Below are 57034 nucleotides of genomic sequence, written 5' to 3' on the forward strand. Positions count from 1 at the left end.
CCGGGCGTAGCCAGCTGTTGCTGATGTCGAGCTGGCGCTGCTGCTCGATCAACTCGACTGCGCTGAACGGCTCGGGGGCGGGCGGCAGCAGGTTGGCTTCGAGTTCTGCCTTGGGCAGGAACAGTGGCTCGGGCGGTGCCACCTCGGTGTCGTGTACCGGGCAGGCACGCTGGGCGTCGATCAGGGCCAGCGCACGGGCGCCGCCGATCGGCTCGCCGCTGCTCTGGTCGTATTGCACGAACGACTGGCTGACGCTGTCTACCGGCTCTTCCTGCTGCTCGGCCATGGCCCGGGCAAAGAAATCCTGCCACAGGTGGCTGACGCCCCCGAGTGCCTGGGTGTTGTGCTGACTGTAGTTGCCGACAGGCGACAGGTAGGTCAAGCCGATGGGAAGAGTATCTGACATGGCAGTCGCGCGCGTTGTGCTCTGGCAGAATAGCGGGATATTGCCTGTATCGGCCGAAGTAGCCGATACATTAACGGCTGGGTTCAATTTCTAGGTGTGAATGATGGAAGAGCAGGGCACAGGTATCCGGGTCGAGGCGCTGTCGGCTGAATTCGAGGCGCTAGCTGCTGCGTGGGCACAGCGCCTTGAGTTGCCGCTGCAGGACGATGCTGCCGGGTTTGCCGTGCAGGTGGGCGTTGATGGCTTGCAGATCCAGCAATTGGGCCCGCAGGCCCCGGGGCCGGTGCGGGTCGACTTCGTCGAAGGCCAGGCCGCGCACCGGCGCATGTTCGGTGGTGGCAACGGGCAGATGATCGCCAAGGCGGTGGGCATTGCCCAAGGCGTGCGTCCGCAGGTGCTGGATGCCACCGCCGGGCTGGGCAAGGACGCGTTCGTGCTGGCCAGCCTGGGCTGCCAGATGACCCTGATCGAACGCCAGCCGCTGATTGCTGCATTGCTGGAGGATGGCCTGGCTCGGGCGCGGTCGGATGAAGAGGTGGGGCCGATCGTGGGGCGCATGCGCCTGCTGACCGGCAACGCCATCGAGCGCATGCGCGCCTGGGAGGGCGAGGCGCCCCAGGTGATCTACCTCGACCCGATGTTCCCGCACCGGGACAAGAGTGCGCTGGTGAAGAAGGAAATGCGTGTGTTCCGGCCCTTGGTGGGTGATGACCTGGATGCCCCGGCCCTCCTCGAAGCTGCCCTGGCGCTGGCCAGCCACCGGGTGGTTGTGAAGCGGCCGCGCAAGGCGCCGATCATCGACGGGCCGAAGCCGAGCCACAGCCTGGAGGGCAAGTCGAGCCGGTATGACATTTACCCGAAGAAGGCCCTCAAGGCCTGATTTGGCTATGCCTGTTCGGGCCTCTTCGCGGGTAAACCCGCTCCCACAGGTGCTGTACAAACTTCAAGATCACATCGACCCTGTGGGAGCGGGTTTACCCGCGAAGAGGCCCGCACAGACAGCCTGATCTCAGGGCTGGAACGCCCGCAGGAACACACCTACCACCTCGCGCACATGCGCCTCGGCCTCATCCCCCTCCAGCGGCCCCGCGCACCCCAGCAGCAGCCGGTAATCCGGTGCGCCCTTGACCAGGCAGAAGAAGTGCTCCGCCGCACGCAGCGGGTTGTCGATGCGCAACAGCCCGCGCTCATGCGCCCCGCGCAGCAAAGCTTCCATCCCCGCGAGCACGCGCTTGGGCCCGGCTTCGTAGAAGTACTCGCCAAAGCTCGGGTCGAGGCTGCCCTGGGCCATGATCAGGCGGCTGAGCTTGACCGCTTCATCGCTGCTGATCAGCGCCTGGAAGCCACGGGCAATGGTCAGCAGCACCTCTTCCACCGGCGCCCCCTCGGGGTACTCGAACAGCAGGTCGGGCAACTGGATCTGGCAGGTTGCCATGACCGCCGAGCCGAAAAGCGTCTGCTTGTCGGTGAAGTGGCTGTATACGGTGAGCTTTGAAACACCTGCCGCCGCAGCGACCGCATCCATGCTGGTGTTGGCGTAGCCAAGGCTGAGGAACAGGGCCTTGGCTGCTTCGAGAATCGCCTCGCGTTTGGCCAGATCCTTGGGCCGGCCCGGGCCGATGGGGGCGTCGTTGGACATTGTGGTCTGCATCTGGTTGAAGAAACACCATCTTAACGGGTCAGGCGCCATCCGGCTAAAGCCTGCGGGCAAAACCTGCTGTTTGTCAGCGAAAAGCTGATCGACAGTGAGGTAGGAGATCGAGTGCAGCAAAAGCCCAACGCATGGCGAAAAATTGACGGGTTCCAGATGCGCTGGACCCGCTCGGGGTAGTTGCCGAACTCGCGCGCACTGGCGGAATGAAAGTGCTGGTGCTCAAGGGGGTGTACGAGACCGTCCCCGTTGCCCAGGCCATCGAGGAGGGCGTGCTTGGCATCGTACTGGTCGAGGATTCGCCGTCGAGGCGAGTGCTTTGGCGGAGAAGAACACGATCTCCGTCGGTCTTGGTCGCAGTCAAGGTCACCAGGTTGTTGGCGGTCAGGATCTTCGAGTCATCGGGGTTACTGGTGTCGGGGTGCACGATGGCGCGAAGCTGGTCGAGGGTAACGGAACCGTTGCTGGCGACGCTTACGGTGAACACCAGATGGTTGCCGATGGCGAACGGCCTTCCACCACGGCGCCATTGAGCGACAGGTTGACTGCCGAGCCGGTGGCCGTGTCGGTCAGGCCAGAGGCGCTCGTCACGACGCGCAGGGCATAGGTGAGCGTACCGGCACCATCGTTGCCGAAGGCCGAGGTGAAGTTGGCGGCGATGCCGATGAACACCTTGTTCAGCAGATTGACGGCATCGTCAGGATTGCCCGTGTTCGGGTGCTTCAGCGGCTGGTATTCCACCGTCTAGATCTTGCCGCCTCTTCCCGGCATCCGTTGCCTGATTTAATATACTCTCCAGTACAAATATTGAATGTGCCCTCCGCGAAAGGATTCATCATGTTGCGCCATGCCTTGTCCATCGCTCTGTCCGCCGCTGCCGTGCTGTTGCTGGCGGCGTGCGGCCAGGAAGCCGCCCCACCTGCAGCGCCGCGCCCGGCGCTGGTGGTGCAGCCGCAGCCGGCCGAAGCCGCTGCCGACAGTTACCCCGGCGAAGTGCGGGCGCGCTTCGAGCCGGAACTGGCTTTCCGCATTAGCGGCAAGGTCAGCAAACGCCTGGTCGAGGAAGGGCAGCGGGTCAAGGCCGACCAGCCGCTGGCCGAGCTGGACCCGCAGGATGTGCGCCTGCAACTGGAAGCCAACCGTGCCCAGCTGGCGGCCGCCGAGGCCAACCTGTCGCTGGTGCGCGCCGAGCGCGATCGCTACCAGAAGCTGCTGGACCGGCAGATGGTCAGCCATTCCCAGTTCGACAACGCCGAAAACCTCTACCGCGCCGGCCTGGCCCGGCTGAAACAGGCCAAGGCCGAGTTCGACGTGGCTGGCAACCAGGCTGAATATGCTGTGCTGCGCGCACCCCAGGCCGGGGTGATTGCCAAGCGCCAGGTGGAAGTGGGCCAGGTGGTCGCCGCAGGGCAGACCGTGTTCACCCTGGCCGCCGATGGCGAGCGGGAAGTGGCCATCGGCCTGCCGGAGCAGCAGTTCGCCCGCTTCGCCGTGGGCCAGCCGGTGAGCGTGGAGTTGTGGTCGCACCCGCAAGAGCGCTTCCAGGGGCGTATCCGCGAGTTGTCACCGGCCGCCGACCCGCGTTCGCGCACCTTTGCCGCCCGCATCGCCTTTACCACGGCCGCCACGCCGGCGGAGCTGGGCCAGAGCGCCCGGGTGTTCATCGCCCACGAAGGGCTGATCCCGCTGGCGGTGCCGCTGTCGGCAGTCACTGCGGAAAACGGCCAGGCCTACGTCTGGCGGGTCAACAAGGACAGCCGCCTGGAGCGGGCAGTGGTGCGCCTGGGGCCCTACGGCGCCGACAGCGTGCCCGTGCTCGAAGGCCTCGCCCCCGGCGACTGGGTTGTCGCCGCGGGTGGCCATGTATTGCGCGAGGGCCAGGAGATACGCCCCGTGGACCGTACCAACCGCGTAGTGAACCTGACGGCCAAGGAGTAAGTCCCGATGGGTTTCAACCTTTCTGCCTGGGCGCTGCGCAACCGCCAGATCGTCCTGTTCCTGATGATCCTGCTGGCGGCCATTGGCGCCATGTCCTACACCAAGCTCGGTCAGAGCGAGGACCCGCCGTTCACCTTCAAGGCCATGGTCATCCGTACCCTGTGGCCCGGTGCTACTGCCGAGGAAGTGTCGCGCCAGGTCACCGAGCGCATCGAGAAGAAGCTGATGGAAACCGGCGAGTACGAGCGGATCGTGTCGTTCTCCCGCCCGGGCGAATCGCAGGTCACCTTCATGGCCCGCGACTCGCTGCATTCCAAGGACATCCCCGAGCTGTGGTACCAGATCCGCAAGAAGGTCGCGGACATCCGCCACACCTTGCCACCGGAAATCCAGGGCCCGTTCTTCAATGACGAGTTCGGCACCACCTTCGGCAATATCTATGCACTGACCGGGGAGGGCTTCGACTACGCGGTGCTCAAGGACTATGCCGACCGTATCCAGATCCAGTTGCAGCGGGTCAAGGATGTGGGCAAGGTCGAGCTGATCGGCCTGCAGGACGAGAAAATCTGGATCGAGCTGTCCAACCTCAAGCTGGCCACCCTCGGCGTGCCGCTGGAGGCCGTGCAGCAGGCCCTGCAGGAGCAGAATGCGGTCAGCACCGCCGGCTTCTTCGAAACGCCCAGCGAGCGCCTGCAACTGCGGGTGAGCGGGCGCTTCGACAGCGTCGAGCAGATTCGCCAGTTCCCCATCCGCGTGGGGGACCGCACCTTCCGTATCGGCGATGTGGCCGAGGTGCACCGCGGTTTCAACGACCCGCCCGCACCGCGCATGCGTTTCATGGGCGAGGATGCCATTGGCCTGGCGGTGTCGATGAAGGACGGCGGCGACATCCTGGTGCTGGGCAAGGCATTGGAAAGCGAGTTCGAGCGCCTGGCGCGCAGCCTGCCGGCCGGCATGGAGCTGCGCAAGGTCTCGGACCAGCCGGCGGCGGTCAAGGCCGGCGTGGGCGAGTTTGTCCAGGTGCTGGTCGAGGCGCTGGTCATCGTGCTGCTGGTGAGCTTCTTCTCGCTGGGCCTGCGCACGGGGTTGGTGGTGGCGCTGGCCATCCCGCTGGTGCTGGCCATGACCTTCGCCGCCATGCACTACTTCGGCATCGGCCTGCACAAGATCTCCCTTGGCGCGCTGGTGCTGGCCCTGGGCTTGCTGGTCGATGACGCGATCATTGCCGTGGAGATGATGGCGATCAAGATGGAGCAGGGCTACGACCGCCTCAAGGCGGCCAGCTACGCCTGGAGCAGCACCGCCTTCCCGATGCTCACCGGCACCCTGATCACGGCGGCGGGCTTCCTGCCCATCGCCACGGCAGCCTCCAGTACGGGCGAATATACCCGTTCGATCTTCCAGGTGGTGACCATTGCCTTGCTGACCTCCTGGGTGGCCGCCGTGGTATTCGTGCCTTACCTGGGCGAGCGCCTGCTGCCGGACCTGGCCAGGCTGCATGCCGCGCGCCATGGCAAGGACGGCCATGCGCCAGACCCTTACGCCACACCGTTCTACCAGCGTGTGCGGCGTGTGGTGGAGTGGTGCGTGCGGCGGCGCAAGACGGTGATCCTGCTGACCATTGCCGCCTTTGTCGGCAGTATCCTGCTGTTCCGCTTCGTGCCCCAGCAGTTCTTCCCGGCCTCCGGGCGCCCGGAACTGATGGTCGACCTGAAACTGGCCGAGGGTGCCTCGCTGGCCAACACCGCCGAGCGGGTCAAGCAACTGGAGGCGTTGCTCAAGCAGCAGGAGGGAATCGACAACTACGTGGCCTATGTGGGCACCGGTTCGCCGCGTTTCTACCTGCCGCTGGACCAGCAGCTGCCGGCGGCCAGCTTCGCCCAGTTCGTGGTACTGGCCAAGTCGATGGAAGACCGCGAGCGCCTGCGCAGCTGGCTGATCAGCACCGTGGACCAGCAGTTCCCCGACCTGCGTGCCCGGGTCACCCGCCTGGAAAACGGCCCGCCCGTGGGTTACCCGGTGCAGTTCCGGGTAACTGGCGAGCACATCGAGAAGGCCCGTGCGCTGGCCCGCGAGGTGGCCGACAAGGTGCGCCAGAACCCGCATGTGGTGAACGTTCACCTGGACTGGGAGGAGCCGAGCAAGGCGGTGTTCCTCGAGATCGACCAGGACCGCGCCCGCGCCCTGGGCGTGAGCACCGCGCACCTGTCGAGCTTCCTGCAAAGCTCGCTGACCGGCACCACGGTCAGCCAGTACCGCGAGGACAACGAGCTGATCGAGATCCTGCTGCGCGGCACCCGCCAGGAACGCAGCGAGCTGGGCAACCTCGGCAGCCTGGCACTGCCGACCGACAATGGCCAGAGCGTGGCGTTGTCGCAGGTTGCGACCCTGGAGTACGGCTTCGAGGAAGGCATCATCTGGCACCGTAACCGCTTGCCGACGGTGACCGTGCGCGCCGATATCTACGACAAGGAGCAGCCGGCGACGCTGGTGAAGCAGATCGAGCCGACCCTGCATGACATCCGCGCCAAGCTGCCGGATGGCTATTTGCTGGAAGTGGGCGGCACGGTCGAGGACTCCGAGCGCGGGCAGAAGTCGGTGAATGCCGGCATGCCGCTGTTCGTGGTGGTGGTGCTGAGCTTGCTGATGATCCAGCTGCGCAGCTTCTCGCGCACGGTGATGGTGTTCCTCACCGCGCCGCTGGGGCTGATTGGCGTGACCTTGTTCTTGCTGGTTTTCCGCCAGCCGTTCGGCTTTGTCGCCATGCTCGGCACCATTGCCCTGGCGGGAATGATCATGCGCAACTCGGTGATCCTGGTGGACCAGATCGAGCAGGACATCGCGGCGGGGCTGGAGCGCTGGCAGGCGATCATCGAAGCCACGGTGCGGCGCTTCCGCCCGATCGTGCTGACAGCACTGGCTGCGGTGCTGGCGATGATTCCGTTGTCGCGCAGTGTGTTCTACGGGCCGATGGCGGTGGCGATCATGGGTGGGTTGATCGTGGCCACGGTGCTGACCCTGCTGTTCTTGCCGGCGTTGTATGCGGCTTGGTTCAGGGTGAAGAAGGGCTGAAGGCCGCAGGGGAGGGCTTTGCCCTCGAACCGCGGCAAGCCAGCTCCCACAGAACTGCACATAACTCATTAGCAGGGACACTGTGGGAGCGGCTTTAGCCGCGAACACCGGCGCAGCCGGTGCCATACACCGCGTTGGATTCTTCGCGGCTAAAGCCGCTCCCACCTCGACCGCATCGGCCTTGAGCCAGGCGCTATCCCTGTGGGCGCTGGCTTGCCGGCGATGAGGCCAGTACAGGCAACACAAGACAGTTGCTCCCACCTCGACCGCATCGTCCTCAAGCCATGCGCTATCTCTGTGGGAGCTGGCTTGCCGGCGATGGGCTGCAAAGCAGCCCCCAGGGCCCTCAGAGGGCGCCGAAGACCTTCTTGGCCAGGCTGGTAGCCGCCTCAGCCGGGTTCTGGCGAATGCTCTGCTCCTGCTTGGCAATCATTTCGAACAGGCCATCCAGTGCCTTTTCAGTCACGTAGTTCTCGATGCTGGCGCTCTTGGCATCGACCACACCCAACGCCACGGCCTGCCCGGCAAAGTTGTTGTACTGCTGAGCCAGGCCAACCTTGTCGGTAGCCTGCTTGACGATCGGCAGGAACTTGGCGCGGATCTGCTCGCGGCTGCTCTTGTTCAGGTACTGGGTAGCCGAGTCGTCACCGCCGCTGAGGATGCCCTTGGCATCGGTCACGCTCATGTTCTTCACGGCATCTACCAGAATCGCCTGGGCCTGCGGCACGGCAGCCTCGGCGGCCTTGTTCATGCTGGTTTCCAGGGCTTCGACCTGTTCACCCTTGCCGAACATCTTCATCGCCTTGGCGGCCTTGCCCAGGTTGCCTGGCAGTTCGATGCGCACGTCCGGGTTGTTGCTGAAGCCGCCCGGGGTGCTCAGCTGCTTGACGGCCAGTTGCGCGCCTTGGGTCAGGGCATCCTTCAGGCCGCCGGTGGCGTCTTTCTGGGTCAGGTCGCCCAGCGACAGGGCCAGGGCACTGGCCGACAGCAGCAGGCCGGCGCACAGGGTGGTGAAACGCAGGGAAGTGCGGATCATGAAGCTTTCCTTGTAGACAGATGAATACGGGTATCAGCGAACCGGATCGACCTTGATCCGCACGGGCTGTGGGTCACTGCCGTCGAGCATGACGCCGTGGTGTTCGGTGTTGATGAACAGCAGCTTGCCGTCCAGCTCGATGCGTGCGCTTACCGCATAGCGGTGGCCGGGCTTGACCTGGGCCGGGTCGTAGGTGAGGTGGAACGGCAGCGCTACGTTGCCTTTGATCGGGCCGGCCTGGCGGGCCAGGGTCACCGCCGGGGCGTCCATCAGCGAGACGTCCTGCAGTTCCACGCTGAGGGTGGCGGCAGGTGGCAGGGCGCTACGCTGCAGGTAGAAGACTTCGCCATCCAGGCTGGCCTGGTTGGACGGGGTGTGGCTGGAACAGGCTGCGAGCAAGGATGCGCAACACAGCATAAAGAGCTTTTTCATGGTATCTCCGAAGTCCTTGGCGTTGGCTTGTGGCCAACCCCAGGGACTTTAGCGGATTTTCCCGGCTGATAAAGCCTCAGATGGTGGAAGTTTCCAGCCCGTCTTCACGGTGCAATGCCACCTGGCGGATCGACAGGCGCAGTTCCGCCGACAGCACGCGCTTGGCCACGCCTTCGGCCAGCTCGCCGAGCTTGTCGTGATAACCCAGCTTGCCCTGGGCATCTGCATGCAGCACGCCTTGCTCGAGCAGGGTCTGGATGAAGTGGCGGAACAGGGTCTTGTCGAAGAACTCCGGGGCGTTCAGGCCGTGCAGGATCGACAGGCGCTGGGCCATCATCACGCACAGGTCTTCCAGTTCTTCGGCGCTGAGGCTGTTCTGGCCGCTGTTCAGCAGCAGCGAGGTGGCCATGTAGAAGCGCTGCAGGGTCTGGGTGATGGTGCGGGCGAGCAGGGTCAGCAACACGAACTGCCGCGAGCTGGGTGCCGGGCGAATGTAGGTGTCGTTGTCCTGGCGCAGCAGCCCTTGCTCGACCAGTGCGGTCAGCCACTGGTCGATCACCGCATCCAGTTGCTCCGGCGTCCAGCGCAGGAACAGTTCGGCCTGCAGGTAGGGGTACAGCGCGTGCACATACTGGCCCAGCAGTTCGCGGCTCATGCGCGAACTGCTGAGGAAGAAGCTGGCCAGCAGCGCCGGCAGGGCGAAGATGTGCAGCACGTTGTTGCGGTAATAGGTCATCAGTACCGCGTTGCCTTCATCCAGGTACAGGATGCGGCCCAGGGCGTCCTTCTGCTCGGCCACCAGGTTCATGCCGCGCACGTGCTCGATCAGCGCCTGGCCGTCGCCGTCGGGCAGGGTGGTGTGCGGCGAGTAGGGCACCTGGCGCAGCAAGGCCAGGTACAGGTCGAGCACGCGGGTCAGGGCGCGCTCGTCCAGGGCCAGGCGGCTGGTGGACAGCAGCGCCAGGGCCACCAGGTTGACCGGGTTGATCGCGGCCGCCTCGTTGAGGTGGCGGGCCACGGTTTCACCCAGGCGGGTGGTGGTGGCGTTGAGCCAGGCCGGGCGGTACTGCGGGCCGTGGTCCTGTTCACGCCAGCCGGGCTGTTGCTGGTCGAGGAAGCCGGCCAGGCGGATCGGCTCGCCGAAGTTCACGTATACCTGGCCAAAGCGCTGCTTGAGCGCGCCGAACACCTTGAAGATATCGAAGATCGACTCTTTCTTCTTGCTGGCACCGCGCAGCTCGCCCAGGTAGGTGCGGCCTTCGAGCACGCGCTCGTAGCCGATGTACACCGGCACGAACACGATCGGCGTGCGCGACGAACGCAGGAAGCTGCGCAGGGTGATGGCCAGCATCCCGGTGCGCGGCTGCAGCATGCGCCCGGTGCGCGAGCGGCCGCCTTCGACGAAGTACTCGACCGGAAAGCCCTTGGTGTACAGGGTGTGCAGGTACTCGTTGAACACCGCGGTGTACAGCGGGTTGCCCTTGAACGTGCGGCGCATGAAGAAGGCACCGCCACGGCGCAGCAGGTTACCCACCAGCGGCATGTTGAGGTTGATGCCCGCGGCCACGTGCGGCGGTGTCAGGCCGTTGCGGAACAGCAGGTACGACAGCAGCAGGTAGTCGATATGGCTGCGGTGGCACGGCACATAGATCACTTCGTGGCCGGGGGCGATGCCTTGTACCTGCTCGATGTGGTTGACCTTGATGCCGTCGTAGATCTTGTTCCAGAACCAGCTCAGCACCACTTCGAGGAAGCGGATGGCGGTGTAGGTGTAGTCCGAGGCAATCTCGTTGCCATAGCGCAGAGCCTGGGCTTCGGCCTTGGCCAGCGGCAGGTTTTCGCGCTGCGCCTCATCGACGATGGCCTGGCGCACCTGGGGCGCATGGATCAGGCCCTTGACCAGGTTGCGCCGGTGCGAGATGTCCGGGCCGATGACGGCGGTCTTGAGGTTGCGAAAGTGCACGCGCATCAGGCGCTGGGCCATGCGCACGGTGCGCTCGTGGCCCTTGTTGTGTTGTACCAGTTCGCGCAGGTGGATGGGCGCGGAGAACTGCACCCGGGTCTTGCGCCCGAGGATCAGCACGGTCAGCAGCCGGCGCAGGCGCCCGGTAACCGCCCAGCTGTCGGCGAACAGCAACTTCCACGGGCTGGATTCACTCGCCGGGGTCTGGCCCCAGAACACACTGACCGGAATGATCTGCGCATCCTCTTCGGCATGCTGGCTGACGGCGGCGACCAGGCGCTCCAGGGTAGGCGGGGCGCCGCGCTTGTCATGGCGGCCGAGCCAGTCCGGGTCCGGGGTCAGGTAGAAGAACGCCGCCGGTTCCTGCAGCGGGCCAACCGCCACCGGCAGCACCGGGCGCGGCAGGCCTGCCTTGGTGCATTCATGGTCGAGCACGGCCAGGTCGGTGAGCGCGGGCGAGGGCAGGGCATAGAACACCGGGCGGCTGCGGTCGAGCTTGAGGGTGAGGGAGGACTGGTTGATGGTCTCGGAGCGCACCCACAGGTACAACAGGCGACGCAGGGCGCCGAAGATCAGGCGGCGCAGGGGGGAACGGGTCATGGGGTGTGTGCCCTGGGTGTGATTTTCAGGTGGGTATCCAGCCAATTAGTCTGCCGTATCCGCGCAAGTTCAGCAAAAATCGCCGAACGGCGCGACGGTCATCAAATTTTTTTGTTCTGTGTCATATACTCGGCCTGCCACTTGCAAGATATTTGCGCAAGCGGCGTCGACACAGGGAGGGACTCTGTGTCTGCAAGGCGATCTTCACAATAAAAATCCGGAGTAGTTCAGATGTCGTCTCGTGAGACTGGGAATGTAAAGTGGTTCAACGATGCCAAGGGTTATGGCTTCATTCAGCGCGAAGGTGGTGCGGATGTATTCGTCCACTATCGGGCGATCCGCGGTGAGGGGCATCGTACCCTGGTCGAAGGACAGCGGGTGGAATACGCCTGCGTGCAGGGCCAGAAAGGCCTGCAAGCCGAGGACGTAGTAGGCCTCTGAGCCTCATGCTGTAAGGCTTGTTGTGGGAGCTGGCTTGCCGGCGATCACCGGCGAAGCCGGTGCCAGGCACCGTGTTGCCTGCATCGCCGGCAAGCCGGGCTCCCACAAAGAATGCAGTGCATTCAGGTACGCCAGGTGATTTCCTCTTCACCGTCGGCACTGATGCGGACCCAGCGGTCGGCATCTTCTTCCCCATCCTCCTCCACCCAGCCACCCGGTGCGCAGCGCACTTCCACGCCCAGTGCGGCGAATGCGGCGCGGGCGCAGGCAACGTCATCGGCCCACGGCGTCTGGTTGCTTTCCAGGTACAGGCTGTTCCATTTCCCTACAGCCTTGGGTAACCAGGTGACCGGAATGTTACCGGCCTGGCATTTGAAGGTATGGCCTTTCTGCTTCCATTCGCTGCATGGGCCGATTGCCTGGGCGAGCCACTCGGCAATCTGCTTGTGGTCGACGTCGGCGTCCTTCAGGTAGATCTCGATATCAGGTTGGCGCATAAGGGCTCCGGGTGTGCTCAGTCTTGGCGCACGAAATAGTCATAACGCATGGAAACCGTGACCTCGAACGGCTCGGGCTGGTCGATCACCCGGGCACGCTTTTCGGCACTGGCACGCCAGCCGTGCGGGGTCATGGCCAGCAGGTCGGCGCGGGCCTTGGGCGCGGCCAGGCTCAGGCGGAACTCCAGGGTTTCGCTGTGGGCATGGGCCATGCCTTCTGGGACCAGGGCCAGGTGTTTGTCGTCGGCGTAAGGGCGTACTTCATCGTAGAGCACTTCGCGCAGCTCCATCAGGTGGCCGCTGGTGGGGCCGACCCGCATCAAGCCGCCGCCGGGGCTGAGCAGGCGCTTGGCCTCGGCCCAGTCCAGCGGGCTGAACACGCTGGCGATGAACTGGCAGCTGGCGTCGGCCAGCGGCACGCGGGCCATGCTGGCGACCATCCAGGTAACCTCGGGCGCGCGGCGGCAGGCACGCTTGACCGCCTCACGGGAGATGTCCAGGGCGTAGCCGTCGGCAGCCGGCAGGGCCTGGGCGATCTGCGCGGTGTAGTAACCCTCGCCACAGCCGATGTCCAGCCAGGCACCGGGCTGGCGCTCGGCGGCCAGCTCGGCCAGGCGGCGTGCCACCGGCGCGTAGTGGCCGGCGTCGAGGAAATCGCGGCGGGCTTCGACCATGGCCTGGTTGTCACCCGGGTCGCGGCTGTTCTTGTGCTGCACCGGCAGCAGGTTCAGGTAACCCTGGCGGGCGCGGTCGAAGCGGTGGCCGGCCGGGCACACCACACCGTTGTCGAGCCGGCTCAGCGGTGCCTGGCAAAGAGGGCAGGCGAGCATCAGGCGAGCAACCGGACCAGGGTCTGGTAATAGATTTCGGTCAGCAAATCGAGGTCGCTGGCCAGGATCCGCTCATCCACCTGGTGGATGGTGGCGTTGACCGGGCCGAGCTCGACCACCTGGGTGCCCATGGTGGCGATGAAGCGGCCATCGGAAGTACCGCCGCTGGTGGATGGCTGGGTGTCGCGGCCGGTGACGCCTTTGATGCTGGCCGAGACGGCGTCCAGCAGTTCGCCCGGTTCGGTGAGGAACGGCAGACCCGACAGTGCCCAGTCGATCGACCAGTCCAGTTCATGCTTGTCGAGGATCGCCGACACCCGCGCCTGCAGGCCTTCGACGGTCGACTCGGTGGAGAAGCGGAAGTTGAACAGTGCGGTCAGCTCGCCCGGGACCACGTTGGTGGCGCCGGTGCCGGAGTTGAGATTGGAGATCTGGAAGCTGGTCGGCGGGAAGAACGCATTGCCTTCATCCCAGTGCTCGGCCGCCAGTTCCGCCAGGGCCGGTGCGGCCAGGTGGATCGGGTTGCGCGCCAGGTGCGGGTAGGCCACATGGCCCTGCTTGCCGCGCACGGTCAGCTTGGCGCCCAGCGAGCCACGGCGGCCGTTCTTGACCACGTCACCCAGCAGGGTGGTGCTGGAGGGTTCGCCGACGATGCACCAGTCCAGGCGCTCGTTGCGTGCTTTCAGGCGCTCGACCACGGCCTTGGTGCCATGGTGGGCCGGGCCTTCCTCGTCGCTGGTGATCAGGAACGCGACCTTGCCGCGGTGGCCCGGGTAGTCCTGCACGAAGCGCTCGCTGGCAATCACCATGGAGGCCAGGCTGCCTTTCATGTCGGCGGCGCCACGGCCGCAGAGCATGCCGTCGGCGTCGATCAGCGCTTCGAACGGCTCATGCTGCCATTGCTGCACGGGGCCGGTGGGTACCACGTCGGTGTGGCCGGCGAAGCACAGCACCGGGCCATCCTGGCTGCCGTGGGTGGCCCAGAAGTTGTCGACGTCCTCGAAGCGCATTGGCTCGAGCTGGAAGCCCACGGCGCCCAGGCGGTTCATCATCTGCGCCTGGCAGTCGGCGTCGACGGGGGTGACCGACGGGCGGCGGATCAGGTCGCAGGCCAGTTGAAGGGTAGGCGAGAGCTCGGCAGGGGCCGTCATGGGGGACTCCGGGGCAAGGCAAGGCGGGGAAATCTGAGGGGCGTTATCTTATATCAAATGGTTTCAGGCGGCACGGCCCATTCGCGGGCACGCCCGCTCCTACAGGTACTGCACAGCTCTGAATGTCGGTGACAGACCTGTGGGAGCGGGCGTGCCCGCGAATGGGCTGCAAAGCAGCCCCGGCAATCTCAGGCCTGCTGCGCCTCGACGGCCTTTTCTCCAGGCTTGGGCAACGAAGACAGGAACGCCATCACCAGCGCAGCCACATAAGGCAACGACTGCACCAGCAACATCGCCACCCAGAAGCGCATGTCCGAGCTCGGCAGCCCCTGTACCAGGTAGATGCCCAGCGCTGCGCCCCACAGCAGCAACATGATGAACAGCTCTTCCCGCGCCTCGGAAATCGCCACCAGCAGGCCGTGGCTGTCGGCGTTCTTCGGTGTGCGGAAGAACGGCATGCTGCTGGTGAAGAACCCGTACAGCACCGCCTTGGCAATGGTATGCGACAGCGCCAGCCCGGCCAGCGCCGCAGCAAAGGCATCCTTCAGGTTCACCCCTACTGCGCGGCGGTAGAGGAAGATGATCTTGCCGACCTTGAAGAAGAACAGTGCCAGCGGCGGAATGGCAAAGATCATCAGCGGCGGGTCGACCCGGTGCGGCACGATGATCATCGCCGCCGACCACAGCAACGCGCCGATGGTGAAGAAGATGTTCATGCCATCGGCGATCCACGGCAGCCAGCCGGCCAGGAAGTGGTAGCGCTGGCCGCGGGTCAGCTCGCTGCCCTTGCCGCGCAGCAGGGCGCTGGCGTGGTGTTTGATGATCTGGATGGCGCCATAGGCCCAGCGGAAGCGTTGCTTCTTGAAGTCGATGAAGGTGTCGGGCATCAGGCCCTTGCCGTAGCTGTTGTGGGCATAGGCGGCCGACAGGCCCTTCTCGAATACCCGCAAGCCCAGTTCGGCGTCCTCGCAGATGCACCACTCGGCCCAGCCCAGCTCTTCCAGCACGCTGCGCCGGGTCATGGTCATGGTGCCGTGCTGGATGATCGCGTCACGGTCGTTGCGGGTGACCATGCCGATGTGGAAGAAGCCCTTGTACTCGCTATAGCACAGCTTCTTGAAGGCGCTTTCGTGCTGGTCGCGGTAGTCCTGCGGCGACTGCACCACGGCAATCTTCGGGTCGGCGAAGTGCGGCACCATGTGCTTGAGCCAGTTGCGGTCGACGCAGTAGTCCGAGTCGATCACCGCGATCACTTCGGCGTCCTTGGCGGTGTGCGGGATCAGGTAGTTCAGCGCGCCGCCCTTGAAACCGGCCAGGGGCGCGACGTGGAAGAACCTGAAGCGCTCGCCGAGCTTCTCGCAGTGGGCCTTGAGCGGCTCCCACACGGCCGGGTCCTTGGTGTTGTTGTCGATCACCAGCACTTCGTAGTCGGGGTAGTCCAGCGCGGCCAGGGCATCGAGGGTCTGTTTGACCATCTCCGGCGGCTCGTTGTAGCACGGCACATGCACCGATACCTTGGGCCGGTAGGCGCTGTCGGCCTGCACCGGCAGGAATTCGCGCCGGCGCTTGTGTATCCATACCGCCTCGGCCAGTTCGTGGGCCTCGGTCAGCAGCACGATGAACACGCCCAGCGCGCCGAGGGCCAGCAGCACGCCCACGGTCAGGCTGAACCAGGTGCTGTATTGCTGGCTGTAGTCGTAGGCGATCCATACCAGCACCGACCCGCACAGGAAGGTGATGAAGGTCAGGAAGGTGCGGCCGCGCTGGCGCAGGGCCGAACCGTCGATGAACAGCACCATCAGGGCAATCATCGCCAGCACCACCGAGGCCACCGCCAGGGCACGCCACTGCGGGATGGCCACTACCGGGCCGTCAAAGTTGAATTTTTGCTGGCGTTCGGCGTTGTACACGCCCCAGTAGGCGCCGACCGAGCCTTCGTCGCTGGCCTTCCACGGCTGGTCGTAGGCCTCGATGACGAAGTAATTGTAACCACGGCGGTTGAGGGTGTTGACCAGGGTACGCAGGTAGATGGCCTGGTCGGCCTGGGTGGCATCGGCGCCGCCGCGCATGCGGCCGTTGCTCGGCCAGCCGACTTCCGACAGCAGCAGGGGTTTGCGCGGGAACTGGTGCTTCAGTTCGCGGGCGCGGTCGAGCACGAACTCGACCGAATCCTTCATCGGCACGAACTCCCAGTACGGCAGGATGTGCGCGGCAATCAGGTCGACGTGCTTGGCCAGTTGCGGGTTTTCCTTCCAGATGTGCCATTGCTCACTGGTGGTCACCGGCACCTTGACCGCTGCGCGTACCCGGTCCAGGTACTTGATCAGGTTTTCCGGGGTGACTTCTTCGCGGAACAGTGCCTCGTTACCGACCACAACCCGCACCACGCTGCGCGAGGTGTTGGCCAGCTGGATGGCTGTGGCGATTTCGCGTTCGTTGCGCTCCAGGTCCGGGCTGATCCAGATGCCCAGCGTCACCCGCAGGCCGAATTCCTCGGCCAGGCGCGGGATATCCGCCTGGGTGCCCTCCACGGTGTAGATCCGGATGCTGTCGGTCAGTTTGCTCAACTGCTCCAGGTCCTGGCGCATCTCGTCGCCACTGGGGTACTGGCCCTTCTGCGGGCTTTCGCCTAGACGGAACGGTGAATACGAGAAACCAGAGATCTGTTCTGGCCAGGCGGGGGCGGAGACCGGGCGGTTGATCAGCGCCCAGAACCCGGTAAACAACGCGGCGATGGCCAGGACCACGACCAGGTTCAGGCCGAATTTACGTGAAGACATTGTCGTCCATATGTGTCGAAGTGATAGGACATTAAAGCAGGGTTGATAGTCTCTTTCCTAACGATGCAGGCCATGGGCCCGCTGGCATATAATGCGCGCCGGTTTTTTGGGGTATGAACATGAGCACAGAAGATCCACGCTTCGCCGGCGTTGCCCGGCTGTATGGCGACCAGGGGTTGCACCGTCTGGGCCAGGCCCATGTGGCCGTGGTCGGTATTGGCGGGGTAGGCTCGTGGGCGGCGGAAGCGCTGGCCCGCAGTGGCGTGGGCGAGATCACCCTGTTCGACCTCGACGACGTGTGCGTCAGCAACACCAACCGCCAGGCCCATGCGCTGGATGGGCAGGTGGGGCGGCCCAAGGTCGAGGTCATGGCCGAGCGCCTGCGGGCGATCAACCCGGCGTGCACGGTGCATGCAGTGGCCGACTTCGTCACCCGCGACACCATGGTCGAGTACATTACCGAGAACCTCGACTGTGTGATCGACTGCATCGACAGCGTCATGGCCAAGGCGGCGCTGATTGCCTGGTGCCGGCGGCGCAAGATCGCCATCGTCACCACGGGTGGTGCCGGTGGGCAGATCGACCCGACACAGATCCAGATCGCCGACCTGAACAAGACCTTCAACGACCCGCTGGCCTCGCGGGTGCGTTCCACCCTGCGCCGCGACTACAACTTCTCGCGCAATGTCAGCCGCAACTATGGCGTGCCATGCGTGTTCTCCAGCGAACAGTTGCGCTACCCGAAGGGCGATGGCAGCGTTTGCCTGCAGAAAAGCTTCGTGGGTGAGGGCGTGCGGTTGGACTGCTCGGGTGGCTTTGGCGCGGTGATGATGGTGACCGCGACCTTTGGCATGGTGGCGGCGAGCAAGGCGGTGGAAAAACTGGTAGCGGGGGCGCGGCGACCTTCGGAGCGGGTCAAGCCTGAATAGACCGCGTGGGCTTCTTCGCGGGCTTGCCCGCTCCCACAGGTACTGCATCTCTCTCCAGAAAGGTGAAGGTCCTGTGGGAGCGGGCGCGCCCGCGAAGAGGCCAGCACCGATTCAACGGTTGGACGCCAGCTCCGCCATCCGCTGCAACACCGCATGCAGCCCATTGCTGCGCGATGGCGAAAGCTGGCGCTCCAGGCCCAGCTGAGTGAACCACTCACGCAGATCGAGCCCGGCGAGCTCTTCACTGGCCAATCCCTGCACCCGCACCAGCAACAACGCCAGCAGCCCACGCAACAGGCGTGCATCGCTGCTGGCCTTGAACCGCCACAGGCCCTCGACCTGCTCGGCCACCAGCCATACCAGGCTTTCGCAGCCATGCACCCGGTTGGCCTCAGTCTTTTCAGTGTCAGCCAGCGGTTCCAGCCGGTCGCCCCACTGCATCAGCAGCCGTGCACGCTGCTCCCAGCCCTTGCCCTGCTCGAAAGCTTCCAGCGCCTGGCGCGCCTGATCCGGCAGGGTCATCGCAACAGCTCCAGGCCTTGATCCAGCGCCGCGAAGAAACGCTGCAAGTCATCGCTGTCGTTATACAGCCCCAATGACACGCGGATTGCGCCCTCCAGGCCCAGGCCCTGCAGCAGCGGCATGGCACAGTGGTGCCCGGCACGCACGGCAATGCCTTGCTCGGTCAGCAGGTGGGCGATGTCGGCGTTATGCACGCCGTCGATGACAAAACTGGCAAGGGCCGCCTGTGGCGTGCCCAGGATGCGCACGCCATCGCGGTCCGCCAGGCCACGCAGCAGGTACTGGTGCAGGCTGGTTTCATGGGCTTCGAGCGCCTGGGCATCGAGGCTGGCCAGGTAGTCCAGGGTTGCACCCAGGCCGATCACCCCGGCGATCGGCGGCGTGCCTGCCTCGAACCCCAGCGGCGCCGGGCGGAAGCTGGCGCTGTGGTATTCGGCCAGTTGCACCATCTCGCCACCGAACTGCCAGTGGTGCAGCAGGTCCAGCGCCTGGCTGCGGCCGTACAGCACACCGACGCCTTCCGGGCCGTACAGCTTGTGGCTGGAGAACACATAGAAGTCGCAGCCAAGCTGCTGCACATCATGGCGGCCATGCACCACGCCCTGGGCACCGTCGACCACGGTCAGTGCGCCTTGGGCGCGGGCATGGGCCAGCAGCGCCGGCAGCGGCTGCCAGGTACCCAGTACGTTGGACAGCTGGCTCACCGCCAGCACCCGGGTGCGCGGGCCGATCAGTTGCAGCGCCTGGTCCAGGTCGAGGCGGCCATGGGCGTCCAGCGGCAGCACCACCAGGCGCAGGTTGCGCCGGCGCGCCAGCTGTTGCCAGGGCAGCAGGTTGGCATGGTGCTCCAGGGCACTGACGGCAATTTCGTCACCGGCCTCGAAGCGGTGTTCCAGGCCATAGGCCAGCAGGTTCAGCGCCGAAGTGGCACCGTGGGTGAAGATGATCTGCCGCGAGTCTGCCGCATTGAGCCAGGCGGCAACCTTGTCGCGGCTGGTTTCGAAGGCCTGGGTCGCCAGTGCGCCGGGCAAGTGCTGGGCTCGGTGCACGTTGGCCGCGCCATGGCCGTAGTAATGGCTCAGGGCATCGAGCAGGGCTTGCGGCTTCTGGGTAGTGGCGGCGCTGTCCAGGTAGGTCTGGTGCTGCCGTTGCAGGGCGGCGATGGCGGGAAAATCGGCACGCCAGGGGGAGGGCTGAAACATGGTCGCGGGGCCTGGAATGAAAATCGGGTCTGGCGTGGTGCCAGACCCGATCTTAACATTTCAAACGCTGAGAATCCGCTGTTCGCGAGCAAGCTCGCTCCGGCAGCGGTTGAAGGGTTCTCAGTTGTGCGCGTGCAGCGCCTCGTTCAGCTCGATGGCCGACTTGTGGGTCTTGCACTCCACCGCGCCGTTCAGCGAGTTGCGGCGGAACAGCAGGTCGGTCTGGCCGGCCAGGTCGCGGGCCTTGACCACTTTGACCAGCTGGTTGTTCTCGTCCAGCAGGTTCACCTTGGTACCGGCGGTGATGTACAGGCCGGCTTCGACGGTGTTGCGGTCGCCCAGCGGAATGCCGATACCGGCGTTGGCGCCGATCAGGCAGCCTTCGCCAACCTTGATGACGATGTTGCCGCCACCGGACAGGGTGCCCATGGTCGAGCAGCCGCCGCCCAGGTCCGAGCCCTTGCCGACGAATACGCCAGCGGAAACGCGGCCTTCGATCATGCCCGGGCCTTCGGTGCCAGCGTTAAAGTTGACGAAGCCTTCGTGCATGATGGTGGTGCCTTCGCCGATGTAGGCGCCCAGGCGCACGCGGGCGGTGTCGGCGATACGCACGCCGGCCGGGACCACGTAGTCGGTCATTTTCGGGAACTTGTCCACCGAGAACACTTCCAGCAGCTCGCCCTTCAGGCGCGCTTCCAGTTGCAGTTCGGCGAGTTCGGCCAGGTCGACCGCGCCCTGGTTGGTCCAGGCCACGTTCGGCAGCAGCGGGAAGATGCCGGCCAGGCTCACGCCGTGCGGCTTGACCAGGCGGTGCGACAGCAGGTGCAGCTTGAGGTAGGCCTCTGGGGTCGAGGTCAGCGCGGCGTCTTCGGCCAGCAGGGTGGCGACCAGCGGCTTGTGGCTTTCGGCCAGGCGGGTCAGCAGGGCGGCCTGGGCGGCATCCACGCCTTTCACGGCTTCGGCCAGTTGCGCGGCCTGGGCGTTGCTGAAGGCGATGGCCTGGTTGCCACCTTGGTAACCGAGAACAGGGGCTACTGCAGCGACCAGTTCGGCGCTCGGGTTGAGCAGCGGTTGTGCGTAGAACACTTCCAGCCAGGCGCCCTGGCGGTTCTGGGAGCCGACACCGAAGGCCAGGCTGAACAGGGTATTGGACATGTGATTACCTCGTGCGAAATAGGGTAGGGGCTCAGGCCAGGGCAGCGGCGTACAGGTCGGGCTTGAAGCCGACCAGGGTACGCGCGCCAAGGTCGAGCACCGGGCGCTTGATCATCGACGGCTGGGCCAGCATCAGCTCGACGGCCTTGGCCTGGTCGAGGTCGGCCTTGCTGGCGTCGTCCAGCTTGCGGAAGGTGGTGCCGGCACGGTTGAGGATGACTTCCCAGCCGTGTTCGTCGCACCAGCGGTTCAGGCTGTCACGGTCGATGCCTTGGGTTTTGTAGTCATGGAATTCGTAGGCGATGGCCTGGTCTTCGAGCCAGGTACGTGCCTTTTTCATGGTGTCACAGGCTTTGATGCCGTAGAGCGTGTAGGTCATTTGTGTACATTGGGGATCACAGGCTGCCCCAATCTCTCCGTTTTCCGATTTCAGTCGCGGGATTATGCGGGAACGATCCTGTGAGCGCCACGGGTGTGCATGTCTTGGGTCTGGCAGTGTGTCGGAGACCGAGCGCCGCCCGCGCGGCGCATCGCCGGCAAGCCAGCTCCCACATCTGTTTCGGGCCAGTTATTTCTGCACCTCAGCCGCGCGAACCCTTAGTGCATGACTGAATTTTGGTGAGAAGCAGAAGCGATACCTTCAATATCGAAGGGAACAAACAAGGCGGGCAGCGGTAATTTCACAGAAGAGACTGGCCCGAAACAGATGTGGGAGCCGGCTTGCCGGCGATGCGCCGCGCGGGCGGCGCTCGATCTCAGCAGCCCCATAGCACTCAAGGCGTGTGCCTCCAAGCCGATGCGGCCCCGAGCCTGCGCCGTCATCAAGCCAAAGTATCATCATGTTACATATTCAACCGCCACCTGCGACTATCGTGCAGCGGCCCCGATTCCCCCATCGCCGCTAACATATTGTTTCAATGGCGATGTTTCGCCCTGTTGTCGTTTCTGGTTCACAAAGGAAGCTTTCCCGGATGCAGTCCGCCTACACCGTCCTCATCCTGCTGACGCTGGTCAGCGTGTCGAAGCTGGTCGGCCGCATGATTCCGCTGCCCTTGCCGCTGGTACAGATCGCCGCCGGCGCCTTGCTTGCGTGGCCGACACTGGGCCTGCATGTGGCACTGGACCCCGAGCTGTTCCTGTTCCTGTTCCTGCCGCCGTTGCTGTTCGCCGACGGCTGGCGCATTCCCAAGCGCGAGTTGTGGCGCATTCGTGGGCCGGTGGTGGCGCTGGCCGTGGGTCTGGTGCTGTTTACCGTGGTCGGGGCCGGTTACTTCATTCACTGGCTGCTGCCGAGCATCCCGCTGCCCGTGGCCTTCGCCCTGGCCGCAGTGTTGTCGCCAACCGACGCCGTGGCGGTTTCGGCCATTACCCAGGACCGCCTGCCCACCCCGCTGATGCACATGCTCCAGGGCGAGGCCCTGATGAACGATGCCTCGGGCCTGGTGACCTTCAAGTTCGCCCTGGCGGCGGCGATCACCGGGGTGTTCTCGCTGACCGACGCAAGCTTCAGCTTCGTACTGGTCGCCCTGGGCGGCCTGGCGGTGGGCGTGGCCCTGAGCTGGCTGATCGGCCGCCTGCGTGCCTGGATGATCGCCCGCGGCTGGGACGACCCGGCCACCCACGTGGTGTTCATGTTGCTGCTGCCGTTCGCTGCCTACGTGCTGGCCGAGCGCCTGGGCGTGTCGGGCATCCTTTCGGCGGTAGCGGCTGGCATGATGCAGAGCTGGCTCGACCTGCTGCCACGGCAGACCAGCACGCGCCTGCTCAACCGCAGCGTGTGGTCACTGCTGGAGTTCGCTTTCAACGGCCTGATCTTCCTGCTGCTGGGCCTGCAGTTGCCGGACATCATCAAGGCCGTGGTCAGCCATGAACCCACCGTCTGGCCGACCCTGGCCTGGCGCTGCCTGGACGTGGTGGCGATCTTTGTGGCGCTGATCTTGCTGCGGTTCATCTGGGTCCAGAGCATCTGGCGCTCGATCGGTGTGGTACGCCGCTGGCGCGGCAAGCCGGCGCTGGTGCTGATGCCCACGGCGCGCTCCTGCTGGTTGCTGACCCTGGGTGGTGTGCGCGGTGCGGTCACCCTGGCCGGTGTGATGTCGATCCCGTTGCTGATGGGAGCAGGCAAGGCCTTCCCGGAGCGTGACCTGCTGATCTTCATTGCGGCCGGGGTGATCCTGCTGTCGTTGATCAGTGCCTGTATCGCGTTGCCGCTGTTGCTGCGCGGGGTGACCAAGAGCCCGGACGAGCGCTTGCACCAGGAGGTGCAGGAGGCCTGGCGACGCACGGCCGAGGCGGCGATCCATGCGCTGGAGGCAGAGGAAGTGATCGACAGCAATGCGCCGCAGGATGCCGCGCAGGCGACCCTGGCGACCGAGTTGAAGGCGCGCTTGATGGCGGAATACCGCGATGAGCTGGATAGCTACAACGACAGTGCCGAGGCCAAGGCGCTGGCCGAGCAGATGGACCTGCTGGAGCGGCGTTTGCGCTTGCGGGCGCTGCGGGCGCAGCGGCTGGAGCTGTATGAGCTGCATCGCCAGCATCTGGTGGGGGATGAAGTGGTGCGGCAGGTGCTGGGTGAGCTGGATATGAGTGAAGCGAACCTAGGGTCAGTCAGGTAGACCGCAGGGGGCCGCTTTGCGGCCCTGTGGGAGCGGGTTTACCCGCGAATCAGGCGATGCGGTGCATGGCACCGGCTGTGCCGGTGTTCGCGGGTAAACCCGCTCCTACAGGTACTGCACAACACTCGAGAGTTGTACGGCCCCTGTCGAATCAGCGGTTTTGCAGGAACTCGCGAATCCGCTCCGCCGCCTCGATGCACTCGGCCAGCGGTGCAACCAGTGCCATGCGCACGCGCCCGGCGCCCGGGTTCACGCCATCCACTTCGCGCGACAGGTACGACCCCGGCACCACCGTCACATGCTGGGCCTCGAACAGGTCGCGGGTGAACTCGGCATCGCCGCCGGGTACCTTGGCCCACAGGTAGAAGCTGCCATCCGGTCGCTGCACGTCCAGCACCGGCTGCAGGATATCCAGCACGGCATCGTACTTGGCGCGGTACTGGTCGCGGTTCTCGCGCACATGCGCCTCGTCCTGCCAGGCAGCGATGCTGGCCAGCTGGGTTTGTACCGGCATGGCGCAACCGTGATAGGTACGGTACAGCAGGAACGGCTTGATGATCTCGGCGTCACCGGCGACGAAGCCCGAGCGCAGGCCCGGCAGGTTGGAGCGCTTGGACAGGCTGTGGAATACCACGCAGCGCTTGAAGTCGTTGCGGCCCAGTTCCGCACAGGCAGTCAGCAGGCCTGGTGGCGGGGCATCCTCGTCGAAGTACAGCTCGCTGTAGCACTCGTCGGCGGCAATCACGAAGTCGTGCTCGTCGGCCAGGGCAATCAGCTTCTTCAGGGTGTCCATCGGCACCAGTGCGCCGGTGGGGTTGCCCGGCGAGCACAGGAACAGGATCTGGCAACGCTTCCACACTTCAGCCGGCACGGCGTCGAAGTCGGGGTTGAAACCGTTGCTTTCCAGGCACGGCAGGTAGTGCGGGGTGGCACCGGCCAGCAGCGCTGCGCCTTCGTAGATCTGGTAGAACGGGTTGGGGCTGACCACCAGGCCGTCATCGGCGCGGTTGACCACGGCCTGGGTGAAGGCGAACAGCGCTTCACGGGTACCGTTGACCGGCAGGATGTGGCGGTCGGCATCCAGCCAGCCGGCCGGTACGCCGAAGCGCCGCTCGCACCACTGGCCGATGGCCTGGCGCAGGGCGGGCAGGCCGATGGTGCTCGGGTACACCGCCAGCTTGTCGAGGTTGTCGGCCATGGCCTGGGCGACGAACGCCGGCGATTCGTGCTTCGGCTCACCGATCGACAGGGCGATGGCGCGCTTGTCCGCCGCAGGTGCAACGCTGCCCAGCAGGGCGCGGAGTTTCTCGAACGGGTAGGGCTGAAGCTGGGTCAAGGCATGGTTCATCGGCGCAAGGTCTCGTCAATCGTCTAGTCGTTAAAAGGTCACGCGGGTGGGGCTGGCATCGCTGGCCTGGCCGGCCTGCAGCTGCTGGACGATGGCCTCCTGCAGGCGGCTGCACAGCTGTGGGTCGGACAACGGCTGGTTGTCGGCATCGGTGATGAAGAACACGTCTTCCACCCGCTCGCCAAGGGTGGCGATCTTGGCGTTCTGCAGCGACAGGTCGAACTCCAGGAAGATCCGCCCCAGCCGGGCCAGCAGGCCTGGGCGGTCGGGCGCGGTGATTTCGAGGATGGTCACCGGCCGCTGGGCATCGTTGAGGATGGTCACCTGTGGCGGGAAGTCGAAGTGCTTGAGCTGGCGCGGTACCCGGCGCTGGATGATGGTCGGGTAGTCCTCGGGGTTGCGCAGCGCTTCGGTCAGGCCGTCGCGAATCTGCTTGACCCGCTGCGGGTTGTCGCCGATCGAGCCGCCGTCGTTGTCCAGCACGATGTAGGTGTCGAGGGTGAACTGGCTGCTCGAAGTGATGATCCGCGCGTCATGAATGTTCAGGTTCAGCTGCGACATGGCCGCCACCGTCACGGCGAAGAAGTCGTGCTGGTCGGGGGCATAGATGAAGATCTGCGTGCCACCCTCGAACTCGCGCTGGGTGGTTTCCTTGATCAGCACCAGCGGCCCGCCATCGGCCGGCTGCTGGAGGATCGCGTCACTGTGCCAGGCCACGTCGGCAGCGGTGTGCTTGAGGAAGTAGTCATCGCCCAGCTGCGACCACAGCTGCTCGACGTCGTCCGGGTCGGTGCCTTCGCGCACCAGGATATCCAGCGCCGCCGATTGGGTCTGGCGAATCTGCTCCTCGCGGTCCAGCGGGTTTTCCAGGCCACGGCGCAGGGCGCGCTTGGTCTCGGTGTACAGCTGGCGCAGCAGGCTGGCCCGCCACGAGTTCCACAGGCTGGGGTTGGTGGCGTTGATATCGGCCACGGTCAGCACGTACAGGTAGTCCAGGCGTGTCTCGTCGCCCACGTGCAGGGCAAAATCGTTGATCACCTGAGGGTCGGACAGGTCCTTGCGCTGGGCGGTGGTCGACATCACCAGGTGGTTCTGCACCAGCCAGACGATCAGCCGGCTGTCCCAGGCCGGCAACTGGTGGCGCTCGCAGAACTTCTGCGCATCCACGGCGCCCAGCTCGGAATGGTCGCCCTGGCGGCCCTTGCCGATGTCGTGGTACAGGCCGGCCAGGTAGATCAGCTCGGGCTTGGGCAGGCGGCCCATGAGCTTGCTGGCCAGCGGGAATTTTTCGGACACCGGCGTGTATTGCAGCTTGCGCAGGTGCTTGATGAGGTTGAGGGTGTGCGCATCGACCGTATAGATGTGGAACAGGTCGTGCTGCATCTGCCCGACGATCAGGCCGAACTCCGGCAGGTAGCGGCCGAGGATGCCGTAGCGGTTCATCCGCCGCAGGTTGCGGTGGATGCCGATTTCGCACTTGAACAGCTCGATGAACAGGCTGGTGTTGCGGATATCGGTGCGGAAGGTATCGTCGATCAGGTGCCGGTGCTCGCGCAGCAGCCGCACGGTATCGGCGCGTACGCCCTTGATCTCGGGGTGCTGGGCCATCAGCACGAAGATTTCCAGCATGGCGAACGGCGTGCGCTTGAACACGTTCGGCCTGGCCGCTTCTATGTAGCCGTCATGCAGGCGGAAGCGCGCGTTCAGCGGCTGGGTTGTGCCGCTGTCGTCATCGGCGAGGATGACCTCCTCGAAGTGCTGGATGATCAGGTCGCACAGCTGGCTGATGCTCATCACCACCCGGTAGTACTGCTGCATGAACTGCTCGATCGCCCGCTTGGGGTTGTCGTCGCTGTAGCCCAGCAGCGCGGCGATGCTGCGCTGGTGGTCGAACAGCAGGCGATCCTCGGCGCGCCCGGCCAGCATGTGCAAGGCGTAGCGCACCCTCCACAGGAAGTCCTGGGACGAGGCCAGCAGCTCGTTCTCGCTTTCCAGCAGGAAACCTTCGCCGGCCAGTGCGTGCAGGTTGAGGGTGCCGTACTGGCGGCGGGCCACCCACAGCACTGTCTGGATGTCGCGCAGGCCGCCGGGCGAACCTTTCACATTGGGTTCGAGGTTGTACTCGGTGTCGTTGTACTTGTGGTGGCGGGCCTTGAGTTCGGCCCGCTTGGCCAGGAAGAAGTCCTTGCTTGGCCACATGTGCGCAGTGCTGGTCACCTCCAGCATGCGCTGGCGCAGGGCCTCGGGGCCGGCAATGGTGCGGCTTTCCATCAGGTTGGTGATGACCGTCAGGTCGGCACGGGCCTGCTCGGCGCACTCGTCGACGGTGCGCACGCTCTGGCCCACTTCCAGGCCGATGTCCCACAGCAGGGTGAGAAACCGCTCGATGGCATCGCGATACTGCTCGTGTTCGGCAGCATCCAGCAGGATCAGCAGGTCGATGTCCGAATGCGGGTGCAGCTCGCCGCGCCCGTAGCCACCCACCGCGACCAGGGCGATGCCGCTCTGGTCGCCCCAGTCGAACTGGTTCCAGGCCTGTTGCAGGATGTTGTCGACGAGCCAGGCGCGGGCCTCGATCAGTGGGCGGATTTCGCTGCCACTGCGAAAACGCTTGTCGAGTACCTCGCCAGCCTGGCGGATGGCTTTCTTGAAGGCGGCGATGGGGCTCGCCTTGAGGGCCAGTTCCGCCTGGAACTGGCCGCGGTCGAACAGCTCGGGGTCCACCTGGGGCATCGCGTCACGTTCCTGTCGTGGGGGTGGCCTGTGGGAGTGCGGTCAGGCCGAGGTGCGCGGGATGGTGTCGTCCTTGCGCAGGGTGAAGATCTCGTAGCCGGTCGCGGTCACCACCAGGGTGTGCTCCCACTGGGCCGAGAGCTTGCGGTCCTTGGTGATGGCGGTCCAGCCGTCGCCCAGCACCTTGGTGTCGGCCTTGCCCTGGTTGATCATCGGCTCGATGGTGAAGGTCATGCCTTCCTTCAGCTCCATGCCGGTGCCCGCGCGGCCATAGTGCAGGATCTGCGGCTCTTCGTGGAACACCTTGCCGATGCCGTGGCCGCAGAACTCGCGCACCACCGAGAAGCCGTTCTTTTCAGCGTGCTTCTGGATCACTTCGCCGATGTCGCCCAGGCGGCAGCCCGGCTTGACCAGTTCGATGGCCTTGTACATGCACTCCTGGGTGACCTTGGACAGGCGCTCGGCCCATACTGGCACGGTGCCGACGTGGAACATGCGGCTGGTGTCGCCGTGGTAGCCGTCCTTGATCACGGTGACGTCGATGTTCAGCGTATCACCGTCCTTGAGCGGCTTGTCGTTGGGGATGCCGTGGCAGACCACATGGTTGATCGAGGTGCAGATCGACTTCGGGTAGCCCTTGTAGTTGAGCGGTGCCGGGATGGCCTGCTGGACGTTGACGATGTAGTCGTGGCACAGGCGGTCCAGCTCTTCGGTGGTGACACCGGGCTTGACGTGTTCCTCGATCATTTCCAGCACGTCGGCGGCCAGGCGGCCAGCGATGCGCATCTTCTCGATGTCTTCTGCGGTCTTGATGGTGACGGTCATTACAGGCTCTCTACAGCGCCGTGCACGGCGCGAACAAACGGGAAAGGCCGGATTCTAGCAGAGCAGGGCGCCGATCGGTCGGCATACGGATGGAGAATTGGGACTGCTGCGCAGTCCATCGCCGGCAAGCCAGCTCCCACAGGAATCGTATTACGCTTGTGGGAGCTGGCTTGCCGGCGATGGGGCGCGCAGCGGCCCCAACTGCTCTGAAAGCTGCCATCCATGAACTGGCATTCTGGCGCGAAAGCCGGGGTGCTGCAAAAACCGCTGACGGACGCAACAGTATTCGGGTTCCGTTCGGCCGCGGTCTGTGGTATAAAATGCGCCGCTTTCGGGGACGACCCCGTCAGCACTTAACCCACACACGTGTCGACACGATGACCTGGGTGCCCCGAGTTGCAGAATTCGCGGGTTGGTCATTGGGATACGTGGAGGCCCAACCCGACTTATCAAGGAACTATCATGTCCCAAGTCAACATGCGCGATATGCTGAAGGCCGGTGTGCACTTCGGCCACCAGACCCGTTACTGGAACCCGAAAATGGGCAAGTACATTTTCGGCGCGCGTAACAAGATCCACATCGTCAACCTGGAAAAAACCCTGCCAATGTTCAACGACGCTCTGTCGTTCGTAGAGCGCCTGGCCCAGGGCAAGAACAAGATCCTGTTCGTCGGCACCAAGCGTTCCGCCGGCAAGATCGTCGCCGAGCAAGCTGCTCGTTGCGGTTCGCCGTACGTTGACCACCGTTGGTTGGGCGGCATGCTGACCAACTACAAGACCATCCGCGCTTCGATCAAGCGTCTGCGCGACCTGGAAACCCAGGCCGAAGACGGCACTTTCGCCAAGCTGACCAAGAAAGAAGCCCTGATGCGCTCCCGCGACCTGGAAAAACTGGATCGCAGCCTGGGCGGCATCAAGGACATGGGCGGTCTGCCAGACGCTCTGTTCGTTATCGACGTTGATCACGAGCGCATCGCGATCACCGAAGCCAACAAGCTGGGCATCCCGGTTATCGGCGTTGTCGATACCAACAGCAGCCCGGAAGGTGTTGACTACATCATCCCAGGTAACGATGACGCCATCCGCGCTATCGAGCTGTACATGACTTCGATGGCTGACGCAGTCATCCGCGGCCGTAACAACGTTGCCGGCGGCACCGAAGTTTACGCTGAAGAAGCGGCTGCACCTGCTGCCGAGTAATTAGACGCTAGCGTCGACTTGGCACGCAAAAAGGGGGCTCTGCCCCCTTTTTGCCACCTTGAAATCCTGCTGTCAGCATCGGCCCCGCATCATGGGCTCGCTGAGATAAACACAGCGGATTTGCAGAATTGAACGCCCGTGACGAACGGGTGGAATGGTTGAAAAACTTTCCAAGAGGATTTTGAAATGGCAGCAATTACTGCAGCGCTGGTCAAAGAACTGCGCGAGCGTACCGGCGAAGGCATGATGGATTGCAAGAAGGCCCTGGAAAAGGCCGGCGGCGACATCGAAAAAGCCATTGACGACATGCGTGCCTCGGGCGCCATCAAGGCCGCCAAAAAGGCTGGCAACGTCGCTGCTGAAGGCGCTATCGCCGTCAAGACCGACGGTAAATCCGCCGTCCTGCTGGAAGTGAACTCGCAGACCGACTTCCTGGCCCTGCAAGACGACTTCAAGAACTTCGTTGCCGACAGCATCGAAGAAGCCTTCGCCCAGAAGCTGACCGACGCTGCTCCGCTGATCGCCTCGCGTGAAGCTGCTCGTGAAGCCCTGGTTGCCAAGTGCGGCGAGAACGTCAACATCCGTCGCCTGGTGCGCGTTGAAGGTGACGTTGTCGGTGCCTACCTGCACGGCAACAAGATCGGCGCTGCCGTTGTCCTGAAAGGCGGCGACGTCGATCTGGCCAAGAACATCGCCATGCACGTTGCAGCTTCGAACCCTGAGTTCCTGCTGCCGTCGGAAGTATCGGCCGAAGCCATCGAGCGCGAGAAGGGCGTCTTCCTGCAGCTGAACGCTGACAAGATCGCCGGCAAGCCGGAAAACATCGTCGAGAACATGATCAAAGGTCGTATCTCGAAGTTCCTGGCCGAAGCCTCGCTGGTCGAGCAAGCCTTCGTCATGAACCCGGAAGTCAAGGTTGGCGAGCTGGCCAAGAAAGCCGGTGCTGAAATCGTTTCCTTCACCTACTTCAAAGTAGGCGAAGGCATCGAGAAGCCAGTCGACGACTTCGCTGCTGAAGTTGCCGCTCAGGTAGCTGCTGCCAAGCAGTAAGACAGCCCCGTCTGTCGCCCCGAAGAGGCTGCCCGCTCACGCGCGCAGCCTCTTTGTCAAAACGGCGAAGGGTTTATAAAACCTGCCGCCGCTGGCACCAAAACGGTGCCACGCTACAGTTAGCAGGCTGCAAACAGCCCGCACGAATTTTCTAAAAGTACGCCGCAGGAGAGACTCGCAATGGCTCAGCAGGTGAGTGGTCGCCAACCTCGCTATAAACGCATTTTGCTCAAACTTAGCGGCGAGGCCCTGATGGGCTCGGAAGACTTCGGGATCGACCCGAAAGTGCTGGATCGCATGGCCCTCGAAGTTGGCCAGCTGGTAGGGATCGGTGTCCAGGTCGGCCTGGTGATCGGTGGTGGCAACCTGTTCCGCGGTGCCGCGCTCAGCGCAGCCGGCATGGACCGCGTCACCGGTGACCACATGGGCATGCTGGCCACCGTGATGAACGGCCTGGCCATGCGCGACGCGCTGGAGCGCTCGAACATCCCGGCCCTGGTCATGTCGGCCATTTCCATGGTCGGTGTCACCGATCATTACGATCGTCGCAAAGCTATTCGCCACCTCAACTCCGGGGATGTGGTAATTTTCTCCGCCGGTACCGGCAACCCGTTCTTCACCACCGACTCCGCGGCCTGTCTGCGCGCCATCGAAATCGATGCCGACGTTGTGCTGAAAGCGACCAAGGTCGATGGTGTGTACACTGCCGATCCATTCAAGGACCCGCATGCCGAGAAGTTCGATCACCTGACCTACGACGAGGTCCTGGATCGCAAGCTGGGTGTGATGGACCTGACCGCAATCTGCCTGTGCCGTGACCACAAGATGCCATTGCGGGTATTCAACATGAACAAGCCTGGCGCCCTGCTGAACATCGTGGTGGGTGGCGCTGAAGGTACTCTGATCGAGGAAGGCCAAGCATGATCAACGACATCAAGAAAGACGCGCAGGAGCGCATGACCAAGTCCCTCGAGGCCCTGGCCCGCAACCTGGCGGCAATCCGCACCGGTCGCGCCCACCCGAGCATCCTGGACAGCGTCAAGGTCCCGGCCTGGGGCAGCGAGATGCCGCTGAACCAGGTGGCCGCGATCACCGTCGAAGATGCCCGCACCCTGAAGATCGTCGCCCACGACAAGAACCTTAGCGCCGCCATCGAGAAGGCCATCCTCACCTCCGACCTGGGCCTGAACCCGTCCAGCGCCGGCACCACCATCCGTGTGCCGATGCCGGCCCTGACCGAGGAAACCCGCAAGGGCTACACCAAGCAGGCCAGCGGCGTTGCCGAGGATGCCAAGGTAGCCGTGCGCAACGTGCGCCGTGACGCCCTGGCCGACCTGAAGAAGCTGACCAAGGACAAGGAAATCAGCGAAGACGAAGAACGTCGCGCCGCTGACGAGATCCAGAAGCTGACCGACAAGTACGTTGCCGAAGTCGATGCCGCCTTCAAAGCCAAGGAAAAGGACCTGATGGCCGTCTAAGGCCGGGGTTTTTTAATGGAAAAGACCAAGCCAGCGGCGCCGTCCTCGGTGCCGCGTCATGTCGCGATCATCATGGATGGCAACAACCGCTGGGCGAAAAAGCGCCTGTTGCCCGGCGTTGCCGGGCACAAGGCGGGTGTCGACGCCGTTCGCGCGGTCATCGAAGTCTGTGCCGAGTCCGGGGTCGAGGTGCTGACCCTGTTCGCCTTCTCCAGTGAGAACTGGCAGCGTCCCGCCGAAGAGGTCGGTGCGCTGATGGAGCTGTTCTTCTCGGCCCTGCGCCGCGAGGCCAAGCGCCTCAACGAGAACAACATCAGCCTGCGTATCATCGGTGACCGTTCGCGTTTCCATCCCGAGCTGCAAGCCGCCATGCGCGAGGCCGAGGCGCTGACCGCCGGCAACAACCGCTTCATTCTGCAGATCGCGGCCAACTACGGTGGCCAGTGGGACATCGCCCAGGCCGCCCAGCGGCTGGCGCGGGAAGTGCAAGCCGGGCACCTGCGCCCGGAAGACATCACCCCGGGCCTGCTGCAGACCTGCCTGGCAACCGGCGAGCTGCCGCTGCCGGACCTGTGCATCCGCACTGGTGGCGAGCACCGCATCAGCAACTTCCTGTTGTGGCAGCTGGCCTACGCCGAGCTGTATTTCTCCGACCTGTACTGGCCGGACTTCAAACACGAGGCCATGCGCAACGCCCTGGCCGATTTCGCTTCGCGCCAGCGCCGCTTCGGTAAGACCAGCGAGCAGGTCGAGGCTGGAGCTCGTGCTTAATGCTTAAACAACGCATCATTACCGCGCTGATCCTGCTGCCGATCGCGCTGGGTGGCTTCTTCCTGCTCAATGGTGGGGATTTCGCCCTGTTCATCGGCTTCGTGGTGACCCTCGGCGCCTGGGAGTGGGCGCGCCTGGCCGGGCTCATGGCCCAGCCACTGCGCATCGCCTATGCCGTGGTCGTCGCCGGAGCGCTGATGTTGCTGTACATCCTTCCGGAGCTGGCGCCTTGGGTGCTGGGCGCTGCGGTGATCTGGTGGGGGTTGGCCACCTGGCTGGTGCTTACCTACCCGCGCAGCAGCGAGCTGTGGGCCAGTGCCGCCTGCCGGTTGCTGATCGGCCTGCTGGTATTGCTGCCGGCCTGGCAGGGGTTGGTGCTGCTCAAGCACTGGCCGCTGGGTAACTGGCTGATCCTGTCGGTCATGGTGTTGGTGTGGGCTGCCGATATTGGCGCGTACTTCTCCGGCCGTGCCTTCGGCAAGCGCAAGCTGGCGCCTCAGGTCAGCCCTGGCAAGAGCTGGGAAGGCGTGTATGGCGGCCTGGCGGTCAGCCTGGTGATCACCCTGGTGGTCGGTATCAGCCGCGACTGGGGCTTCGGCCAGATCCTGCTGGGCCTGCTGAGTGCCGCGCTGGTGGTCATGTCTTCGGTGGTCGGTGACCTGACCGAAAGCATGTTCAAGCGCCGTTCCGGCATCAAGGACAGCAGCAACCTGTTGCCCGGCCATGGTGGGGTGCTCGACCGCATCGACAGCCTGACTGCGGCGATCCCGATTTTCGCCGTGCTGCTGTGGGCTGCCGAATGGGGTGTTATGTGAGCCGCCCGCAGCGTATTACCGTGCTCGGGGCCACCGGCTCCATCGGCCTGAGCACGCTGGATGTCATCGCGCGTCATCCCGACCGCTACCAGGTGTTCGCCCTGAGTGGCTATTCGCGTATCGACGAATTGCAGGCCCTGTGCGTGCGCCATCGCCCGGCATTCGCCGTGGTGCCGAGTGCCGAGGCGGCCGCGCGACTGCGCGAAAGCCTGGTAGCGGCGGGCTGCGCCACCGAGGTGCTGGAAGGCGAGGCCGGGCTGTGCCAGGTGGCTTCTGCGTCGGAAGTGGACGCAGTGATGGCGGCCATCGTCGGCGCCGCCGGCCTGCGCCCCACCCTGGCGGCGGTCGAGGCGGGCAAGAAGGTGTTGCTGGCCAACAAGGAGGCGCTGGTGATGTCCGGCGCGCTGTTCATGGAGGCGGTGCGGCGCAGTGGCGCCGTGCTGCTGCCGATCGACAGCGAGCACAATGCGATCTTCCAGTGCATGCCCGGCGACTACGCGCGCGGCCTGAGTGCCGTCGGCGTACGCCGGATCCTGCTCACCGCCTCCGGTGGCCCGTTCCGCGAGACCCCCGTCGAGGCGCTGCTGGATGTCACCCCGGAACAGGCCTGCGCGCACCCCAACTGGTCCATGGGGCGCAAGATTTCCGTGGATTCGGCCAGCATGATGAACAAGGGCCTGGAGCTGATCGAGGCCTGCTGGTTGTTCGATGCCGCACCGGCCAAGGTCGAGGTGGTGGTGCACCCGCAGAGCGTGATCCACTCCCTGGTGGATTATGTCGACGGTTCGGTGCTGGCGCAGTTGGGTAACCCGGACATGCGCACACCCATTGCCAACGCCCTGGCCTGGCCCGAGCGGATCGATTCCGGGGTGGCACCGCTGGACCTGTTCGCCATCGCCCGTCTGGATTTCCAGGCGCCCGACGAACAGCGCTTCCCTTGCCTGCGCCTGGCGCGGCAGGCTGCCGAGGCCGGCAACAGCGCACCGGCCGTGCTCAATGCGGCCAACGAGGTTGCGGTCGAGGCATTTCTCCAGCGGCGTATCCGCTTCCCGGAGATCGCGGGTATGATCGAACAGGTGCTCGATCAGGAGCCCGTCGTACCGCTGCCGTCGCTGGACGCGGTGTTCGCCGCCGACCAGCGTGCCCGGGAGCTTTCCCGTGAGTGGCTGAGGCGTCACGGTCGCTGATGCAGGCCCGCCACGGTTCACGAGGGGGCTGGGCATGATGCCAGCCCGCTGAACATCATTCGGAGATGGATATGACAGCGCTCTACATGATTATCGGCACCCTCGTAGCCTTGGGTGTACTGGTCACTTTCCATGAATTTGGCCACTTCTGGGTGGCACGCCGCTGCGGTGTCAAGGTGCTGCGCTTCTCGGTGGGCTTCGGCACGCCGCTGCTGCGCTGGCATGACCGCCATGGCACCGAATTCGTGGTCGCTGCGATCCCGCTGGGTGGTTACGTCAAGATGCTCGACGAGCGCGAGGGTGACGTGCCGCCGGCGCTGATCGAGCAGTCGTTCAACCGCAAGTCCGTGCGCCAGCGCATCGCGATCGTCGCGGCGGGCCCGGTTGCCAACTTCCTGCTGGCCATCCTGTTCTTCTGGGTGCTGGCGATGCTGGGTACCCAGCAGATCCGCCCGGTGATCGGTGCGGTCGATGCGGGCAGCCTGGCAGCATCGGCAGGCCTGACCGCAGGTCAGGAAATCGTCTCCATCGACGGCAAGCCGACCAATGGTTGGTCTGCAGTCAACCTGCAACTGGTTCGCCGCCTGGGCGAGAGCGGCACCCTGCAGGTTGGCGTGCGTGAAGAGGGCGCCAGCGCCGAGCGCCAGCTACAGGTGAAGTTGGACAGCTGGCTCAAGGGTGCCGACGAGCCGGACCCGATCCAGTCCCTTGGGCTGCACCCTTGGCGCCCGGCGATCGTGCCGGTGTTGGCCGAGATCGATCCGAAGGGGCCGGCTGCCGCTGCGGGCCTGAAAACCGGTGACAAGCTGCTGGCCCTCGATGGCGTGGCAGTGAGCGAATGGCAGCAGGTGGTCGATGCCGTGCGGGCCCGCCCGCAAGCCAAGGTTGTGGTGCGTGTCGAGCGCGATGGTGCTGCGCTGGACGTCCCGGTCACCCTGGCGCGCAAGGGCGAGGGCAAGGCGGCCGGCGGCTATCTTGGCGCCGGGGTAAAAGGTGGCGAATGGCCTGCCAACATGCTCCGCGAAGTCAGCTACGGCCCGCTGGATGCGGTGGGTGAGGGCTTGTCACGCACCTGGAACATGAGCGTCCTGACCCTTGAATCGCTGAAGAAAATGCTGTTCGGGGAGCTCTCGGTAAAAAACTTGAGCGGACCGATAACCATTGCTAAAGTGGCGGGCGCTTCAGCCCAGTCCGGCGTGGGGGATTTCCTGAATTTCCTGGCCTACCTGAGCATAAGCCTGGGGGTTCTTAACCTGCTGCCCATCCCGGTTCTGGATGGGGGGCATTTGCTGTTTTACCTGGTCGAGTGGGCGCGCGGTCGTCCGCTGTCGGATCGGGTGCAAGGTTGGGGGGTCCAGATCGGTATCAGTTTGGTCATAGGGGTGATGTTGCTCGCCCTGATCAACGATCTGGGTCGACTATAAAGCTTCGCTCAATTGCGAAACCTGCCGTCTTGTCGCGGCGGGCTGTTTATTGCCAGTTGGAATAAAAGGACTTCATGAAACGTCTGCTGCTAACTGCGGTCATGTCCGCACTGATGATCGCTGAAGTTCACGCCGAGTCCTTCACCATCTCCGATATCCGCGTCAACGGCCTGCAGCGGGTTTCCGCCGGCAGTGTCTTCGGTGCCTTGCCGCTGAACGTCGGCGACCAGGCCGATGACCGCCGACTGGTGGAGTCGACCCGTTCCCTGTTCAAGACCGGCTTCTTCCAGGACATCCAGCTGAACCGCGATGGCAATGTCCTGATCATCAACGTGGTCGAGCGCCCGTCGGTGTCGAGCATCGAGATCGAAGGCAACAAGGCCATCAGCACCGAAGACCTGATGAAGGGCCTGAAGCAATCGGGCTTGGCCGAAGGCGAGATCTTCCAGCGTGCCACCCTCGAAGGTGTGCGTAACGAACTGCAGCGCCAGTACGTGGCCCAGGGCCGCTACTCGGCCGAGGTCGACGCCGAGGTGGTGCCGCAGCCGCGCAACCGTGTGGCACTGAAGATCAAGATCAACGAAGGCACCGTCGCCGCCATCCAGCACATCAACATCGTTGGCAACAACGTGTTCGACGACGAGACCCTGGCGCAGCTGTTCGAGCTGAAGACCACCAACTGGCTGTCGTTCTTCAAGAACGACGACAAGTACGCCCGCGAAAAGCTCTCCGGTGACCTGGAGCGCCTGCGTTCCTACTACCTGGACCGCGGCTACATCAACATGGACATCGCCTCCACCCAGGTGTCCATCACGCCGGACAAGAAACACGTCTACATCACCGTCAACATCAACGAAGGCGAGAAGTACACCGTTCGCGACGTCAAGCTGTCCGGTGACCTGAAGGTGCCGGAAGACCAGGTCAAGTCGCTGCTGCTGGTGCAGCCTGGCCAGGTGTTCTCGCGCAAGGTGATGACCAGCACTTCCGAGCTGATCACCCGCCGCCTGGGTAACGAAGGCTACACCTTCGCCAACGTCAACGGCGTGCCGCAGCCGAACGATGAAGACCACACCGTCGACATCATGTTCGTGGTCGACCCGGGCAAGCGTGCCTACGTCAACCGCATCAACTACCGCGGCAACACCAAGACCGAAGACGAAGTGCTGCGTCGCGAAATGCGCCAGATGGAAGGCGGCTGGGCCTCGACCTACCTGATCGACCAGTCCAAGACCCGTCTGGAGCGTCTGGGCTTCTTCAAGGAAGTGAACGTCGAGACCCCGCCGGTGCCGGGCACCGACGACCAGGTCGACGTCAACTACAGCGTCGAGGAGCAGGCTTCCGGCTCGATCACCGCCAGCGTCGGTTTCGCCCAGAGCGCCGGCCTGATCCTCGGTGGTTCGATCAGCCAGAGCAACTTCCTCGGTACCGGTAACAAGGTGTCCATCGGCCTGACCCGTTCGGAATACCAGACCCGCTACAACTTCGGCTTCGTTGACCCCTACTTCACTGCCGATGGCGTGAGCCTGGGCTACAACGCCTTCTACCGCAGCACCGACTACGACGACCTCGACGTCGATGTGGCCAGCTACGCGGTGGACAGCTACGGTGCGGGCGTCAGCCTCGGCTACCCGATCAGCGAGACCTCGCGCCTGACCTATGGCCTGAGCGTGCAGCAGGACAAGATCAAGACCGGCAAGTACACCGTTGACGAGATCTTCGATTTCCTCGAAGAGGAAGGCGACAACTTCCTGAACTTCAAGGCCTCGATCGGCTGGTCCGAGTCGACCCTGAACAAAGGTGTGCTGGCAACCCGTGGCCACTCCCAGAGCCTGACCCTGGAATCCACCATTCCGGGCAGCGACCTGTCGTTCTTCAAGCTCGACTACCGCGGCCAGCTGTTCAAGCCGATCACCAACGACTACACCCTGCGCCTGCACACCGAGCTGGGTTATGGTGACGGTTATGGCAGCACCTCGGGCCTGCCGTTCTACGAGAACTACTTCGCGGGTGGCTTCAACTCCGTCCGTGGCTTCAAGGACAGCAGCCTGGGCCCACGCAGTACCCCAAGCCGCGGCGAGGCCAACGGTGGCAAGCCAGGCACCATCGCCGACCCGGACCAGGATCCGTTGCCGTTTGGTGGCAACGTGCTGGTACAAGGTGGTGTCGAGCTGCTGTTCCCGCTGCCGTTCGTCAAGGACCAGCGTTCGCTGCGCACCTCCGTGTTCTGGGACGTGGGTAACGTGTTCGACACCAATTGCGGCAACCAGCCGGATTGCGAGAAGGTCGGTTTCTCGGGCATGGCCAGTTCGGTCGGCCTGGGCGTGACCTGGATCACCGCACTGGGCCCGCTGAGCTTCAGCCTGGCAATGCCGGTCAAGAAGCCGGACGATGCCGACACCCAGGTGTTCCAATTCTCTCTGGGCCAGACCTTCTGAGGTCGGCCCTCGCTTAATGACAACGGTTTATCCAGGAGTGCATCGTGCGTAAGTTGACCCAACTGGCCGTAGTGGCCGCGGCGCTGGTCGCCACCCCGGCTTTCGCCGAAATGAAGGTTGCCGTCCTGAACTATCAGATGGCCCTGCTGGAGTCGGATGCCGCCAAGAAATACGCGGTGGATGCCGAGAAGAAGTTCGGCCCGCAACTGACCAAGCTGAAAAGCCTGGAAAGCAGCGCCAAGGGCATCCAGGACCGTCTGATCAAGGGCGGCGACAAGATGCAGCAGCAGGAGCGCGAGCGCCTGGAGCTCGAGTTCAAGCAGAAGGCCCGTGACTTCCAGTTCCAGTCCAAGGAACTGAACGAAGCCAAGGCCGTTGCTGACCGCGACATGCTCAAGCAGCTGAAGCCGAAGCTGGATGGCGCTGTCGAGGAAGTGATCAAGAAAGGCGGTTACGACCTGGTCCTCGAACGTGGCGCGGTCATTGATGTCAAGCCTCAGTACGACATCACCCGCCAGGTCATCGAGCGCATGAACCAAGCCCGTTGATATGACCGTGACCATGACGCTAGGCCAGTTGGCCGAGGCCCTCGGCGCCACCCTCAAGGGGCCCGAGGCGCTGCAGATTACCGGGCTGGCCACCTTGCAGGAGGCTGGCCCAGGTCAGTTGAGCTTCCTCGCCAACCCGCAGTACCGCAAATTCCTGGATAGCAGCCAGGCGGCCGCGGTGCTGCTGAAGGCGGTGGACGCCGAAGGCTTTGCCGGCAATGCGCTGATCGTCGCCGATCCGTATCTGGCCTACGCTCGCATTTCCCACCTGTTCGACCCCAAACCCAAGGCTGTGGCGGGTATTCATCCCAGCGCCGTGGTGGCCGAGGACGCGCAGGTGGACGCCAGTGCCAGCATCGGGCCGTTCGCGGTCATCGAAAGCGGTGCGCGCATCGCGGCCAATGTCAGCGTGGGTGCACACTGCGTGGTTGGTGCCCGTTGCGTGATCGGTGAGGGTGGCTGGCTGGCTCCACGGGTCACCCTGTACCATGATGTGACCATCGGCAAGCGTGTGGTCATCCAGTCGGGTGCGGTGATCGGCGGTGAAGGTTTCGGCTTTGCCAACGAGAAGGGCGTGTGGCGCAAGATCGCCCAGATCGGTGGCGTGACCATCGGCGACGACGTGGAAATCGGTGTCAACACCGCGGTCGATCGTGGCGCGCTGTCGGATACGCGGATCGCTGACGGGGTAAAGCTCGACAACCAGATCCAGATCGCCCACAACGTGCAGATCGGTGAGCACACGGCCATGGCCGCCTGTGTCGGAATTTCCGGCAGCACGCGCATCGGCAAGCATTGCACCATTGCCGGAGGTGTCGGCATGGTGGGTCATATCGATGTCTGTGATAACGTTTTCGTGTCCGGGATGACCATGGTGACCCGTTCGATCACCGAACCGGGTGCCTATTCTTCCGGCACTGCCATGCAGCCACTGGCTGAATGGCGCAAGAGCGCCGCGCGTATCCGCCACCTGGACGACATGGCCAAGCGTCTCCAGCAGCTGGAAAAACGCGTCGATACCGTGACCTCAGGTGGCCAGCCGACATCAGAAGGCTGATACCATTCCCTGAGCAAGAGTGAACAGTCGCTAGCTGGCTCCTCTTTGGACTGCAAAAGGAGCGTGTGGTCAGCACCTGCGCTCCCTATTCTTATTACAGGCTTCCCCCCCGAAATGATGGACATCAACGAGATTCGCGAATACCTGCCTCACCGTTACCCGTTCCTGCTGGTGGACCGCGTGACGGAGCTGGACTACGAGGCCCAGAGCATTCGTGCCTACAAGAATGTCAGCATCAACGAGCCGTTCTTCAACGGCCATTTCCCGGCTCACCCGATCATGCCGGGCGTCCTGATCATCGAAGCCATGGCACAGGCCGCGGGTATCCTCGGTTTCAAGATGCTCGACGCCAAGCCGGCCGATGGCACCCTGTACTACTTCGTCGGCTCCGACAAGCTGCGTTTCCGTCAGCCGGTACTGCCGGGTGACCAGTTGGTGCTGGAAGCCAAGTTCCTCAGCCGCAAGAGCATGATCTGGAAATTCGAGTGCCGCGCCCTGGTCGACGGCAAGCCGGTTTGCTCGGCAGAAATCACCTGCGCGGAACGCTCCCTATGAATTCGATTGATCCTCGGGCCATTATCGACCCGTCGGCCAAGCTGGCCGATGGTGTCGAGGTCGGCCCCTGGTCGATCGTTGGCCCCGATGTGGAAATCGGGGAGGGCACCGTTATCGGCCCGCATGTTGTGCTCAAAGGGCCGACCCGCATCGGCAAGCACAACCGTATCTTTCAGTTTTCCTCGATCGGCGAAGACACCCCGGACCTCAAGTACAAGGGTGAGCCGACGCGCCTGGTGATCGGCGATCACAATGTGATCCGCGAAGGGGTGACCATTCACCGCGGCACCGTCCAGGATCGTGCGGAAACCACCGTGGGCGACCACAACCTGATCATGGCCTATGCCCACATCGGCCACGACAGCGTCATCGGCAACCACTGCATCCTGGTCAACAACACGGCCCTGGCCGGCCATGTGCACGTGGGGGACTGGGCGATCCTGTCCGGCTACACCCTGGTGCACCAGTACTGCCATATCGGTGCCCACGCGTTTTCCGGCATGGGCACGGCGATCGGCAAGGATGTCCCGGCCTTCGTCACCGTGTTCGGCAGCCCGGCCGAAGCCCGCAGCATGAACTTCGAAGGCATGCGCCGCCGGGGTTTCAGCGACGAGGTGATCCATGTGCTGCGCCGTTGCTACAAGATCGTCTATCGCCAGGGCCTGACCGTCGAAGACGCGCTCAAGGAGCTGGACGAACTGGCTGCGAAGCACCCTGAGGTCGATCTGTTCCGTCAGTCGATCGTGAACTCCGCCCGCGGCATCACCCGCTGACATGGCCCAGCTTTGCGTAGCCTTGGTCGCAGGTGAGGCCAGCGGCGACATTCTCGGTTCCGGCTTGATGCGTGCCATCAAGGCACGCCACCCCGACGTACGGTTCATCGGCGTTGGCGGCCCCTTGATGGAAGCCGAAGGCCTGCAATCCTATTTCCCCATGGAACGCCTGGCCGTCATGGGTCTGGTCGAAGTGCTGGGGCGCCTGCGCGAGCTGCTCAAGCGCCGCAAGCTGCTGATCGAGACCCTGATCGGCGAAAAGCCCGATGTGTTCATCGGCATCGATGCCCCCGACTTCACCCTCAACATAGAACTGAAACTGCGTCAGGCCGGGATCAAGACCGTGCACTACGTCAGCCCGTCGGTCTGGGCCTGGCGGCAGAAGCGTGTGCTGAAGATTCGCGAAGGCTGCGACCTGATGCTGACGCTGTTGCCATTCGAGGCGCGGTTCTATGAAGAGCAGGGCGTACCGGTGCGCTTCGTCGGCCACCCGTTGGCCGACACCATCCCGCTCGAAGCCGACCGCCCTGCCGCACGTGCCGCGCTGGGCCTGGGCGAAGGGCCGGTAGTAGCGTTGATGCCGGGCAGCCGCGGCGGCGAAGTAGGGCGGCTGGGCGCACTGTTCCTGGATGCTGCCGAACGGCTGCGCCAGCAGGTACCGGGCGTGCGTTTCGTGCTGCCCTGCGCCAATGCCGCGCGTCGCGCCCAGGTCGAGCAGATGCTCGAAGGGCGTAAGCTGCCGCTGACCCTGCTCGATGGCCAGTCGCACCAGGCCCTGGCGGCCTGTGACGCGGTGCTGATCGCCTCGGGTACTGCCACCCTCGAAGCGCTGCTGTACAAGCGGCCGATGGTTGTGGCCTATCGCCTGGCGCCCCTGACCTACTGGATCCTCAAGCGCCTGGTAAAGAGCCCCTACGTTTCGTTGCCGAACCTGCTGGCCCAGCGTGCGCTGGTACCCGAGCTGCTGCAGGATGACGCCACCAGCGAAGCACTGGCCAATACCCTGGCGCCGCTGGTGGCCGATGGCAGCCAGCAGACCGAAAGTTTCGACGAAATTCACCGCACCCTGCGCCGTGACGCCTCCAACCAGGCGGCCGAGGCGGTACTGGCCTTGCTCAAGGACCGCTGACATGCAAATTGGACTGGACTTCAACCTGGTCGAAGACCTGGTCGCCGGCGTCGACGAAGTGGGCCGTGGCCCGCTGTGCGGCGCGGTGGTGACCGCGGCGGTGATCCTCGACCCGGCGCGCCCGATCCTCGGCCTGAACGATTCGAAGAAACTCACCGAAGCCAAGCGCGAGGCGCTGTTCGACGAGATCTGCGAAAAGGCCCTGAGTTTCTGCATCGCCCGCGCCGAGGTCGAGGAAATCGACCGCCTGAACATCCTGCACGCGACCATGCTGGCCATGCAGCGCGCCGTGGAAGGCCTGCACATTACTCCGAAGCTGGCCCTGATCGACGGTAACCGCTGCCCGAAACTGGCCGTACCGGCGTCGCCGGTAGTCAAGGGCGATAGCCAGGTGCCGGCCATCGCGGCGGCGTCGATCCTGGCCAAGGTGACCCGCGACCGGGAGATGAGCGCATTCGAGCTGATCTATCCGGGTTATGGCATTGGCGGGCACAAGGGCTACCCGACCCCGGTACACCTCGAGGCGCTGGCACGCTTGGGGCCTACGCCCATTCATCGGCGTTCCTTTGCCCCGGTGCGGGCCGCGTGGGATGCACGTGAAGGCGTCACCAACTCCCTGATCTGAGCTATTAGTTCGTTGCTACAGGTGTCACGCTATCCTCTGTGGGAGCGGCTTTAGCCGCGAACACCGGCGCAGCCGGTGCCATACACCGCGTTGGATTCTTCGCGGGTGAACCCGCTCCCACAGGGGGGCGGTGCGCGCACATTCTTTATTCTCTGGCCGATACCGCAATCCCAAATCCTATCCCCATTTAAGCTACAATCCCGCCCTTGTCGTTCAGCACTGCTACAGGATCTTCCATGTCGGTTCCCTTCGTTCACCTGCGCGTCCACTCCGAATTCTCGCTGGTCGACGGCCTGGTGCGGATCAAGCCGCTGGCCAAGGCGCTGGCCGGGATGAACATGCCGGCGGTGGCGATCACCGACCAGAGCAACATGTGCTCGCTGGTAAAGTTCTACAAGACTGCCATGGGCGCCGGCATCAAGCCGATCTGCGGCGCCGACCTGTGGCTGGCCGCTGCCGACCCGGAAGCACCGCTGTCGCGTATCTGCTTCCTGGCCATGAACCCCAAGGGCTACCGCAACCTCACCGAGCTGATCTCGCGCGGCTGGACCGAGGGCCAGCGCAACGGCCTGGTCATCCTCCAGCGTGAATGGATCGCCCCCGCCAGCGAGGGCCTGATAGCCCTTTCCGCAGGCAAGGAAGGCGATATCGGCATGGCCTTGCTGGCCGGCAAGGACGATGAAGCCGAGTCTCTGCTGCAAGACTGGATGGGCATGTTCCCCGAGCGCTTCTACGTCGAAGTGCAGCGTACCAACCGTGCCCGTGACGAAGAGTACGTGCACGCCGCCGTGGCGTTGGCCGACAAGTTCGGCGCTCCGCTGGTGGCAACCAACGATGTGCGCTTCATCAAGCAGTCCGACTTCGACGCCCACGAAACCCGCGTATGCATCGGTGAGGGGTGGACCCTCGACGACCCGCGTCGGCCAAGGATGTACAGCGACCAGCAGTATCTGAAGTCGGCCGAGGAAATGGCCGAGCTGTTCAGCGACCTGCCCGACGCCATCACCAACACTGTCGAGATCGCCAAGCGCTGCAACATCCAGGTGCAGCTGGGCAAGTACTTCCTGCCCGACTTCCCCACGCCCAACGGCATGGGCATCGATGACTACCTGCGGCATGTGTCCCACGAAGGCCTGGAAGAGCGCCTGGCGGTGCTGTGGCCGAAAGAGACCACACCCAACTACGAAGAGAAGCGCCAGGTCTACCTGGACCGCCTGAAGTTCGAACTGGACATCATCATCCAGATGGGCTTCCCCGGTTACTTCCTGATCGTCATGGACTTCATCAAGTGGGCCAAGAACAACGACGTACCGGTTGGCCCGGGCCGAGGATCGGGTGCCGGCTCGCTGGTGGCGTACGTGCTGAAGATTACCGACCTCGATCCGCTGGCCTACGACCTGCTGTTCGAGCGCTTCCTCAACCCTGAACGTATTTCCATGCCCGACTTCGACGTCGACTTCTGCATGGATGGCCGTGACCGGGTGATCGACTACGTCGCCGAAGCCTATGGCCGCAACGCGGTCAGCCAGATCATCACCTTCGGTACCATGGCGGCGAAGGCGGTGGTGCGAGACGTGGCGCGGGTACAGGGCAAGTCCTACGGCCTGGCCGACCGCCTGTCGAAGATGATCCCCTTCGAAGTGGGCATGACCCTGGAGAAGGCCTACGAGCAGGAAGAGATCCTGCGTGACTTCCTCAAGGGCGACGAAGACGCCCGCGAGATCTGGGACATGGCCCTGAAGCTCGAGGGCGTGACGCGCGGTACCGGCAAGCACGCCGGTGGTGTGGTCATCGCCCCGACCAAGCTCACCGACTTCTCGCCGATTGCCTGTGACGAAGAGGGCGGCGGCCTGGTAACCCAGTTCGACAAGGATGATGTCGAGGCTGCCGGCCTGGTGAAGTTCGACTTCCTCGGCCTGCGGACCCTGACCATCATCAAGTGGGCGATGGAGATCATCAACCGCGAGCAGGCCAAGAAGAACCTGCCCGACGTCAACATCGACTTCATCCCGCTGGACGACCGCAAGACCTACGAGCTGTTGCAGAAGGCCGAAACCACGGCGGTGTTCCAGCTTGAATCGCGTGGCATGAAGGAGCTGATCAAGAAGCTCAAGCCCGACTGCCTGGAAGACCTGATCGCACTGGTGGCACTGTTCCGCCCGGGCCCGCTGCAATCGGGCATGGTGGACGACTTCATCAACCGCAAGCACGGTCGCGCCGAGCTGGCTTACCCGCACTCCGACTACCAGTACGAGGGCCTGAAACCGGTACTGGCACCGACCTACGGCATCATCCTGTACCAGGAGCAGGTGATGCAGATCGCCCAGGTCATGGCTGGCTATACCCTCGGCGGCGCCGACATGCTGCGCCGTGCGATGGGTAAGAAAAAGCCCGAGGAAATGGCCAAGCAGCGCGGTGGTTTCATCGAAGGCTGCGTGGCCAACAATATCGATGCGGATCTTGCGGGTAACATTTTCGACCTGGTAGAGAAGTTCGCTGGCTACGGCTTCAACAAATCCCACTCCGCCGCCTATGGCCTGGTGTCGTACCAGACCGCCTGGCTGAAAACCCACTACCCGGCGCCATTCATGGCCGCGGTGTTGTCGGCGGATATGCACAACACCGACAAGGTCGTGGTGCTGGTCGAGGAGGTGCGCAGCATGAAGCTGCGCCTCGACGCGCCGGACGTGAACTTCTCCGACTTCAAGTTCACCGTCAACAATGACGGGCGCATCGTCTACGGCCTGGGCGCCATCAAGGGCGTCGGCGAAGGCCCGGTGGAAGCGATCGTCGAGGCCCGCGCCCAGGGTGGCCCGTTCAAGGACCTGTTCGATTTCTGTGAACGCATCGACCTCAAGCGGGTCAACAAGCGTACCCTCGACGCGCTGATCCGCAGTGGCGCGCTGGACCGCCTGGGCCCGCACTTCCATGACGAGATCAAGGCCTACCACGCCAACATCGACATCAACCGTGCAACCTTGCTCTCGGCGCTGGGCGAGGCCATCAAGGCTGCCGAGCAGGCCGCCCACACCGCCGACAGTGGCCACGTCGACCTGTTCGGCGGCATGTTCGAAGAGGCGGATGCCGACGTCTACGCCAACCACCGCAAGGTGCGCGAACTGACCCTCAAGGAACGCCTGAAGGGCGAGAAGGACACCCTCGGCCTGTACCTCACCGGCCACCCGATCGACGAGTACGAGACCGAGATCCGCCGCTTCGCCCGCCAGCGCATCATCGACCTCAAGCCGTCACGCGAAACCCAGACCATCGCCGGCATGATCATTGCCCTGCGGGTGATGAAGAACAAGAAGGGCGACAAGATGGGCTTCGTCACCCTGGACGACCGCTCCGGGCGCATCGAGGCGTCGCTGTTTGCCGATGCCTTCATGGCGGCACAGTCCTTGCTGCAGACCGATGCCATGGTGGTGGTCGAAGGCGAGGTCAGCAACGACGATTTCTCTGGTGGCCTGCGCCTGCGGGTGAAGCAGGTGATGACCATGGAGGATGCGCGCACCAAGCTGGCCGAGAGCCTGCGCCTGAAGGTGGCACACGAAGCGCTCAAGGGCGACCGGCTGAAGTGGCTGGGCGAGCTGATTACCCGCCATCGCGGCGCTTGCCCGATCACCCTCGAGTACACCGGCAGCGACGCCAAGGCCATGCTGCAGTTCGGCGAGCAGTGGGCGATCGACCCGGCCGATGGGCTGATTCAGGCGCTGCGTGACCAGTTCGGGCGTGAGAACGTCTTCCTGCAATATCGTTGAACCGAAAAAAATTTAATCTCGACCTGAATGCGCCTGATCCCTTAAGGTAGGGCGCCAAACGGATCAACCGGCCGGCCGCCTGGCCGTAGACCCAAGACGGATGACTATGAACCCGAATTTTCTCGATTTCGAACAGCCGATTGCCGACCTGCAAGCCAAGATCGAAGGCCTGCGCCTGGTAGGCAACGACAACTCGCTGAACATCAGCGATGAAATTGCCCGTCTGCAAGACAAGAGCAACACCCTGACCGAAAGCATCTTCGGCAACCTGACCAGCTGGCAGATCGCCCGCCTGGCCCGTCATCCGCGTCGTCCTTACACCTTGGACTACCTGGAGCACATCTTCACCGAGTTCGAAGAGCTGCACGGCGACCGCCACTTCTCCGACGACGCTGCCATCGTCGGTGGTACCGCGCGTCTGGACGGCAAGCCGGTCATGGTCATCGGCCACCAGAAGGGCCGTGAAGTGCGCGAGAAGGTACGCCGCAACTTCGGCATGCCGCGCCCTGAAGGCTACCGCAAGGCCTGCCGCCTGATGGAAATGGCCGAGCGCTTCAAGATGCCGATCCTGACCTTCATCGACACCCCGGGCGCCTACCCGGGCATCGACGCCGAAGAGCGCAACCAGAGCGAGGCCATCGCCTGGAACCTGCGCGTGATGGCGCGCCTGAAAACCCCGATCATCGCCACCGTGATCGGTGAGGGTGGTTCCGGCGGTGCGCTGGCCATCGGCGTGTGCGACCAGTTGAACATGCTGCAGTACTCCACCTACTCGGTGATCTCGCCGGAAGGCTGTGCCTCGATCCTGTGGAAGACTGCCGACAAGGCAGCCGACGCAGCCGAGGCCATGGGCATCACTGCCGAGCGCCTGAAGAGCCTGAACATCGTCGACAAGGTCATCCAGGAGCCGCTGGGCGGCGCCCACCGTGACCCGGCGAAGATGTCGGAAAGCATCCGTGCCGACCTGGTACAGCAGCTGGACATGCTCGGCAAGCTCGACCATGACGCGCTGCTGGCCCGCCGTTACGATCGCCTGATGAGCTACGGTCTCTGATAGCGAGATGAATGGCACCGGCTTCGCCGGTGTTCGCGGGTGAACCCGCTCCCACAGGTATTGCGCAGCCCTCTGAAACGGCGCGATCCCTGTGGGAGCGGGTTCACCCGCGAATGCATTCTCGAATTGAGTGCGGGTTCGATGATAAACCTCACACCTTGGCTCAACGCCCCCACCTGGTACATCGCCTTCTCCGGCGGCCTCGATTCCACCGTCCTCCTGCACCTGCTGGCCGACTACGCCCGCAATCACGCATCCCCTCCACTGCGCGCCATCCACGTCCACCACGGCCTGCAAGCCGCCGCCGATGCCTGGCCCGCCCACTGCCAAACCATCTGCGACAATCTCGGCATCGAACTCCAGGTCATCCACGTCCAGGTCACCTCCGGCGCCAGCCTCGAGCAAGCCGCCCGCGATGCCCGCTATGCTGCCTTCAGGCAAGCCCTCGGCCCGGGTGACATCCTGTTCACCGGCCAGCACCGCGACGACCAGGCCGAAACCCTGCTGTTCCGCCTGCTGCGCGGTGCAGGCCTGCGTGGCCTGGCGGCAATGCCGGGGCAGCGGGCGCTAGGGCAGGGCAGCCTGGTCAGGCCATTGCTGGGCTGTTCCCGCCAGCAACTGCAGGACCATGCTCAGGCTAATGGGCTGGCCTGGATCGAAGATCCGTCAAACGCTGACACACAATTTGCCCGCAACTACCTGCGCAGCGAAGTGTTTCCGCTGCTTCAGCAACGTTGGCCGCAGGCCAGCCAGAACCTGGCCCGCGCCGCCGAGCACCTGAGCGAAGCCCAAGGCCTGCTGGACGAGCTGGCCCAGGACGACCTGGCGCTCGCCGGGGAGGGCGCGCCGGTGGCTTGGCCGGGGCTGGACTCCCTCGACCTGGCTACTCTGGTGGCGCTGTCGCCGGCCCGTCAGCGCAATGCCCTGCAATACTGGCTGAGCCGCCGTACCCGCCTGCCCGACACCCGGCACTGGGCCGGCTGGGCCGACCTGCGCGATGCCGCCGCCGATGCCCAGCCCGCCTGGCAACTTGCCGATGGGCAACTGCTGCGCAGTCATGGGCGCATCTGGTGGTTGAGCGGTGACTGGCTGCAGCTGCCCGTCGGCGAACTGGCCTGGGCCGATCCCGCCAAGCCTTTGCCGTTGCCGGGTAACGGCAGTGTGCGTCTTGTTGGCGCAGCGCCGCTGCACGGCTTGCGCGTTGCCTACCGTCAGGGCGGTGAAGTGCTGGACCTCCCCGGCCGCGGCCGACGCGACCTCAAGCGCCTGCTCAACGAGTTGCAGGTGCCGCTTTTCCTGCGCCCGCGCCTGCCACTGCTGTACCAGGGCGAGCGCCTGCTGGCGGTGGCCAACCTGCCCGGGCTGGTGCAGGCTGATTGCCAGCTGTCCTGGCAGTTGCCGACGAACGCGCAAGGTTTGAGCTGAAGGGTACATTCGGGTAGACTACCCTCCCTTCTTGATACAGCTTCTGTGGGTTCCGCGAAAACACAGGAGTTGCCGATTACCAAGCAGTTTTTTGCTGGGCTGATTCTGGAAATGACGAGCGAGCTCCATGCCGGGGATACCCCTGGTCTGTACAGACGCGGCAGTTTTTCGAGATGCACTGTGATTGACGCAGGTGATCGGGGGCTTCGGCCTTCCTTCGCTTTCTCCGGCGGCGCTGGCCGCCTTAACGCAGACTTCTAGGGTTTTTCATGACGCGCTACATATTCGTCACGGGCGGTGTTGTTTCTTCATTGGGGAAAGGCATTGCCTCGGCTTCCCTGGCGGCCATCCTGGAAGCGCGGGGCCTGAAGGTCACCATGCTCAAGCTGGATCCGTACATCAACGTCGATCCGGGCACCATGAGCCCGTTCCAGCACGGTGAAGTGTTCGTCACCCACGATGGCGCCGAGACCGACCTCGACCTGGGCCACTACGAGCGGTTCATCCGCACCACCATGACCCAGAACAACAACTTCACCACCGGCCGCATCTACGAGCACGTACTGCGCAAGGAGCGTCGTGGTGACTACCTGGGCGCGACCATCCAGGTCATCCCGCACATCACCGACGAAATCAAGCGTCGCATCATCAAGGGCGCCGGCGATGCCGACGTGGCCCTGGTGGAAATCGGCGGTACCGTGGGTGACATCGAGTCGCAGCCGTTCCTCGAGGCCATCCGCCAGCTGCGCGTCGAAGTGGGCTCCAAGCGCGCCATGCTGATGCACCTGACCCTGGTCCCGTACATCGCCACCGCTGGCGAGACCAAGACCAAGCCGACCCAGCACTCGGTCAAGGAGCTGCGCTCCATCGGCCTGCAGCCTGACGTGCTGATCTGCCGCTCCGACCACCCGGTCGATGCCTCGTCGCGTCGCAAGATCGCGCTGTTCACCAACGTTGAAGAGCGTGCGGTGATTTCGCTGGAAGACGTCGACACCATCTACAAGATCCCGGGCGTGCTGCACGCACAGGGCCTGGACGACTTCGTCGTCGAGCGTTTCGGCCTGCAGTGCAATGGCGCCGACCTGTCCGAGTGGGACAAGGTGGTCGATGCCAAGCTCAACCCCGAGCACGAAGTGACCATCGCCATGGTCGGCAAGTACATGGAGCTGCTGGATGCGTACAAGTCGCTGATCGAAGCGATGAGCCACGCCGGCATCACCAACCGCACCAAGGTCAACCTGCGCTACATCGATTCGGAAGACATCGAGAACCAGGGCACCAGCCTGCTCGAAGGCGCCGATGCCATCCTGGTACCGGGCGGTTTCGGCCTGCGCGGCGTGGAAGGCAAGATCACCGCGGTGCAATACGCCCGTGAGAACAAGGTGCCGTACCTGGGTATCTGCCTGGGCATGCAGGTGGCCGTGATCGAATTCGCCCGTAACGTGATGGGCTGGAAAGACGCCAACTCCACCGAGTTCGACCGCAACAGCGGCCACCCGGTCGTCGGCCTGATCACCGAGTGGGCCGATGCCACCGGTGCCGTCGAAACCCGCAGCGAAGCCTCCGACCTGGGTGGCACCATGCGCCTGGGCGCACAGGACTGCCAGCTGGCCGCCGGTTCCAAGGTGCACGACTGCTACGGCAAGGACGTGATCACCGAGCGTCACCGTCACCGCTACGAAGTGAACAACAACCTGCTGCCGCAACTGGTCGACGCCGGCCTGGTGGTTTCCGGCCGTTCCGAAGACGGTGCGCTGGTGGAAGTGGTCGAGTCCAAGGACCACCCATGGTTCGTCGCCTGCCAGTTCCACCCGGAATTCACCTCGACCCCGCGTGACGGCCACCCGCTGTTCAGCGGCTTCGTCAAGGCAGCCCTGGCTCAGAAGAACAAGGCCTGATCAATGACCCAGAAGATCATTCGCGTCGGTAACATCGAGATCGCCAACGACAAGCCGTTCGTCCTGTTCGGCGGCATGAACGTCCTGGAGTCCCGTGACCTGGCAATGAAGGTCTGCGAGGAGTACGTGCGGGTGACCGAGAAGCTCGGTATCCCGTACGTGTTCAAGGCCAGCTTCGACAAGGCCAACCGTTCGTCGGTAACCTCGTACCGTGGCCCGGGCATGGAAGAGGGGCTGAAGATCTTCGAAGAGATCAAGCGCACCTTCAACGTGCCGGTCATCACCGACGTGCACGAGCCTTACCAGGCCGAGCCTGTAGCCAAGGTGTGCGACATCATCCAGCTGCCGGCCTTCCTGTCGCGGCAGACCGACCTGGTGGTGGCCATGGCCAAGACCGGCGCGGTGATCAACATCAAGAAGGCCCAGTTCCTCGCACCCCAGGAAATGAAGCACATCCTGGCCAAGTGCGAGGAGGCCGGTAACGACCAGTTGATCCTCTGCGAGCGTGGTTCGAGCTTCGGCTACAACAACCTGGTGGTGGACATGCTCGGCTTCGGCATCATGAAGCAGTTCGAGTACCCGGTGTTCTTCGACGTGACCCACGCCCTGCAGATGCCGGGTGGTCGCGCCGATTCCGCCGGTGGTCGCCGCGCCCAGGTCACCGACCTGGCCAAGGCCGGCATGAGCCAAGGCCTGGCCGGGCTGTTCCTCGAAGCCCACCCCGATCCGGACAACGCCAAGTGCGATGGCCCATGCGCCCTGCGCCTGGACAAACTGGAGCCGTTCCTGGCCCAGCTCAAGCAACTGGACGACCTGGTGAAAAGTTTTCCGACGGTAGAAACCGCGTAAAGCTCGATTCTCGGGTAAAGTACCGTCCGATCCACCCCTGACCAGTCGGTCAGGGGTTCCCTTCACCCGGCCTGCCCACTGCAAGTCCGCCCGGTGAACGGCAAGAATTTCCTAAGCTAAGTTGTTTTCGTCAATTCTGGAGTGCTTACAACAATGGCAAAAATCGTCGACATCAAAGGTCGTGAAGTTCTCGATTCGCGTGGCAACCCCACCGTGGAAGCCGATGTACTGCTCGACAACGGCATCATCGGCAGCGCCTGCGCGCCGTCCGGTGCTTCCACTGGCTCGCGCGAAGCGCTGGAGCTGCGTGATGGCGACAAGAGCCGTTACCTGGGCAAGGGCGTGCTGAAGGCCGTCGCCAACATCAACGGCCCGATCCGTGACCTGCTGCTGGGCAAGGACCCTGCCGACCAGAAGGGCCTGGACCGCGCCATGATCGAACTGGACGGTACCGAGAACAAGGCCAAGCTGGGCGCCAACGCCATCCTGGCCGTTTCCCTGGCTGCCGCCAAGGCCGCTGCCCAGGACCAGGACCTGCCGCTGTACGCGCACATCGCCAACCTGAACGGCACCCCGGGCCAGTACTCGATGCCGGTACCGATGATGAACATCATCAACGGTGGCGAGCACGCCGACAACAACGTCGACATCCAGGAGTTCATGGTTCAGCCGGTTGGCGCCAAGACCTTCTCCGACGGCCTGCGCATGGGTACCGAAATCTTCCACCACCTCAAAGCCGTGCTGAAGGCCCGTGGCCTGAACACCGCCGTTGGTGACGAGGGTGGTTTCGCCCCTAACCTGGCTTCCAACGAAGACGCCCTGGGCGCCATCGCCGAAGCTGTCGAGAAAGCCGGCTACAAGCTGGGCACCGACGTGACCCTGGCCCTGGACTGCGCGGCTTCCGAGTTCTACGAAGACGGCAAGTACAACCTGTCCGGCGAAGGCAAGTCGTTCGACGCCGAAGGCTTTGCCGAGTACCTGAAAGGCCTGACCGAGCGCTTCCCGATCATCTCGATCGAAGACGGCCTGGACGAGTCCGACTGGGCTGGCTGGAAGATCCTCACCGACAAGATCGGCACCAAGGTGCAGCTGGTTGGCGACGACCTGTTCGTGACCAACACCAAGATCCTCAAGGAAGGCATCGAGAAGGGCATCGGTAACTCGATCCTGATCAAGTTCAACCAGATCGGCTCGCTGACCGAAACCCTGGAAGCCATCCAGATGGCCAAGGCTGCTGGCTACACCGCGGTGATTTCGCACCGTTCCGGTGAAACCGAAGACTCGACCATCGCCGACCTGGCCGTGGGTACCGCTGCTGGCCAGATCAAAACTGGTTCGCTGTGCCGTTCCGACCGCGTTTCCAAGTACAACCAGCTGCTGCGCATCGAAGAGCAACTGGGTGCCAAAGCGGTTTACCGCGGTCGTGCCGAGTTTCGCGGCTAAGCAAGAGATGGTAAAAAGACAGCAGCCGGAGTTGTAGGAACGTTCGTACTGTTCTTTCCTACATTCCAACGGGTTTCTGTCGACGAAGCCTGGCCTCGGCCAGGCTTCGTGCTATTCGAGGCCCCGAAGTAAAAAATACCCGGCAGCCTTTTTAACCTGGATAACGTGATGCGCAGTCCCTATTGGTTGTTCCTCGTCCTGCTCCTGCTGCTGGGTGGCCTGCAGTACCGCCTGTGGGTGGGTAATGGCAGCCTGGCGCAAGTGACCGAGCTGAAGCAGCAGATTGCCGAGCAGCATGCCGAAAACGAGCGCTTGCTCGAGCGCAACCGCGTGCTCGATGCCGAAGTGCTGGAGCTGAAAAAAGGCATGGAGACCGTTGAAGAGCGGGCTCGCCACGAATTGGGGATGGTCAAAGAGGGCGAAACCCTCTTCCAGTTGCCACAGAAATGATCGAAACCTTACCGGCCTTCTGGGCCGTGATTCCTGCTGCGGGCGTAGGTGCCCGCATGGCTGCCGACCGCCCCAAGCAGTACCTGGAGCTGGCCGGGCAGACCATTCTCGAGCACAGCCTCGACTGTTTTCTTGGCCACCCGATGCTCAAGGGCGTGGTGGTCAGCATTGCCGAAGATGATCCGTACTGGCCTCGCCTGCGCTGTGCCAGCGATCCGCGCATCCAGCGCGCCGCGGGTGGCCGCGAGCGTGCCGACTCGGTGCTCAATGCCTTGCTGATGCTGCATGCCCAAGGGGCGGCGGACAGCGACTGGGTGCTGGTGCATGATGCCGCGCGACCGAACCTGGCGCGCAGCGATCTGGACAAGCTGTTGTCGGAGCTGGCGGGCGACCCGGTGGGTGGCCTGTTGGCGGTGCCGGCGCGCGATACCCTCAAGCGGGCCGATGCCGATGGCCGGGTGGGCGCTACCGTCGACCGCAGCACCATCTGGCAGGCCTATACGCCGCAGATGTTTCGCCTGGGGGCGTTGCATCGGGCGCTGGCCGAGTGCCTGGTGTCGGATGTGCTGGTAACCGACGAGTCCTCCGCCATCGAGTGGTCCGGCCAGGCGCCGCGGCTGGTCGAAGGGCGCAGCGACAACATCAAGGTGACCCGGCCGGAAGACCTGGAGTGGTTGCGCCAGCGTTGGGCAGGGCGCCGCTGAATTTCTTGCTCCTGTGCCGGCCTCTTCGCGGGTAAACCCGCTCCCACAGGTATCGCACATCCCTTCAGGTTTGCGCTGTACCTGTGGGAGCGGGTTTACCCGCGAAGAGGCCAGACCAGCCAGCACAAGGTTCAGTTCAAGCGATACTCCGGCAACCCCGCCAACCCTTCCTTCAGGTAATCCACCAGCCGCCGTACCTTCGGCGACAGGTGCCGTTGCTGCGGATACAGCGCCCACACCGCGGTATTCGGTGGCTGGTGCGCCTCCAGCAACGACACCAGAGCACCACTGTTCAAGTGCTCCAGCACGTAATAATCCGGCAATTGGCACAACCCCATCCCCTGCAGCGCCGCGTCCAGCACCGCCTGCCCGCTGTTGCAACGCCAGTTGCCTTGGACTCGCTGGCTGATCTCGCGGCCGTCCTGCTGCAGCGCCCACAAATCCGAGCTGCCCACCAGGCAATTGTGCCGCGCCAGTTCCGACAGGCTGTGTGGCCGACCGTAACGTTCCAGGTAGGCCGGCGAAGCGCACAGGTACATGCGCCGGGGCGCCAGGCGGGTTGCCACCAGTCGTGAATCGGCCAACCGGCCCAGGCGGATGGCCAGATCCATGCCTTCATGCACCAGGTCGAGTGTATGGTTGCTCAGTTCCACATCCACCCGCAGCTGCGGGTACAGCGCCATGAACCGTGTCACCAGCGGCACGATGAAGCGCTCGCCATAAGCCACCGCGCAGGTCATGCGCAGCAACCCCTTGGGCTCGCTGGCCAGGTCACCCATGGCGCGCAGGGCTTCCTCGCGGCCATCCTGCAGGCGCTGGCAGTGCTGCAGGAATGTCTGCCCGGCCTCGCTCAGGGTCACCCGCCGGGTACTGCGGTACAGCAGGCGCGTCTGCAGCCGTTCCTCCAGCCGGGCGATCTGCCGGCTGATGTGCGACGAGGAAACCCCCAGGCGCTCGGCGGCCGCGGTGAACTGGCCCGACTCGGCCACGGCGACGAACTCGTCGATGCCTTCCCAGCGGCTGCTCATTGATTATCCCTGTATGGCAATAATGTTTTGTCTTTGGCCGGATTATTCATCAAAAGGCGGTGAATTACACTGCCAGACTGAATCGACCCTCTGTCTGGAGACCTTTGATGATCAAGTCCCGTGCTGCCGTAGCCTTCGAAGCCAAGAAACCCCTGGAAATCGTCGAAGTCGACGTGGCCATGCCCAAGGCCGGTGAAGTGCTGCTGCGCGTGGTCGCCAGCGGTGTCTGCCACACCGACGCCTACACCCTGTCGGGCGCCGACCCGGAGGGCATCTTCCCGTCGATCCTCGGGCACGAAGGTGGCGCGATCGTCGAGGCGGTAGGCGAGGGCGTCACCTCGGTCGCCGTCGGTGACCACGTCATCCCGCTGTACACCCCGGAATGCGGCAAGTGCAAGTTCTGCCTCTCGGGCAAGACCAACCTGTGCCAGGCCATCCGCGCCACCCAGGGCAAGGGCCTGATGCCGGACGGCACCACGCGCTTCTCCTACAAAGGCCAGCAACTGTTCCACTACATGGGTACCTCGACCTTCTCCGAGTACACCGTGCTGCCGGAAATCTCCGTGGCCAAGATCCAGAAAGAAGCGCCGCTGGAAAAGGTCTGCCTGCTGGGTTGTGGCGTCACCACCGGTATCGGCGCGGTGCTCAACACCGCCAAGGTCAAGCCGGGTGACACCGTGGCCATCTTCGGCCTGGGCGGCATCGGCCTGTCGGCAGTGATCGGTGCGGTCAAGGCCAAGGCGTCGCGCATCATTGCCATCGACATCAACCCGGCCAAATTCGAAATCGCCCGCCAGCTGGGTGCCACCGACTGCATCAACCCGAAAGACTACGACCGCCCGATCCAGGAAGTGATCGTCGACCTCACCGACGGCGGCGTGGACTTCTCCTTCGAGTGCATCGGCAACGTGCAGCTGATGCGTGCTGCGCTGGAGTGCTGCCACAAGGGCTGGGGCGAGTCGGTGATCATCGGCGTGGCCGGTGCCGGCCAGGAAATCGCCACTCGTCCGTTCCAGCTGGTCACCGGCCGTGTATGGCGTGGTTCGGCGTTCGGTGGCGTACGTGGGCGCAGCGAGCTGCCAAGCTACGTGGAAATGTCCGAGAAGGGCGAGATTCCGCTGGATACCTTCATCACCCACACCATGGGCCTGGAAGACATCAACAAGGCCTTCGACCTGATGCACGAAGGCAAGAGCATTCGCAGCGTGATCCACTTCTGAGGTTTGCCATGAGCCTGGATAACATC

48 protein-coding genes and 2 pseudogenes (2 of these 50 cut by a window edge) are annotated in these 57034 nt (G+C 63.9%); 32 read left to right on the plus strand and 18 right to left on the minus strand.

Features of this window, described 5'->3' with window-relative positions; all coding sequences use genetic code 11:
- Positions 1–406: the 5' portion of a hypothetical protein gene (locus ABX298_RS16345; RefSeq protein ID WP_025337950.1), read on the minus strand. It extends 215 nt beyond the left edge of the window; only the first 406 of its 621 coding nucleotides appear in the window; it begins with the start codon at positions 404–406; its stop codon lies beyond the left edge, outside the window.
- Between the two features lie 103 nt (positions 407–509).
- Here ABX298_RS16345 and ABX298_RS16350 point away from each other — a divergent pair, with 103 nt between their 5' ends.
- On the plus strand, positions 510–1286 hold the full coding sequence (locus tag ABX298_RS16350; protein WP_367394483.1) for a class I SAM-dependent methyltransferase: 777 nt from the start codon (positions 510–512) through the stop codon (positions 1284–1286).
- A gap of 129 nt (positions 1287–1415) precedes the next feature.
- Here ABX298_RS16350 and ABX298_RS16355 read toward each other — a convergent pair whose 3' ends face one another.
- Positions 1416–2057: a TetR/AcrR family transcriptional regulator gene (locus tag ABX298_RS16355; protein WP_137163125.1), complete on the minus strand. Its 642-nt coding sequence runs from the start codon at positions 2055–2057 to the stop codon at positions 1416–1418.
- A 152-nt stretch (positions 2058–2209) separates the two neighbouring features.
- On the opposite strand from ABX298_RS16355, the pseudogene ABX298_RS16360 reads away from it, so the two are divergent.
- A pseudogene (locus tag ABX298_RS16360) lies at positions 2210–2359 on the plus strand (DNA-binding response regulator); the annotation flags it as partial.
- Between the two features lie 38 nt (positions 2360–2397).
- Here ABX298_RS16360 and ABX298_RS16365 read toward each other — a convergent pair.
- Positions 2398–2714, minus strand: a pseudogene (locus tag ABX298_RS16365) (DUF5801 repeats-in-toxin domain-containing protein); the annotation flags it as partial.
- 180 nt (positions 2715–2894) lie between these two features.
- Between ABX298_RS16365 and ABX298_RS16370 the strand changes: the two are divergent.
- Together ABX298_RS16370 and ABX298_RS16375 are read left to right on the plus strand one after the other, a co-directional pair.
- Positions 2895–3995, plus strand: coding sequence for an efflux RND transporter periplasmic adaptor subunit (locus ABX298_RS16370; RefSeq protein WP_274079233.1), 1101 nt, complete (start codon positions 2895–2897; stop codon positions 3993–3995).
- Between the two features lie 6 nt (positions 3996–4001).
- Complete coding sequence (locus ABX298_RS16375; protein WP_367393350.1) at positions 4002–7067, plus strand: efflux RND transporter permease subunit; 3066 nt, start codon at positions 4002–4004, stop codon at positions 7065–7067.
- 346 nt (positions 7068–7413) lie between these two features.
- Here the strand turns inward: ABX298_RS16375 and ABX298_RS16380 are convergent, their stop codons facing one another.
- From ABX298_RS16380 to plsB, 3 genes are all read right to left on the minus strand, one after another.
- Positions 7414–8103 (minus strand): DUF4197 domain-containing protein, encoded by a 690-nt coding sequence (locus tag ABX298_RS16380; protein ID WP_025337957.1) that lies wholly within the window; start codon positions 8101–8103, stop codon positions 7414–7416.
- Between the two features lie 33 nt (positions 8104–8136).
- Positions 8137–8535, minus strand: a complete 399-nt coding sequence (locus ABX298_RS16385) for a YbaY family lipoprotein (protein ID WP_286101159.1) — start codon at positions 8533–8535, stop codon at positions 8137–8139.
- Positions 8536–8611: 76 nt separating this feature from the next.
- Positions 8612–11098 (minus strand): glycerol-3-phosphate 1-O-acyltransferase PlsB, encoded by a 2487-nt coding sequence (plsB, locus tag ABX298_RS16390; RefSeq protein WP_238067344.1) that lies wholly within the window; start codon positions 11096–11098, stop codon positions 8612–8614.
- 231 nt (positions 11099–11329) lie between these two features.
- Between plsB and ABX298_RS16395 the strand changes: the two genes are divergently transcribed.
- A complete protein-coding gene (locus ABX298_RS16395) occupies positions 11330–11539 on the plus strand; it encodes a cold-shock protein (RefSeq protein ID WP_003252255.1) in 210 nt (69 codons plus the stop codon).
- Between the two features lie 122 nt (positions 11540–11661).
- Here the strand turns inward: ABX298_RS16395 and ABX298_RS16400 are convergent, their stop codons facing one another.
- The 4 genes from ABX298_RS16400 to ABX298_RS16415 all read right to left on the minus strand — a co-directional run bounded on the left by ABX298_RS16400 (position 11662) and on the right by ABX298_RS16415 (position 16797).
- Complete coding sequence (locus ABX298_RS16400) at positions 11662–12036, minus strand: hypothetical protein (RefSeq protein WP_286101163.1); 375 nt, start codon at positions 12034–12036, stop codon at positions 11662–11664.
- Between the two features lie 17 nt (positions 12037–12053).
- Positions 12054–12866, minus strand: coding sequence for a putative RNA methyltransferase (locus ABX298_RS16405; protein WP_025337963.1), 813 nt, complete (start codon positions 12864–12866; stop codon positions 12054–12056).
- Positions 12866–14017: a succinyl-diaminopimelate desuccinylase gene (gene dapE / locus ABX298_RS16410; RefSeq protein WP_075043973.1), complete on the minus strand. Its 1152-nt coding sequence runs from the start codon at positions 14015–14017 to the stop codon at positions 12866–12868. The genes ABX298_RS16405 and dapE overlap by 1 nt, the downstream gene beginning before the upstream one ends.
- 188 nt (positions 14018–14205) lie before the next feature.
- Entirely contained in the window at positions 14206–16797 is a 2592-nt protein-coding gene (locus ABX298_RS16415) for a glycosyltransferase (RefSeq protein ID WP_367393351.1), read from the minus strand.
- Between the two features lie 119 nt (positions 16798–16916).
- On the opposite strand from ABX298_RS16415, the gene tcdA reads away from it, so the two are divergent.
- On the plus strand, positions 16917–17726 hold the full coding sequence (tcdA, locus tag ABX298_RS16420; RefSeq protein WP_162276773.1) for a tRNA cyclic N6-threonylcarbamoyladenosine(37) synthase TcdA: 810 nt from the start codon (positions 16917–16919) through the stop codon (positions 17724–17726).
- Between the two features lie 111 nt (positions 17727–17837).
- Here the strand turns inward: tcdA and ABX298_RS16425 are convergent, their stop codons facing one another.
- The 4 genes from ABX298_RS16425 to ABX298_RS16440 all read right to left on the minus strand — a co-directional run bounded on the left by ABX298_RS16425 (position 17838) and on the right by ABX298_RS16440 (position 20984).
- Positions 17838–18248 (minus strand): SufE family protein, encoded by a 411-nt coding sequence (locus ABX298_RS16425; protein WP_085587668.1) that lies wholly within the window; start codon positions 18246–18248, stop codon positions 17838–17840.
- Entirely contained in the window at positions 18245–19450 is a 1206-nt protein-coding gene (locus ABX298_RS16430) for a cysteine desulfurase (protein ID WP_367393352.1), read from the minus strand. The genes ABX298_RS16425 and ABX298_RS16430 overlap by 4 nt, the downstream gene beginning before the upstream one ends.
- Positions 19451–19570: 120 nt before the next feature.
- Complete coding sequence (gene dapD / locus ABX298_RS16435) at positions 19571–20605, minus strand: 2,3,4,5-tetrahydropyridine-2,6-dicarboxylate N-succinyltransferase (protein ID WP_025337969.1); 1035 nt, start codon at positions 20603–20605, stop codon at positions 19571–19573.
- A 31-nt stretch (positions 20606–20636) separates the two neighbouring features.
- Positions 20637–20984: an ArsC family reductase gene (locus ABX298_RS16440; RefSeq protein ID WP_075043977.1), complete on the minus strand. Its 348-nt coding sequence runs from the start codon at positions 20982–20984 to the stop codon at positions 20637–20639.
- A gap of 592 nt (positions 20985–21576) precedes the next feature.
- On the opposite strand from ABX298_RS16440, the gene ABX298_RS16445 reads away from it, so the two are divergent.
- Positions 21577–23223, plus strand: a complete 1647-nt coding sequence (locus ABX298_RS16445; protein ID WP_013971247.1) for a Na+/H+ antiporter — start codon at positions 21577–21579, stop codon at positions 23221–23223.
- Between the two features lie 151 nt (positions 23224–23374).
- Here ABX298_RS16445 and dapC read toward each other — a convergent pair whose 3' ends face one another.
- Genes dapC through map form a run of 3 tightly spaced genes read right to left on the minus strand, consistent with a single transcriptional unit; the run spans position 23375 to position 28129 of the window.
- Positions 23375–24571 (minus strand): succinyldiaminopimelate transaminase, encoded by a 1197-nt coding sequence (gene dapC, locus ABX298_RS16450; RefSeq protein WP_085664592.1) that lies wholly within the window; start codon positions 24569–24571, stop codon positions 23375–23377.
- Between the two features lie 30 nt (positions 24572–24601).
- Entirely contained in the window at positions 24602–27304 is a 2703-nt protein-coding gene (locus tag ABX298_RS16455) for a [protein-PII] uridylyltransferase (protein ID WP_075043980.1), read from the minus strand.
- 42 nt (positions 27305–27346) lie between these two features.
- Positions 27347–28129 (minus strand): type I methionyl aminopeptidase, encoded by a 783-nt coding sequence (gene map, locus ABX298_RS16460; RefSeq protein WP_025337973.1) that lies wholly within the window; start codon positions 28127–28129, stop codon positions 27347–27349.
- Positions 28130–28591: 462 nt separating this feature from the next.
- Here map and rpsB point away from each other — a divergent pair, with 462 nt between their 5' ends.
- The 23 genes from rpsB to ispD all read left to right on the plus strand — a co-directional run bounded on the left by rpsB (position 28592) and on the right by ispD (position 54760).
- Entirely contained in the window at positions 28592–29329 is a 738-nt protein-coding gene (rpsB, locus tag ABX298_RS16465) for a 30S ribosomal protein S2 (protein WP_003252287.1), read from the plus strand.
- 186 nt (positions 29330–29515) lie between these two features.
- Positions 29516–30379, plus strand: a complete 864-nt coding sequence (gene tsf / locus ABX298_RS16470; RefSeq protein WP_013971250.1) for a translation elongation factor Ts — start codon at positions 29516–29518, stop codon at positions 30377–30379.
- Between the two features lie 180 nt (positions 30380–30559).
- The gene (gene pyrH / locus ABX298_RS16475; protein WP_003252294.1) at positions 30560–31303 is read left to right on the plus strand and encodes a UMP kinase; all 744 of its coding nucleotides are present in this window, start codon (positions 30560–30562) and stop codon (positions 31301–31303) included.
- Positions 31300–31857: a ribosome recycling factor gene (frr, locus tag ABX298_RS16480; protein ID WP_025337974.1), complete on the plus strand. Its 558-nt coding sequence runs from the start codon at positions 31300–31302 to the stop codon at positions 31855–31857. Before pyrH ends, frr begins: the two co-directional genes overlap by 4 nt.
- A gap of 15 nt (positions 31858–31872) precedes the next feature.
- Positions 31873–32628 carry a polyprenyl diphosphate synthase gene (gene uppS, locus ABX298_RS16485; protein WP_015269194.1) on the plus strand — a complete coding sequence of 252 codons (756 nt, stop codon included), beginning with the start codon at positions 31873–31875 and terminating at the stop codon, positions 32626–32628.
- Complete coding sequence (locus ABX298_RS16490; protein ID WP_013971253.1) at positions 32628–33443, plus strand: phosphatidate cytidylyltransferase; 816 nt, start codon at positions 32628–32630, stop codon at positions 33441–33443. The genes uppS and ABX298_RS16490 overlap by 1 nt, the downstream gene beginning before the upstream one ends.
- Positions 33440–34630 carry a 1-deoxy-D-xylulose-5-phosphate reductoisomerase gene (ispC, locus tag ABX298_RS16495; protein ID WP_085587678.1) on the plus strand — a complete coding sequence of 397 codons (1191 nt, stop codon included), beginning with the start codon at positions 33440–33442 and terminating at the stop codon, positions 34628–34630. Before ABX298_RS16490 ends, ispC begins: the two co-directional genes overlap by 4 nt.
- Before the next feature lie 71 nt (positions 34631–34701).
- Positions 34702–36054, plus strand: coding sequence for an RIP metalloprotease RseP (gene rseP / locus ABX298_RS16500; RefSeq protein WP_085587702.1), 1353 nt, complete (start codon positions 34702–34704; stop codon positions 36052–36054).
- Positions 36055–36128: 74 nt separating this feature from the next.
- The gene (gene bamA, locus ABX298_RS16505) at positions 36129–38489 is read left to right on the plus strand and encodes an outer membrane protein assembly factor BamA (protein ID WP_025337978.1); all 2361 of its coding nucleotides are present in this window, start codon (positions 36129–36131) and stop codon (positions 38487–38489) included.
- Positions 38490–38533: 44 nt separating this feature from the next.
- Positions 38534–39037 (plus strand): OmpH family outer membrane protein, encoded by a 504-nt coding sequence (locus tag ABX298_RS16510; RefSeq protein WP_015269197.1) that lies wholly within the window; start codon positions 38534–38536, stop codon positions 39035–39037.
- A gap of 1 nt (position 39038) precedes the next feature.
- Complete coding sequence (gene lpxD, locus ABX298_RS16515; protein ID WP_075043985.1) at positions 39039–40094, plus strand: UDP-3-O-(3-hydroxymyristoyl)glucosamine N-acyltransferase; 1056 nt, start codon at positions 39039–39041, stop codon at positions 40092–40094.
- Positions 40095–40208: 114 nt separating this feature from the next.
- Entirely contained in the window at positions 40209–40649 is a 441-nt protein-coding gene (gene fabZ / locus ABX298_RS16520; protein WP_004375427.1) for a 3-hydroxyacyl-ACP dehydratase FabZ, read from the plus strand.
- Positions 40646–41422: an acyl-ACP--UDP-N-acetylglucosamine O-acyltransferase gene (lpxA, locus tag ABX298_RS16525; protein WP_025337980.1), complete on the plus strand. Its 777-nt coding sequence runs from the start codon at positions 40646–40648 to the stop codon at positions 41420–41422. The genes fabZ and lpxA overlap by 4 nt, the downstream gene beginning before the upstream one ends.
- Before the next feature lies 1 nt (position 41423).
- Positions 41424–42551 (plus strand): lipid-A-disaccharide synthase, encoded by a 1128-nt coding sequence (lpxB, locus tag ABX298_RS16530; protein WP_075043986.1) that lies wholly within the window; start codon positions 41424–41426, stop codon positions 42549–42551.
- Position 42552: 1 nt separating this feature from the next.
- Positions 42553–43176, plus strand: coding sequence for a ribonuclease HII (gene rnhB, locus ABX298_RS16535; protein WP_075043987.1), 624 nt, complete (start codon positions 42553–42555; stop codon positions 43174–43176).
- Positions 43177–43412: 236 nt separating this feature from the next.
- Entirely contained in the window at positions 43413–46937 is a 3525-nt protein-coding gene (gene dnaE / locus ABX298_RS16540) for a DNA polymerase III subunit alpha (RefSeq protein ID WP_075043988.1), read from the plus strand.
- A gap of 106 nt (positions 46938–47043) precedes the next feature.
- The gene (accA, locus tag ABX298_RS16545; RefSeq protein WP_015269200.1) at positions 47044–47991 is read left to right on the plus strand and encodes an acetyl-CoA carboxylase carboxyl transferase subunit alpha; all 948 of its coding nucleotides are present in this window, start codon (positions 47044–47046) and stop codon (positions 47989–47991) included.
- A 141-nt stretch (positions 47992–48132) separates the two neighbouring features.
- Complete coding sequence (gene tilS, locus ABX298_RS16550) at positions 48133–49416, plus strand: tRNA lysidine(34) synthetase TilS (protein WP_075043989.1); 1284 nt, start codon at positions 48133–48135, stop codon at positions 49414–49416.
- 269 nt (positions 49417–49685) lie between these two features.
- Positions 49686–51314, plus strand: coding sequence for a CTP synthase (locus tag ABX298_RS16555; RefSeq protein WP_025337984.1), 1629 nt, complete (start codon positions 49686–49688; stop codon positions 51312–51314).
- Between the two features lie 3 nt (positions 51315–51317).
- Positions 51318–52163 carry a 3-deoxy-8-phosphooctulonate synthase gene (gene kdsA / locus ABX298_RS16560; RefSeq protein ID WP_019097123.1) on the plus strand — a complete coding sequence of 282 codons (846 nt, stop codon included), beginning with the start codon at positions 51318–51320 and terminating at the stop codon, positions 52161–52163.
- Positions 52164–52316: 153 nt separating this feature from the next.
- Positions 52317–53606: a phosphopyruvate hydratase gene (eno, locus tag ABX298_RS16565; RefSeq protein ID WP_025337986.1), complete on the plus strand. Its 1290-nt coding sequence runs from the start codon at positions 52317–52319 to the stop codon at positions 53604–53606.
- Between the two features lie 168 nt (positions 53607–53774).
- Complete coding sequence (gene ftsB / locus ABX298_RS16570) at positions 53775–54056, plus strand: cell division protein FtsB (RefSeq protein ID WP_004375443.1); 282 nt, start codon at positions 53775–53777, stop codon at positions 54054–54056.
- The gene (ispD, locus tag ABX298_RS16575) at positions 54053–54760 is read left to right on the plus strand and encodes a 2-C-methyl-D-erythritol 4-phosphate cytidylyltransferase (protein WP_015269204.1); all 708 of its coding nucleotides are present in this window, start codon (positions 54053–54055) and stop codon (positions 54758–54760) included. The genes ftsB and ispD overlap by 4 nt, the downstream gene beginning before the upstream one ends.
- A gap of 131 nt (positions 54761–54891) precedes the next feature.
- Here the strand turns inward: ispD and ABX298_RS16580 are convergent, their stop codons facing one another.
- Positions 54892–55788, minus strand: coding sequence for a LysR substrate-binding domain-containing protein (locus ABX298_RS16580; protein WP_015269205.1), 897 nt, complete (start codon positions 55786–55788; stop codon positions 54892–54894).
- Between the two features lie 107 nt (positions 55789–55895).
- Here ABX298_RS16580 and ABX298_RS16585 point away from each other — a divergent pair, with 107 nt between their 5' ends.
- Both ABX298_RS16585 and fghA read left to right on the plus strand, forming a co-directional pair.
- Complete coding sequence (locus tag ABX298_RS16585) at positions 55896–57008, plus strand: S-(hydroxymethyl)glutathione dehydrogenase/class III alcohol dehydrogenase (protein ID WP_016712915.1); 1113 nt, start codon at positions 55896–55898, stop codon at positions 57006–57008.
- A gap of 8 nt (positions 57009–57016) precedes the next feature.
- Positions 57017–57034 carry the beginning of an S-formylglutathione hydrolase gene (gene fghA, locus ABX298_RS16590; protein WP_025337989.1) on the plus strand. 837 nt of this gene lie beyond the right edge of the window, so the window shows 18 of its 855 coding nt (coding positions 1–18); the start codon lies at positions 57017–57019; its stop codon lies off the right edge, out of view.

It is taken from the genome of Pseudomonas sp. X4, assembly GCF_040784925.1.
GTDB lineage: Bacteria > Pseudomonadota > Gammaproteobacteria > Pseudomonadales > Pseudomonadaceae > Aquipseudomonas > Aquipseudomonas putida_Z.

Bases quoted from the DNA above. Each gene is read 5' to 3' on its own strand.
- ABX298_RS16385 (WP_286101159.1), bottom strand. From the start codon at position 8,535: ATGAAAAAGCTCTTTATGCTGTGTTGCGCATCCTTGCTCGCAGCCTGT.
- dnaE (WP_075043988.1), top strand. From the start codon at position 43,413: ATGTCGGTTCCCTTCGTTCACCTGCGCGTCCACTCCGAATTCTCGCTG.
- lpxD (WP_075043985.1), top strand. From the start codon at position 39,039: ATGACCGTGACCATGACGCTAGGCCAGTTGGCCGAGGCCCTCGGCGCC.
- lpxA (WP_025337980.1), top strand. From the start codon at position 40,646: ATGAATTCGATTGATCCTCGGGCCATTATCGACCCGTCGGCCAAGCTG.
- fabZ (WP_004375427.1), top strand. From the start codon at position 40,209: ATGATGGACATCAACGAGATTCGCGAATACCTGCCTCACCGTTACCCG.
- ABX298_RS16395 (WP_003252255.1), top strand. From the start codon at position 11,330: ATGTCGTCTCGTGAGACTGGGAATGTAAAGTGGTTCAACGATGCCAAG.
- map (WP_025337973.1), bottom strand. From the start codon at position 28,129: ATGACCGTCACCATCAAGACCGCAGAAGACATCGAGAAGATGCGCATC.
- ABX298_RS16445 (WP_013971247.1), top strand. From the start codon at position 21,577: ATGCAGTCCGCCTACACCGTCCTCATCCTGCTGACGCTGGTCAGCGTG.
- rseP (WP_085587702.1), top strand. From the start codon at position 34,702: ATGACAGCGCTCTACATGATTATCGGCACCCTCGTAGCCTTGGGTGTA.
- ABX298_RS16580 (WP_015269205.1), bottom strand. From the start codon at position 55,788: ATGAGCAGCCGCTGGGAAGGCATCGACGAGTTCGTCGCCGTGGCCGAG.
- plsB (WP_238067344.1), bottom strand. From the start codon at position 11,098: ATGACCCGTTCCCCCCTGCGCCGCCTGATCTTCGGCGCCCTGCGTCGC.
- dapE (WP_075043973.1), bottom strand. From the start codon at position 14,017: ATGACGGCCCCTGCCGAGCTCTCGCCTACCCTTCAACTGGCCTGCGAC.
- ABX298_RS16425 (WP_085587668.1), bottom strand. From the start codon at position 18,248: ATGACCCTGCCGGATCAGGCGCGCCAGGCGCTGGAAGCTTTCGAGCAG.
- rnhB (WP_075043987.1), top strand. From the start codon at position 42,553: ATGCAAATTGGACTGGACTTCAACCTGGTCGAAGACCTGGTCGCCGGC.
- ABX298_RS16455 (WP_075043980.1), bottom strand. From the start codon at position 27,304: ATGCCCCAGGTGGACCCCGAGCTGTTCGACCGCGGCCAGTTCCAGGCG.
- ABX298_RS16400 (WP_286101163.1), bottom strand. From the start codon at position 12,036: ATGCGCCAACCTGATATCGAGATCTACCTGAAGGACGCCGACGTCGAC.
- rpsB (WP_003252287.1), top strand. From the start codon at position 28,592: ATGTCCCAAGTCAACATGCGCGATATGCTGAAGGCCGGTGTGCACTTC.
- ABX298_RS16375 (WP_367393350.1), top strand. From the start codon at position 4,002: ATGGGTTTCAACCTTTCTGCCTGGGCGCTGCGCAACCGCCAGATCGTC.
- pyrH (WP_003252294.1), top strand. From the start codon at position 30,560: ATGGCTCAGCAGGTGAGTGGTCGCCAACCTCGCTATAAACGCATTTTG.
- ftsB (WP_004375443.1), top strand. From the start codon at position 53,775: ATGCGCAGTCCCTATTGGTTGTTCCTCGTCCTGCTCCTGCTGCTGGGT.
- ABX298_RS16555 (WP_025337984.1), top strand. From the start codon at position 49,686: ATGACGCGCTACATATTCGTCACGGGCGGTGTTGTTTCTTCATTGGGG.
- ispD (WP_015269204.1), top strand. From the start codon at position 54,053: ATGATCGAAACCTTACCGGCCTTCTGGGCCGTGATTCCTGCTGCGGGC.
- ABX298_RS16380 (WP_025337957.1), bottom strand. From the start codon at position 8,103: ATGATCCGCACTTCCCTGCGTTTCACCACCCTGTGCGCCGGCCTGCTG.
- bamA (WP_025337978.1), top strand. From the start codon at position 36,129: ATGAAACGTCTGCTGCTAACTGCGGTCATGTCCGCACTGATGATCGCT.
- tilS (WP_075043989.1), top strand. From the start codon at position 48,133: ATGATAAACCTCACACCTTGGCTCAACGCCCCCACCTGGTACATCGCC.
- ABX298_RS16355 (WP_137163125.1), bottom strand. From the start codon at position 2,057: ATGCAGACCACAATGTCCAACGACGCCCCCATCGGCCCGGGCCGGCCC.
- frr (WP_025337974.1), top strand. From the start codon at position 31,300: ATGATCAACGACATCAAGAAAGACGCGCAGGAGCGCATGACCAAGTCC.
- tcdA (WP_162276773.1), top strand. From the start codon at position 16,917: ATGAGCACAGAAGATCCACGCTTCGCCGGCGTTGCCCGGCTGTATGGC.
- tsf (WP_013971250.1), top strand. From the start codon at position 29,516: ATGGCAGCAATTACTGCAGCGCTGGTCAAAGAACTGCGCGAGCGTACC.
- ABX298_RS16350 (WP_367394483.1), top strand. From the start codon at position 510: ATGGAAGAGCAGGGCACAGGTATCCGGGTCGAGGCGCTGTCGGCTGAA.
- ABX298_RS16585 (WP_016712915.1), top strand. From the start codon at position 55,896: ATGATCAAGTCCCGTGCTGCCGTAGCCTTCGAAGCCAAGAAACCCCTG.
- ABX298_RS16440 (WP_075043977.1), bottom strand. From the start codon at position 20,984: ATGACCTACACGCTCTACGGCATCAAAGCCTGTGACACCATGAAAAAG.
- ABX298_RS16405 (WP_025337963.1), bottom strand. From the start codon at position 12,866: ATGCTCGCCTGCCCTCTTTGCCAGGCACCGCTGAGCCGGCTCGACAAC.
- accA (WP_015269200.1), top strand. From the start codon at position 47,044: ATGAACCCGAATTTTCTCGATTTCGAACAGCCGATTGCCGACCTGCAA.
- kdsA (WP_019097123.1), top strand. From the start codon at position 51,318: ATGACCCAGAAGATCATTCGCGTCGGTAACATCGAGATCGCCAACGAC.
- dapD (WP_025337969.1), bottom strand. From the start codon at position 20,605: ATGTCCAATACCCTGTTCAGCCTGGCCTTCGGTGTCGGCTCCCAGAAC.
- ABX298_RS16370 (WP_274079233.1), top strand. From the start codon at position 2,895: ATGTTGCGCCATGCCTTGTCCATCGCTCTGTCCGCCGCTGCCGTGCTG.
- ABX298_RS16415 (WP_367393351.1), bottom strand. From the start codon at position 16,797: ATGTCTTCACGTAAATTCGGCCTGAACCTGGTCGTGGTCCTGGCCATC.
- ABX298_RS16430 (WP_367393352.1), bottom strand. From the start codon at position 19,450: ATGTTTCAGCCCTCCCCCTGGCGTGCCGATTTTCCCGCCATCGCCGCC.
- eno (WP_025337986.1), top strand. From the start codon at position 52,317: ATGGCAAAAATCGTCGACATCAAAGGTCGTGAAGTTCTCGATTCGCGT.
- dapC (WP_085664592.1), bottom strand. From the start codon at position 24,571: ATGAACCATGCCTTGACCCAGCTTCAGCCCTACCCGTTCGAGAAACTC.
- ABX298_RS16490 (WP_013971253.1), top strand. From the start codon at position 32,628: ATGCTTAAACAACGCATCATTACCGCGCTGATCCTGCTGCCGATCGCG.
- uppS (WP_015269194.1), top strand. From the start codon at position 31,873: ATGGAAAAGACCAAGCCAGCGGCGCCGTCCTCGGTGCCGCGTCATGTC.
- lpxB (WP_075043986.1), top strand. From the start codon at position 41,424: ATGGCCCAGCTTTGCGTAGCCTTGGTCGCAGGTGAGGCCAGCGGCGAC.